Source organism: Rothia sp. HMSC069C01, assembly GCF_001814655.1.
Classification (GTDB): Bacteria; Actinomycetota; Actinomycetes; order Actinomycetales; family Micrococcaceae; genus Rothia; species Rothia dentocariosa.
Genome location: NZ_KV817408.1, coordinates 81,212 through 138,882, shown reverse-complemented (window position 1 = coordinate 138,882; position 57,671 = coordinate 81,212). Strand labels below are relative to the sequence as shown.

Here is a 57,671-nt window from a genome sequence, read left to right as displayed (position 1 = left end):
CACCGCGGACGCCGCATTCTGCGCGAAAAATTACTGGATTATGCTCGCGAGAATGGTTTACGCCCTTCGACTATCGCAAAGGTCGAAGCAAAAGCGGCGAAGAAGAAATAGACTCAGTTTTATAAACTCGGAAGAAAGGAGTCTGCTATGGAAGAACAAACACCCGAGAATAGCACGGCACTTACCGAAGATTGTGGCGGCAACCCCTGTTCCACAACACTCAAAAACCTTTATGAATATCTTGATGGTGCTCTCACCGCTGAGGAAATACAAGAAATTCAGAGGCATCTTGATGCTTGCTCGCATTGCGCCGAAGCGAAGGATCTTGAGGTCCTTTTGCGTGCGAAGATCAAATCTTCGTGTGACGAGCAAGCACCTGAATCCCTCAAAGCCAGGCTTTTGGAACATATTGATGAATTTTGTTCGGCGAGCGCCTAAGCCTTCACCGCCTTTGGTCTAAGTTCGCGGCATACTACGGCGGGGAGAAAACTCGACTACCGGGTTTCTCCTCGCTATTCTTCTATAAACCCGCATAATATTGTGTGTTCACCGCGAAAAATGATGCACCGTTTTACCTGGATTCTCACCCGTTTGGGGTACCCACCCGGTAGAATGGTTGAAGTGTATGGGCGCGAAGAAGAGCGTCCTCAGGTACAGAGAACCGGCGAGTTCCAGCGCAAACACCAGACAGATTATGGGAGGCAGAGAGTTATACCGATGAGCGAATTGAGTACGGCGCAAAATACCATGGCACATGCATGGGAAGCCCCCACGTACCGGGGTGCGCCTGGGATGAGCGCACGGATGCGCATCCCCGGCTCCAAATCGCTCACCAACCGTTACCTGCTCCTCGCGGCTCTTGCTGATTCTCCCTCACGGTTGCGTGCTCCCCTACACTCGCGAGACTCAGCCCTCATGATTTCCGCTTTAGAGACACTCGGAGCCCAGTTCGAGCGTATCGAGACAGGTTCGGAGTTTGGTCCTGATCTTCTCATAACCCCTCTAAATCTTGCTTCGGCTCCCCCAATGGTAAAGATTGATTGTGGACTTGCGGGAACGGTCATGCGTTTTGTACCCGCTCTTGCTGCTTTGCTTCCGGGTGATTACAACTTTGATGGTGATCCACAAGCCCGCAAACGGCCGATGGCGGCGCTCTGCGATGGTCTGCGTCAGCTAGGGGCGCGTATTGAACGATCGGGCAATGATTCCGTAGATACCTTGCCTTTCACTCTGCATTCCCCCGGACTTGCGGCCGCATCCGGTACTCCCGCAGAGATCTTTATTGATGCTTCGGCTTCATCGCAATTTATATCTGCTCTGCTCTTGATTGCGCCTAGGCTTCCTAAGGGGTTAACGATTCATCATCGGGGAAACGCGATACCTTCGGTACCTCATATTGAGATGACTATGCAGACTCTCCGTGACTTGGGTGTACGCGCGGAAGCTGTTGCTGGTGAATACGCTTGGCGTGTATTCCCGGGCACTATTTCCGGGTTTGATGTCACGGTTGAACCGGATCTTTCTAACGCTGGTCCTTTCCTTGCAGCTGCGATGGTAACGGGCAACTCAGTGACTATTCCCGATTGGCCCGCTCCTACAGCAGACGGTTCCCCCGGAACAACGCAGGGAGGTGATGAGTGGCGTACCATTCTGCTCCGTTTAGGCGGTGCCGTTGAATTCTCTAATGGTTCGCTCACAGTCACCGGGCCCGAAGAGATAACCCGGCTTTCCGGGGTCGAGTTTAACCTACAGACTGCAGGCGAACTCGCGCCCACAGTTGCCGCTCTCGTTGCGCTTCTTGACTCCCCGAGCACTCTCACTGGCATTGGGCACCTGCGTGGGCATGAGACTGACCGCCTCGCGGCTCTCGTCGCTGAGATTAACCGTTTGGGCGGGCTTGCCGAAGAAACAGCCGACGGTATTCGCATTCTTCGCCCCGTTCGACGTCTGCCTCAAGACTCTCCTGTGACGGTACAGACCTATGAAGACCATCGAGTAGCAACGTTCGCGGCGGTTATTGGAATTCACGAACCCGGAGTGCGCATCGAAAACGTTCAGACAACCGCAAAAACACTTCCACAATTCACAGCGCTTTGGCAAAAAATGCTTTCGCAATGGGAAGGAGCGCGCTCGTGAATCCATCCCGAAACCGGTCTTTCGACGAGTGGGATGAATCCGACGTTCGAGTTCGCCCCAATAAAAAGGGTTCTCGACCCCGCACTAAGGAACGCCCCCGGTACAAGCACGCTATACGCGGTCGCGTCGTCACCGTCGATCGTGGTCGGTGGTCAGTAGTTGTCGATGAAGGCACCCCACAGGAGCGGACTCTTATCGCGGCACGGGCACGCGAATTGCGCCGTACCCCCATTGTCACTGGAGACTTTGTGGATGTAGTCGGAGATATATCCGGCGCAAAAGACACCCTAGCGCGCATCGTTCGTTTGGGAGAGCGTTCTTCGGTACTGCGCCGCAGTGCCGATGACACAGATACAACCGAACGTGTGGTGGTGGCCAATGCGAACCAGTTGGTCATTGTGGTTGCTGCTGCGAATCCGCAGCCGCGCACAGGTTTTATTGATCGAGCCGTCGTTGCCGCATATGATGCCGGGATAGAGCCTATTTTGTGCATTACAAAAACCGATGTTTCTCGCCCTCAGCAACTACTCGATTATTACAGTGCCTCGGGGCTAAAAATTGTACTCTCGGGGTCAGCTGACGGTCGAGCCCCAAGTGAGTCTGGAGCCGAGGGTCTTCTGCATGCACCCGTTCATAAGCTTCTCGAAGAGCTTGTGGGTAAGGTATCTGTGCTTCTCGGGCATTCGGGGGTCGGTAAATCTACTTTGGTGAATGCACTCACTGGTGCAGACCGTGCGACTGGGCACGTTAACGCCGTTACGGGGCGGGGTCGTCATACGTCTTCGTCAGCTCTGGCCTTACAGCCCGTATCCACGCCTGAGCTTCATGTACCACCCGGAACCTGGATTATCGATACTCCGGGTATACGTTCTTTCGGACTGGCTCATGTTCCGCCGGAGCAGGTTGTACAGGCGTTCCCCGATCTGGCTCCTGGCGAGCAGGACTGCCCTAAGGGCTGTCTTCATGCGGCTCAGGCGGTAGATTGCGGTATAAATACTTACGTGCAGGCGGGTAAAGCGGGGGCCAGTGGCGCGGCGCGTTTGGATTCGCTGCGAAAACTTTTGCAGGTTGTTCCTGATGAAGAAGCTGATTCCGATAAAGAGCTTGGGGCACTCGTGTAATCGCTCGTATCCTGTACATAAGTTCCTAAGACCACACACGGTAACATTTGACGACTAATGAGAGATTCATGAACTTTACGACGTCATACACTGATGATTTGAGGCTGGCGCATATCCTGGCGGATAACGTGGATCGCGTCAGCATGTCCCGGTTTAAAGATCGGTCTTTTACCGTGGAACACAAAAGCGACGGTACTCCAGTGACCGAGGTGGATCGTGAGGTCGAGGAACTTCTGCGTGCACAGCTCTCGCGGGTGCGCACACGCGACGGTATTATCGGTGAAGAGCTAGGATCAACAGGTACAGCTGCCAGGCAGTGGGTTATCGATCCCATTGATGGTACGCAGAATTTTGTGCGTGGTGTTCCGGTGTGGGCCACACTCATCGCTCTCCTTGATCAGGGTGAACCGGTTATGGGCCTTGTATCTGCCCCGGCTTTACAGCGACGGTGGTGGGCTGCGCAGGGTACAGGCGCCTACGCAGGTAAATCGCTAACTCAGGCTACACGACTTCAGGTGTCGAGCGTCCCCACGGTCTCTGGAGCTTCGCTCTCCTACGCCGAGTTCAAAGGATGGGAGGGTCTGGGACTCGGACAGAATTTTCTCTCGCTAGTCCATGCGGTTAACCGCTCCCGTGCCTACGGTGACTTTTGGTCATATTGTTTAGTGGCCGAAGGGGCTGTTGATATTGCCTGTGAAGCTCAAGTTGCGCTCCACGATATTGCCGCGCTAGTTCCGCTTGTGCGTGAAGCAGGCGGGGCCTTCACAACAGCAGCTGGTGACGATGCGGTAACTACAGCGCAGGCGGGAGGTACCGCCAGTACTTTAGCTACTAATGGGGTCTTGCATCGTTCTGTGATAAGTCAGCTTGCACCCGAGTAACCATTCGGGTCCTGTGGTAAGGAACGGCGAAGCCCCGGCGGGTCACTAGATTTATGTGTGATAATCCCATCGGGGCTTTTATATAGGCTCTTGGTCTTGGTGCACGGGTAAATATACACGTTGTTGGCAGGCTAATTTCTAGGAAATCGCAAGAAGGTAGAGGAAGAAGTTTCCAACTATTCCTAAAGCTCCTAAGGCTCCCATGACGATGCCAAGGGAGGCAAAGGCGCGCATCCTGCCCGTCATGGGGGTAATACGTCCTTTGTTCACAGTAAAGGAAAAAATCCCCAGCCATATTGATATAACTATTGGTACCAACGCTAGAAGCATGGTATTTGAGATTGTCGTAAATTCATAGGCACCATAGCCCATAGAATCGTAGTCGTCGTGGAGTATGGCGATCCCCAGTACCTGAAAGCCACTAAATCCGGTAAGTACAAGTCCACAAAGCGAAGCAGCAAAAGAACCTATCGAGTAGAAATATCCAGGTCCGCGAATTTCGCCGGTAGGTTCCCCGTAAGGTCGCCTGTCCTCTGGTGGAACCTCATATTGGCGAGGAGCCCTACTGTAGCCAAAGTCGTAGGCGGCAGCCACGTGTCCAACTGGGGGTACGGCTTGCTGAGCCTGAGGATGAGACGCTCCATCCGTTGCTGAAGCATAAGCCGCCAATGGCGCGTCTGAAGCTGCAGAATTCTGCATATCGTGACCATCCTGTAGCGTTGGAGCTTCGACTTGAGGATATGATGCCTGAGGTGTGTTTGAATCTGGCATAGGATCCTGTCGCGGGTTTTCTGTCATCTTTTTCTCCATACGCGCTGAGTCTTCTTTCTTGATATTACGTTATTCTGGGCTGAAAATCATGCTCTTGCGGCTTTAGCCGTTGCATACTTCCCATATTTTGTTCGGCGCGAAAAAGGCCAAACATAACTGAGCCGCCCACCAGCGATTCTGCTGGTGGGCGGCTCAGTTATCAGGTTCGGGTTTTAGTTCCCTACCCCTTTTAAGGGCTTTTGTGGAGATGCGGGGAATCGAACCCCGGTCCGATGTGGCTTCAACAGGGCTTCTCCGTGCGCAGTTTGTGAAAGCGCTATTTCTCGGCTCCGATGTTTGCACAAACACTTACATCGACAAACCTATTCGTAATAAAAGTCCCATCAGCCCCTACGACGAGGGCTAACAGCAGTGGCCTTTTAAGTCGATGCCGGGTTCTGAGCCAAAGGCATGCTCAGACCGACAGACTGCAACTCGCGCTTAGGCAGCGAGTGCGAAGTCAGTGCGCTTAGATTTTGCACTTATTTTTTTGCAGAGAGCGTTAACGAGATAACCCTGCGTCCTCGGCACGCTTCACCCATCTCAACCCACATCGTCGAAACCGATCATCCCCCTATACTTTTATCAAAAAGCACCATCTACAAACGTTCTCTGCATTGCCTTGAGACGCACAGTATACCGCTCGCGATGGTAACGGTTAACTATATCAGAGGGTCTGTCTCTACACAACCACCAGGTTCTTTTACTAACAACACACCAACATTATTTTACTTATGCACAGGGGCGGAACACATCCGTAACGAGATGCTCCGCCCCCTTCATTCAGCGAAAGACTGATACCTGTCTGTTACTGAGCGGGAACAGTCATACGGCTATCAGGGTTATCCCCTACCTGGCATACCTTATTGCCGTTACCATCCGGAGTACCGACCTTCTGGCATTCCTGAAGAGTCTGCTGACCCAGTACAAAAGCGATAGTCGCGATAATAGCTATGATGATACCCACACAACCAGTAATAATGCCGGCGATGGACATTCCCTTGCCCTTGCCCAACTGGCGCGACTGGCGAAGTCCAAGAGCGCCCAAAATAATAGCACCAATGCCGAGCAGACCTCCGACAATAAAGAATCCACTCACAACAGCAAGAACACCAAGTACCAAGGAAATAATTGCCATGACCGGAGCGGCCTGCGAGGAGCCACCTGTGTTCTGAACATTAGTATCAAACTGAGAAACGCCGTAGGCAGACTGCCCATACTGCCCTTGCTGACTCTGGGCACCGTAATAGTTCTGCCCCTGGCTTGTGTATCCAGAATTTACAGGCTGGTTCTGATACCCGCTAGGCTGCGAGTAAGAATTCTGCTGACCGTAGCTCTGCTGAGCATTTTGCTGTGCAGATTGAGAACCAGAAGTTCCGTAGGGGGCTTGCTGCGCCTGCTGGGGGTAGGAAGAATTTCCATTATAGACAGATGATCCGTTCTGCTGCGTCTGGGCAGAATTCTGACCGTAGCTTTTCTGCTGTGAAGATCCCTGTTGCTGGACGTTCTGGTATCCCGCAGAGCTTTGGTGATTCTGTGTCGGATTACTGCTCTGCTGACCGGAGTTCCCCTGCTGAGAGTAACTCCGTGAATCCTGAGTCTGCTGATATTGGTTGTAACCTTGAGCTGAATTATAGTTCTGCTGTGAGGCGTAGCTCTGTCCTGAGGCGCTCTGCCCGGTCTGCGAAGAGTGCTGGGGGGTAGAATACTGTTGCTGCCCCGAAACCATGTTCGAGGAGCTAGAGTACTGCGTGTTATAGGAGGGCTGCCCCGCTGATGGAGTAGGCTGCTGATTTTGTGCCTGACCACCGTAGAAAAGATGCTGATCGCCCGAGCCCTGTTGCGGCTGCTGAGGGTACTGCTGCTGGTATGAGTTCTGAGCGCCATTGCCCTGGTAGTTCCCCTGCTGGGAACTATTATTCTGGGGCACCTGTCCCTGATACTGCCGTTGCGCTTGTGAATCCTGAGTTTGAGAGTTCTGATCGTGACCAGGCTGTTGCGACTGCCCTTGTGGCTTGTTCTGACCGTAAAGGTTTTCTGACATGCTTTACTATCCTTTGTCTTCGGTGAGGCCGTCGGTTATCCCGGCGTTATTGCTGAGTACCAACTTTCATTATACGAATTTTTATATCGAAAACCATTGGTTACGACACCCTAAGCTTCATAAAAATTAGGATGCTCTATCTCACCTATTCCACTATCCTTGAAGCACAAACGTGTGGGGCGGGTAGCTTTTTAAGCCACCTGCCCCACATGGTGAACAATATATTTGGCTACCGAACAGAAGTAGTCCCGTCGGTATTGACAGTCGTCTTCTGTCCATTAATTGAGCAGGTGACAGAGCCGTCACTATTCTGCACACCAGTATTCTTGCATTCCTGCATCATCATCGTACCGATGATGAGCAAGACAAGAACCACGGCTGATAGTATAAAGCCAATAGCACTGGTAACAACGCCCCCGATAGCCATACCCTTGCCACCGCCGGTACCTTTACGTACCTTGCGAAGCGCAATAATACCAAGGATCAGACCTACAAGTGCTACAACAATAGTGATGAAGCTTAGAGGAAGAGCCCCAAGTATACTCACGATGCCCATCACCAACGATGCAATCGCCATACCAGCGGGAAGCTTCGTCGGAACGTAACCGGAGTAAGCGTTTCCTGCAGGCGCAACAGGCGGCGCAGCAGGAACGAATTTCGGTTGCTCGGACTGCCCTCCAGAATGACCGGATGTATTCGGAACGTTCTCAGACATAAAACTCCTCCATTATTTCTGTCTGTTGTGTCACTGCATACTTACACATCTTATCGGGTAAATACGCTTTATGTCTTGCTAGTAAGTATATCCTACATGTGTCTTACCGGTGCAGATTTCTAGCCAAAAATAGCTAATCTTGATTTCCTCTGTAGAAGTTCTTCAGAGACATCAACCAGTAACATCTAACTTATCTAGCATAGATGACTATCCTAAATTGCGGTACCGCATGGCACGTGCCGCCTCCAAATTATCCTGCCTCTCACGCAGCGCCTGACGCTTATCGTACTCACGTTTACCTGTTGCCAAGGCAATCTCAACCTTCACACGCCCACCGCTAAAATATAGCTTGAGGGGCACCACTGTATACCCGGTTTCTTTGAGTTTCTGCTCTAACCGGTTAATCTCTGAACGATGCAGTAACAGCTTACGGCTGCGGCGTGCTGAATGATTCGTCCATGTACCATAGCCGTACTCAGCAATATGAATACCTTCCAGCCAGAGTTCGTGATCCTTTACATGGCAGAACCCGTCAGTGATAGAGGCTCCCCCATCGCGCAGAGATTTCACCTCTGTTCCTAAAAGGACCACGCCCGCTTCATAGGTGTCGACAATATTGTAGTTATGTCGTGCTTTCTTGTTCTGCGCGATAATCGAGTTATTCGGGTCTGTTTTGGCGCCTTTTTTCTTTTTCTGAGCCATAATATTCCTTATGCTTAGCCTTCGTTACCACGGCGACCAGAGGCGCGCCAGCGAATGCCCTCTTCAATAAATCTATTGAGCCCCCCGTCAAGTACGCTTGACGTGTTGCCTTCCTCGTATCCGGTACGCAGATCCTTCACCATCTGGTACGGATGGAGCACGTAGGATCGCATTTGATCGCCCCAGCTTGCTTTAATATCACCCGCCAGCTCTTTCTTTTTGGCGTCCTCCTGCTCTTGACGAAGCATAAGTAAACGCGATTGCAGCACGCGCAGAGCCGCAGCCCGGTTTTGAATCTGCGATTTTTCATTCTGCATTGACACTACAATACCCGTTGGAATATGCGTCATACGCACCGCTGAGTCCGTTGTATTGACGGATTGACCGCCCGGTCCAGAGGAGCGAAATACATCAACCTTAATCTCAGACTCGGGGATCTCAAGCGCATCGGTCTGCTCGATCAGAGGAATAACTTCAACCGCGGCAAATGAGGTTTGCCTGCGCCCCTGATTATCAAATGGAGAGATACGTACTAGCCGATGGGTGCCCGCTTCAACAGAAAGGCGACCAAAAGCGTAGGGCGCGTTGACCTCAAAAGTTACGGATTTCAGCCCTGCTTCTTCAGCATACGAAGTGTCCAGCACTTTCGTCGGATAGCCATTCTTTTCAGCCCACCGCAAGTACATGCGCAAAAGCATCTCTGCAAAATCTGCCGCGTCCACACCACCCGCGCCTGAACGAATCGTTACAACAGCCTCACGCTGATCGTACTCGCCAGAGAGCAGCACCAAGACTTCAAGTTCATCCAGCTTCTTCCTCAGCTCTTTACACTCGGCTTCAGCCTCCGCCAATAGGTCTTCTGCGGATGATTCATCTTCGGTCTGTGCCAGCTCGACCATGACCTCAACATCATCAATACGAGACGCTAAGCTCGTTAGACGATTCAGTTCAGCTTGCTTATGGGAAAGCGCGCTTGTTACCCGTTGAGCGTGCTCAGGATCATCCCAAAGCTCAGGTGCTGAAGCTTGCTGAGATAGGTCTTCAAGAGCGCGCTTGATACCCTCAAGGTCACTCACCGCAACAATTGAGGCGTATATGGAACGCAGATCCTTAATCTCAGCCGAAAAGTCGAAAGATGCCATAGCATTTAAGACTAGCGTGAATCAGGCGGAAAGTCCCGCCGAATTACTTTACAACGCTACAGACGCATTTACTTTTCGTCCTTCTGTCTCTGGTGGATGCGGGCGCGAGCCTGAGCCTTCACCTCAAAACCATCAGGAACCACAGCCGAAACGATCGGAGGATGAATCCTAGCACGTAACGTGACATGAACAGTACGGTCATCGCTAATCTGCACCGAGTCTACCTGCAAGTTCACGAATTCGTGAGAAGCTCCACTCTCCTCCAGATATTTGGCAGCAAGCTGCCTAGCTCGAGCGTTGTCTGCAGAGTTATCGGAATATTCCGAGAATCCATGCTCTATAGTTCGTGCGATAGAAATGGCTTGCGCATCCGCAAGGTCTTCGAGTCTGTGGGTTTGTACGTGAGCACCCGTGACCGCTAAAGTCACTGATGCTATCAACAGTACCAGAGCGCACATACCAACGATGAGCGGACTAATGCTCCCCTCATCATTATCACTGTCATGGCTCCGAACGGCATGAATATACGAAACTACCATCTAATTTCCCTTACGGAGTTTCCCGGGAAGCGGATGAAGCAGCAGAACCTATCTCAGTCTGTCCCCAGGTCACCGATTGTGAGGATACCGGGATAACGCTTGCTCCTAGCCCCTGCGGAATTAGGGGAAGGTGTGCATTTACCTGAACCTGGACTCTAATACTCTCCCGCGCGCTACACGACCCTGAACAGCTCAAAGATACCGAGATATCAGATTCTGCAACCCCAAAATCGCGTGCCACAAGCGCGCTCAAACGTTGAGCCTGTTCCTGCGACATCGAAGTCTCAGGCGGCAGCTCCTGAATATATTGAGCTACCTGCGCGCTTGCGGCATGCGCCCCCAAGATCGAAGCCTGCACTGAAAAAATCGTCAAGACCCCATACATGATAGGGAGCAGCAGTGTAACACCGAGCCCGAGAAATTCAACAATTGCGCTCCCGCGCTCATGTTCATGATCGGTATTCTCTGAATCCTCTGCACGAGTCCGCAGACACAGCGCCAGGTTTCTAAGACTGAATATATGCAGCATGACCACTCACCGAAATAGAACCTGGGAACCCCCATGGCCCCAGTACTGGCAAAGGAGCGGTAATGTGAACCTCAAGAATACGAATTCCAGACGGATCGACATATACCGATGTATGTACATCTTGCGCATAATTCTCGGGCAAATTCCCCCGAATAATCTGCTCTGCTCGTTCCTGGCCTTCCTCAGGGGTGCGGTCGTACAATGTTCCGTAGCGAGCGCCCGCGCTTGCAGCATCCAACAGAATATTGCGCGTGTAAAACGCATAGGAAACCTGCAAAATTGCGACGGTCAGCAGTACTAAGAGAGCAGAAACCATCACGAACTCAGTGCTGGCATCCCCTCGTTCTGACGGCGATGCCGCAAGCTCTTGTTTTTGATGTCGGCTCATACGACTAGGGACGAATAAGCGCAATAGCATCGTTAAACATCTTGATCAAAGCTGGTTGGGCAATAGCTAAAATCGCGGCGACCAAGATGGCACTCATCATGGTAATCATGACCCATCCGGGTACATCTCCGCGTTCTGGGTCGTCGTGCAAGCCTCTATAAGAGGTAAGCAGAAAAGCAATACCGGGAACAGACAGAAGCAACATACGAAGTCGAGTAAACATAGTATTTTCCTTATGTGATTGAGCTATTTGGAATCCGCCTTAGGGGCGAGGTTATGATGCGTTAAAACGCAAGTTTCATTAGCGAAAGGCCGGGGAAAATCGCAAAGACTACGGTCAACGGCAGAATTAAAAATACGACAGGCGCCAACATGGCGATCTCCTTTTTCCCGGCTACTTCGAGAAGCTCGCGTTTCGCGTTGTCGCGCACATCTTGGGCCTGTGCCCGTAGAACATCTGCCAAAGGAGTACCGCGTTCAATGGCTACGGCTACACCATCGACAAATCGGCTAAGGGCTGGAATTTGTGTACTCTGTGCGAATTCGTTGAGCGCCGCCAGTAGGCTGGATCCGGCTCGCGTTTGCGCAAGAATATCGTTAAATTCTCGGGCCAATTCCCCGCGAGAAGTACGGCAAATGCGCTCCAGGGAAGCAAGAGCAGATTCACCTGCAGCCACCGAAAGCGCCATCATCTCTGCAAGCGCGGGAAACTCCGCAATAAGCTGTTTCTCACGACGTACAATAATCTGGCCCAGCCACCAGTCTCGCGCCAGAAAACCGGTAACACCACCCAGGATAATGAGCATCAGGCCGCTCCAGAGTGACAATTGGTTTTCCAACAGCCCAATAACGCTCAATACTCCTAAAAGGGCCACCGAACTAACCGCCCAGAGGATTTGTTCGGCACGAAAAGCACTTACAGTCTGATCACTTCCCGCGCGGCGCAAGCGAGCAGCAAGGGCTTCGTCCCTAGACTCTGTAGAACGTACCCGCCCTAGGAACGACTGCATCATAGGTTCCAGGAACGAATAAAGGGCATCTAAAACGCTAGTTCCTGAGGCCTGATTCTCACGGTGCAGGGATTCGCGTATCGAAACGGAGCGCATCTGCGGCGCAATACGTTCTCCAAAGTTCGGCCCACGTCTCTTACGCAATGAAGATGCTATGAGCATTACACCAAACGCGAAGAAAAGCCCGAAGATAATAGCAAAGTTCATGCAAAAACCCTCCTTTCTTGAGGTAGCGCCCCGATACGGAGCATGATGCGGTACGCGATTACCGACAGTCCAGCACCCGCGAACATAAGAACGAAACCGGCAAAAGAGTTATAAATATTTCGAACCGCAGGCTGTGTGGCCATCAGCATCAGTACTACCCATGGAGCAACACAGGCCAACCGGGCGGCGTTGACAGTCCAAGATTGGCGTGCTTGAAGTTCTGCTCGGGTACGCGCATTTTCTCGTAAGAAATTACTCAATGTGCCCAGTAGTCGTCCCAAGTCGCTGCCGCCGACTTCACGTGCTATTTTGAGTGCTTCAACGATATTATCGGCGACTGGATCAGCAACATATTCCTTGAGCCGATTCAAGGAAGCTACAAAGTCACCGGTTGCACGATAATCCGATCCAAAACGTGCAAAAGCCTCTCGAAGTTCATAAGGTCCGCGGTATGAAAGCTGGATAAGAGCCTCTGGCAGTGAAAGCCCGGCACGAATAGCCGATCGTAAGTGATCAACGGCATCCGGCCAGAGCTGCCAGAGCTTACTCTCACGCACTTTCGCACGATGATTCACAACCACGCGAGGCATGATGAAACCACTGCCCGTCCCTAGAAAGGCGAAACTCCACAGCCCGGTCAGGGCGAAAAGAAGCACTCCTGCTAAGACCCCACTGAGGATACTCACTCCGGTAAAAGCCGAGGGAGTAATAGTGTGCATCCCAGCTTTACGAAGAGTTACCGCTATCTTCGGTTCCCGTTCAGTCTTGACGGCTCCTTGCGGCATGCTCCAGCATGACCACCATACGAGGAAAACCCCGATCCCCATTGCTAAGCCATAGATAACACCCATTAGCGTCCTACCTTTGCTGCTGCTAATACTTGTTCGGGCCGGTGTCCGGCGCGAATCCATTTCTCGGGTGTTGGGATTTCTAAGGCTACGCACACCAGTTCGCCTTGTTGACGGGTAAAAAGCGGTGACATCTCAATGACGCCGTCTTCTACACGACCGCCCAGCATATAAATCTCTTCTACCTGACGATGCCCGTGGGTATCGCGACCACAATGAATTACGAGGTCGAAACAGCTTGCTACGGTAGGCACCACGAAGGCGGATGAGATGTTGTCTCCTGCCAGCAACGGAAGAGTACAAATTTTAGTGACTGCATCCCGTGCAGAATTCGCGTGAATAGTACACATACCCGGTAAACCCGCGTTAAGAGCGATGAGCATATCGAGGGATTCCGCTTCGCGAACCTCGCCAATGAGTAGTCGATCCGGTCTCATACGCAGAGCCTCTTTGACGAGGCGGCGAAGAGCTATTGCGCCTTTACCCTCTAGATTAGGCTGTCTGCATTGCATTCCAACGACATCGCGCAGAGGAATAGAAAGCTCAAAGATTTCTTCACAGGTCACCACCCGTTCGCGCGGCGGTATAGATGCTGCCAAACAATTTAGCATTGTGGTTTTACCCGCTTGAGTAGCCCCGGACACTAAAATATTGACTCCGCTTTCGACAGCAGCGTGTAAAAACGATGCAGCTCCCGCGCTCAGGGAACCAAGCTTTACGAGGTCGGGAAGACGTTTGGCGCGCACCACAAATTTACGAATGTTGAGGGAGGTGTGGGCTCTCGTAATATCGGGAATCACGGCGTGCAGACGAGATCCATCCGGTAACGAAGCATCGACGAAGGGAGATGATAAATCGACACGTCGTCCCGAAGGCTTGAGCATACGTTCCAAGAGCTGTTGAATAGCCTCATCGCTGAGGTGCAGCCCTGTCAGTTCACTCTCGCCAGCACGAGCCACAAAGATTTCATCGGGTGAATTGATCCAGATTTCTTCGACCTCTTCATCATCAAGATAAGGCTGAAGCGGGCCATATCCGCAGAGATCGTTACGCAGTCGATGGATAATCTCTTCGACGTTCTCAAGAGGAGGAAGGGAAGCGCGTACCATCCGTCTTTCGTAGGCGGAAACAGTACTTCTAATGAGCCCTTCGACGGCATCCCGTGACGTGTAAGGGTCAAGGTCTCCGTCGCGAATCGCATCACGGATCTCGGCATCGAGCAGAGAATAATAATCTGGCACGACAGCAGATCTCGGGGTCTCCATTGATGTTCTCCCGGTGAAGTTTAGTGTGGTTGGTATTCTCAACGCTCTCTTAAATCAAAAATTTCGCGTTGATGTCACAATATATCCACTGGAAAACATTCACCAAAACTACATATATTTTATGCGTAATGTTCCTCGAATAATTTCTGACTCTCCTGCTAAGACTTATAGGGCTTTCAATTAATGCGTAGACGGGGTGAGGGGGAGAACAACCGTTACGGTTGTTCTCCCCCTCACCCCGTCTACGCATACTAGAAACCTAGGTGTACTAGCCACGAATCATCTTGACCGCATCCTTGATGTCCCCGTCGAAACTTAAATTACCGTGGTCAAGTACTACACCGCGATCACATATCTGTGACACTAGGTCGAGGTCATGACTTACGACAACCAGAGTCTTGCCCGCTTGGATGAGCTCTTGAATCCTTGCAATACATTTCTTCTGGAAAGGTTCATCGCCAACCGCCAGAATCTCATCCACCAAGAAAATATCTGGGTTAGTATGCACAGCCACCGAAAACGCAAGACGCAGGTACATACCGGATGAATAAAACTTCACCTCAGTATCAATAAATTCCTCAATTTCAGAGAATGCCACAATATCATCAAAGGCATCTTCAATCTCTTTTTTGGTCATACCCAGAATAGCGCCATTGAGGAATACATTATCGCGCCCCGTGAGGTCGGGATGAAAGCCTGCACCCACCTCAATAAGGCCCGCGATTTTACCGCGGTTGAGGACCTGCCCGCCTTCAGGCTGCATCACACCGGAAATCAGCTTCAAAAGGGTTGATTTACCGGAACCATTGAGCCCCAAAAGTGCCACACGTTCACCCTGTTTTACATTCAGAGTAATACCATTGAGAGCGTTAAACTTCTCAGACAGGTCACCTTTACGCCCCTTCATAAGCCATACAAAGGCTTCTTTCATAGAACGCGTATGACGCAGCACAAAGCTTTTAACGAGCTCATCGACTTGAATAACAACCGGAGCATTCGGATCAATCTCAGGCAGATCTATTTTCTCAATCTTCACAAGAATCAGAGCTCCTGAGCGAAGTTGCCCTCAAACTTACGGAAGAGCAAATCGCCGATTAGAACGGTCAGTAAGGAAATACCAATACCTACTGGGGTCCAGATACTAAACAGATGCGGAACAATCTCAGCAAAATGTCCCGACTTTTCGAGGTCTGCCGTAGGGCGCCAAAAACCGTAGTGGAAAAGTTCAACCGCAACGGTCAGCGGGTTCAACATAAACACGTTGAAAACCCACGGATATAGAGTGTCACGTACCATGGTCCAGGAGTACAACACCGGGGAGAACCATGTTGCTACCATCAGGAGCATATCAACGATATTCTCGGAGTCGCGGAAGAACACGTTTGCGACACCAAAGATGAGCCCCAGGCCGTAGGACAGAAGCATCACGATAGCCATCCCGGCAAAAATCGCGGCAATATTGCGCGGCCCAGGCCGCCACCCCGCAAAGAAGCAAGCGATGAGCATCACCACGATTTGGGGTATGAAATGTACTACCGCCACCCACACAGTTGAAAGTGAGAAGAGCTCCCTCGGAAGATAAATCTTCCGAATCAGGGCGCTGTTAACCACCATCGTGCGGGCACCGTTCCCGAATCCTTCCGAGAAGAAGTTAATCACGATCATGCCCGAAAACAGGTAGATCGCATAGTTGTGCATTCCTCGTTCCAAGCCTAAGAATAAGCCCATGGCAACATAGAACACGCCGAACTGGACGCCCGGCTTAATGTAAGACCACAGGATCCCTAGAACCGAGCCACGGTAGCGAACCTGGATTTCCTTATCAACCAGTAGCCTCAAAAGGTACCGATTACGAATGGCATCCAGGATTCCCCGCCCGCGGCCGGGGGCTTTCAAAGGTTCATCGTGCAAAGTGCTCATCGCTTAAGTTCAGACTCCGTATGCTTTGCAAAAGTTTCTGCCCATGCATCATAGGAAGCGACATCGGCTGCAGCATCTTGATACCGCTTGCGCAACTGCTCCCAATCTTTAATGATCTTCGCGTGCAATCTGGTAGCGTGAATCAGCTTTGACCGCAGCTGCTGGGGATCACGGCGATACCAGAACAATCCGGTTCCCTCCGCGTTCGTGGCCAGTGCTGAATCAAACTTAGACAGCGTCCACCAGTTAGTTTCTCCGTAGTTAAGTTGAATCTGCGGATGTTCTTTCGCTTCATCATCTACGGGTTTGAACAGCTGACGTGCAACCGTTCTTGCGGTCCACGGCACAAGTTTCTTATATCCCGGTGACTTGAAATTGCGGCGACCGCGGAAAGGCGGCTTCTTCGATTTAACTGTGGGAAAGTCGTCCACATTCGGCTTCATCTGGGACTCCGGGTACTCCCCCGCCAACTGACGAATTACCGGTAAACGAGCCGAAAGCGACTCATGCAGGTGCTCCGGTCCGGCCAGCAAATCTTCCAGCGCCATGAGGCGGCCTGCTTGAGTGTAATACTGCATTGACAACGTGTGCTTGACGTCCAAGAACATGGAGTCAACCAGCACGCGGCCACCCTTATCGAAGGGAGAATGCAACAGCGCGGTAATTAGGCGGTTACGTTCATGATAGTAAGCCTGCCAGCCCACCGAGTCATCCTTATCGGTCCATGAAACGTGCCATACACCTGCTCCAGGGAAGGACACTGTAGGGATACCAGCAGCCTTCGCGCGCAAGCCATACTCAGCGTCATCCCATTTAAGGAAAAGCGGTAACGACAGGCCGATCTTGCGGATTACCGAAGTTGGGATAAGGCACATCCACCAACCGTTATAATCCACGTCCACACGACGATGCAGCCAGTGCGTGCTGCGCAGGTTGCTGCGGCCTAAGTCGTGACCCATCGCCATATCCTCGTGAGGCTTCGCGTAGAAGTTACGCCACGGATCAACGACTTCGCCGAATGCATGAAGTACCGAGCGATCGAACATATCGAACATGTGCGCACCCACGATTGTGGGGTCTTTGCAATAGTTCGCGAAAGTCACCATGCGCAAAATTGCTTCTGGCTCCACGATCACGTCGTCATCAAGCAGAAGCACATAATCGCTGCCGTTCTTGACTGCCTCGAACATACCGCGCGAAAAACCGCCGGAACCACCCAAGTTCCCCTGGTTAATGATGCGGAACTTACCAGCAAGAGGCTTAACGACCTCCTCGAATTCTTCGTGATCCTGCACCTTCGAACTGCCCTGATCAACAATTAGGAACTCGTGGACAGCATCAAAAATTTCGGGGCTGTTGCCAAGCGTACGAATGTTGTCAATACAATAATCGACCTTATTCATGGTCGTAATCTGGACCGTCGCTTGACCAGCCTGGACATCGGCACGGGGCTCAATATCACCTAGCCAATTAGCCTCAACCAGTTCAAGATCTTCAGTTCCAGAAAGATCAAACCAATACCAACCGCCATCGCCGAAAGGCGCTAGGGGCAGGGTAAAGATTGATGTTTCGTCCCCCGAAAGGAGCTTTGCATCCACACGCTGAATAACACCCCGCCCGTTGGATTTGTATACGATCACCATGCCTTCGCCACGGGTTTGGACGCTCAGTACGACCTCTTTAAGATCGGTCCAACGGCGCCAATACGATGCTGGGAACGCATTGAAATAGGTGCCAAATGAGAGACTTTGCCCGGGATTAACGTTGATGGAGCGACGACCGATAAGGCCTTCAGCCGCGGTTCGGTTAGCAGCGATATTAGCGGCGCTTTGTTCCTGTACCTGCGCCGCCTCTGTAATACTCGTGGTAGCGTCACCATCAATACGGGTTGGCAGCTGAACGCCAGCGGCTACGCCAGCATCCACATACAGAGGTACCACGTCGGTTTCAACCGCGCTAGGGAAAATAACGCGCTGCAGGGTTTTCAGAATTTGAGTTTCAGCCATAATTATGCTTCAACTCCACCAGATTCAATCTTGGCACCCTGTGCAAAGTGCGGACGAATCTTGTTATCAAACATCGACAGCGCCGCGCCGATCGCCATATGCATATCGAGGTACTTGTAGGTACCCAGACGGCCCCCAAAAAGAACGTTCTGCTCGCCCTTTGCCAGATCACGGTACTTCAAAAGTTTTTCACGGTCTACAGAGGTATTTACCGGGTAATAGGGCTCATCGCCCTTATTTGCAAAGCGTGAGTATTCGCGCATAATAACGGTTGCATCCTTGGTGTAATCACGCTCGGGATGGAAGTGACGGAACTCGTGAATACGGGTAAAAGGAACATCCGCATCAGGATAGTTCATCACGGAACAGCCCTGAAAATCTTCAATTGGCAGAACTTCTTCTTCCAGATCAATGGTGCGCCACGAGAGGTCGCCCTCTGCATAATCGAAGTAACGATCGACAGGGCCGGTGTAAACCACAGGAATCTGCCCCAGAACTTTCTCACGAGAATACTCGTGATCATCCGAGAAAAAGTCCGTATTCAAACGAACTTCAATATTCGGATGCGCCGCCATGCGTTCCAGCCACGCCGCATACCCGTCGACCGGTAGACCTTCATACTTATCGTTGAAGTAACGGTTGTCGTAGGTGTACCGCACAGGCAGGCGCGAAATAATGGATGCAGGCAGTTCCTCCGGCGGAGTCTGCCATTGTTTGGCGGTGTAGTGCTTAATAAAGGCTTCGTACAGTGGGCGCCCGATGAGTGAAATACCTTTGTCGTTGAGGTTTTGCGGGTCGGTACCTGCCAGTTCGCCAGCTTGTTCTGCGATGAGCGCCTTTGCTTCCGCAGGAGAGTAAGCAGCGTTAAAGAACTGGTTAATGGTGCCCAGGTTGATAGGCATGGGGTACACAATACCGTTGTGGCGAGTGTATACACGGTGCACGTAATTGGTGAACCCAGTAAATCGGTTTACATATTCCCAGACACGCTCGTTGGAGGTATGGAAAAGGTGAGCGCCATAGCGGTGCACCTCAATACCAGTCTGCTCTTCATTCTCGCTGTATGCATTACCGCCGATATGAGAACGACGATCCAGCAGAACGACCTTCAGACCCAATTCGGTCGCTGCCTGTTCTGCAATGGTCAGACCGAAAAGGCCGGATCCGACAACCACGAGATCCGCAGTCATTATTTACTCCTGTATGTCATGGGAACTCGCGTTATATCAGCGAATTCACCTGCCGTAGACACCCTGTGCAAGGGAGCCAATTCTGTTGTGTTTACGGCATACGCTGCCACTGACACAACGATTTTAGTCATTATCTAAAGTTACCCGATAACACCGTCAGTTGCATATTTTCCCGGTACAGCAGACTGGGGTTTAAACCCACGACGCACACGGTATAAGCGATAATTCCGAAATTCGAGTGTACCAATCCTACCGAAGAACCGGGCTGAGGTATACGGAGTGTCTCACACTTTTGGTTTCAAACTGCACGTCTATGCAACCTCTCTCCGAGGCAATCACGCGAGCCTGCACATCACGTAATATTTCCGGTTTTTCGCCGTTATTACCGGTAAATTTCCAAAATACCTGTGGATAACCTGCTCATCACATCTGAATCTCACACGTTATCCACAGAACCATGACAAAGCGGTTGAAAGCACATGGCATACCGACTGATATAGAAATATGAAACTTCGGCTTTTCCACACCCCTGATATCGCAGATGCAAGCGCCCAGGAGCGCTTGACTGATCACGATTTCTATCCAAGCCTCTTATCTCTTGAATGTTCCGAACAGACCTCGGGGGCACAGGTACAACACATAATTTCGCCCTCTAAAAATGTATATAGCGTCTTTTCTCCTAGCGGTGATTCCACTCGTTTAGAAGATTGCGTGGCTGCAGCCGCACCTCTGGTACATGGAGCCTGGCTCAAACCCGAGCAACCTTCCGATGAGAGACCAGCATCGGTTAGTACTCTTTGCGTACTTCGGGGACCGGATGCGGGCCGCTCTTTCTCACTCCCTCGTGGGTTAACCGTTCTAGGACGCTCCGAAACGCGTAGCGGTATTTCACTCAATGATCCATATATCAAGCCACGCCACGCCGAATTTGATGCTTCTGGTTCAGGAGTGACTCTCAGGGTTCTAGAGCCGGAGAGGACTGCGCAAAGAACCGGCTCCCGTGCGCGCCCAAAGCCTCAAATTCTACAGTGGAACAAACCTTTTATGGTAGGTACTTCACTGTGTGTCATCTGTCCTCCCGGAAAAACCCCGGAGCTTCCCACGCCCTCACACGATTCTTCGCCTTTTACTCCGGTTATTGTTAATCCGCCCGCTCCCCGAAAACTGGGCATGATGCTGATGACTATCCTGTTACCGCTTGTGGCGGGCGTGGCCTTCGCCCTTTTTACAGGTATGTGGATTTTCTTGCTCATGTCTGTGGCTTCTTCACTTTTTATGCTGATGCATTTTTTCGGGGGCAGAGCGGAAAACCGCAGTGCCGCTGCGTTGGTGAAGAGCAGCGCAAAGCAAGAGTTAGAACGAGCACAGGCACTGCCGACAGCAGGAACACTGTTGCACGCAGCGGCCCCTGACGCTGCACGGTCACCTGCTGTAGTCCTAGGATACGGTCCTCGTCTCCCCTATATTTCGGGGCGAAACGTACGATTTGAGAAGATTTCTCCGCATCCACAGGCTCCACATTATATTCCGGTCCCAGTACCAGGCTTACCTCACGACGTATCGCTGCGTGCCGAACATCTTCATGCTTATTTAGTACAGCTTGTAGCCCATGCACGCGATACCATCACGGTCATAACCGATGCTGAGCATGCCGAAACACCGCTTTACGGTGCTTTGCGTTCCTTAGGTGTCTGCCCCCGTGTGTTTCTTCACGAGGGTGCGTCTCAGGCTCACCATATTCTCGAAAAGATATGTGATGCTGCAGAACGTCCAGGAACAGCCTTATCGACTTCACAGGAGGCTGGAGACGACCAGCTTTTCATCATTTCCGCATCACTAGTGCGTTCCATACCGGCTGCGTTGATTAAACGAGCCGCGCAGGGGGCAAGGTTATGCATTGTTCACATGCCTATCGCCCGTGGAACCATCGATTCACCTCGCTCTGCTTCGGTATTCACCCATATATCCCATCTGCAGGTACATACCCACGGCGATTACCTAGAATCTGTGCAATATCTGCTTCGCGGCAGCATCACTGATGATACAGCCCACAAAATCACCGGCTCTTCTCAGCACGCAGGACTTATGCCTCACGAAGGGATCGTTCAGAACCACCCCTTAGACCTGCACGATATATGTGCTATAGCAGATGGGCTCAGTACTAACACATACATTCGTACTTTGGGGGCTTTATCTGCGGTCCAGGCGTCATCTCCCGCAGGGTCAGGACACGGCACCGGTTCGGTCCATGCACGCACGCTTGCTTTCTCTGAGCTTACCCAGCAGTCTACGAATCTCCTCTACGAGCAGTGCCTTCAGCGGTGGGAACACAACCGCTACGCAGAGGATATTAGTTGTCTTTTAGGGGCCACCACCGAAGGATTTTGCGATATTGGGTTCACAACGCACGGCCCACATTGGCTTCTGGGAGGCACCACCGGCGCAGGAAAATCTCAACTTTTGCGTTCGCTCATCCTCAGTGCGGCTCTGCGATATTCCCCAGAACGGCTGGGGCTTATTCTGGTAGATTTTAAGGGCTCCGCCGGGCTTGGCCCTCTGGCTGAGCTTCCCCATACCCTCAGTTTGCTGAGTGATTTCGATGTTGCCGCCGTTCGCCGCGCGCTTGAGTTTTTACGTGCCGATGTGAACCGACGTGAGCTTGATTTACGCAACTTAGGGGTAAATTCTTATCATGACTACCTGCGGTTGTGCGCTTCAACGGGCGAAATACCACAGTACCCGGAAGTTGTGATTGTGGTTGATGAGTTCCGTATGCTCGTTGAGTCTATGCCGGATGCTATGACCGAGCTAATGCGCATCGCTACTATTGGTCGTTCCTTAGGTATTCACCTGCTCTTGGCAACTCAACGACCTCAGGGAAGTATTTCACAGGATATTCGGGCCAATATTGCTACAAATATCTGTTTGCGTGTGGCATCTGCACAGGATTCATACAATCTCTTAGGGCATGAAAAGGCCGCGCATATTTCCGCGTCCTCTCCCGGAGCGGGATATGTCAGTCTTCCAGATGGTCGTATTCTAGCTTTCCGTGCCCCACTTGTGGACGCTCTTCCGCAGCAACATGCGGACTTCCAACAAGTGTATCGGTGGGAGACTCCGGGATGGGTTCCCCTAAACAAGACACCCTCCGTACAACAAGTTCCAGCCGAAGGTGAGGATAAGCTCCTAACCCGTGCCGTGCATAGTATTCGTGACTTATACCTGTCTTCACACAAGAGCCCTGCGTTTGTTGACCATTCCGAGCAAAATTCGAGCAGTGTTGCTTATACCTGCGCACGGTATACTCCTATACCGCAAGCATTACCGGAGAATTTTCCTCTAACCCGTACCCTGCTTGATACTGGTCTTCATCAAATCCTCGGCTCAGACGGCGCACGTAGGCGCGGTTACCTTTTGGGCACCGTCGAAATCCCACAGTACGGTAAACGGCAGCCTATTCGGTTGGATTTGGAGGCGCATCCGGGCGCCCTTGCCGTGCTAGGAACTGTTTCCGAACGCACCGCAATCACAAACGCGCTCATAGCCCAAGCTATTGAGCGGCAGAACCCTGTCTATGTTTTCACCTCAGATGCAGGGTATCATCGACGCCTGCACTCGTACGCAGATAGTCTTGCCGTACTCGTTGGCCCCCATGAGCCTCAGCATCTTCGATTCTGCCTCGAAAAAATACGCTCGACTCAACATTCTGCAGAACAGAGGGCTCAGCATCAGCAGCCTCTGCTCATCTGCGACGGAGTTGACGGATGGCTTGAAATGCTCATGAGAGACCCCCAGACGGAATCATATCTCTACGATGTATTGGCTCAGAGCCACCGTGAGGGCTACCAGGTTGTTTTTACCTCAGCTCTTCCTCTGCGAGGCAGGTTCAATTCGGTCGCATATTCAACCCTTCTCAGCCGCAGGTTTGTGGAATCGGATTTACTGCGCAAGTCTTCTAAGAGCTATCCTCTACCGAACGCCACACATTTTGCGATCGAAGGCGGGCTCAATACCGCCCTTGTGGGTGATGTTCCTCTGGAAGCATCAACGTTGTGCCCTGTCGTGACCTCATGTGAAAATATCATCGAGCTGCAATCGGGTAACTCCGACTTTTCATGCAATAAGTCGCTCTCACTCCGTCAGTTCCCGCGGACTTTTCCCATGCCACAGCTAGAGACAATCGTCACGTGGCATAGAGGCTACAACGCCCAGGGAACACATATATTGTGCGGCTACTCCCGTACGGGCACTCCTAGCTTTCTTCAGGCCAAGGAAGGCGTTTTTATACCCGTTGTGGGTTCCCGGGCCTCAGGTAAAACGCATTTTCTCTCTGCGCTTCGAATGCTTAACCCGCATCTGGGAGCTCTCTACATCAATGGGAACACCCCACCCGACGGCCAGAAAATTCGCCAGATGTGCAAGTCGGTACAAGATCCCGAGAAAACTCTGATTCTCATCGATGATCTTGCCTATATACCGGCAGCCGCTCAGCAGGTGCTTCTTGATCTCGGGCCGCGTTTCAGGGCTGTTTGGGTAGCATATACGCCATGGGCCCGGTGGCATTCATCCCCCATTTTGACGGCACTTTCTGGATGCTCGCGAGCGGTTCTTCTGGCTCCTGCCTCTATCTCTGATGGGGACATTTGTTCTTTGCATGAGATCCCACGCGATATGTATACCGAGGGGATGTTACCGGCTGGGCGCGGAGCACTTGTGGATGCGGGCCGTGTACAGGCTTTTCAGGTTCCCGATGAGGTGTATCAGTCTGTACATGATGCCGTTCAGGCTTATCAAGAGTAAATTTATCGACCCGCATAACGGGATAATTCTCGTTCCTCTTCCTCAGTAACTTTGAGTGTATATTCTCGGGTTGCACGGGTGAAGAGGAGCGCGAATGCCGTTCCAGCTAAGAGAATTTCCACACAGTTAATCACTAAAAATGTTACGGCAGCAGCTTGTACTTCTGGGGTAAGACTAAAGTATATGGAGAGGTTAGAAGCACCTACAAAAGCAGCACACAGGCTGATGAGCATCACCCAGACACGAGCATGTCCCTGATAGAAACGAACAGCGCAGAACATGATGCCTACCCCCAAAGCAACTTGAATGAGACTGTTGACGATACGATCTGCGTTCCTCTCAGAGTCATTCATGATGAAGGGGGCGATAATTCCGCGGTACACAAGCACGACGGCAAAAAATCCTAATATACCGGAGGTTATTTTTACAGTAATCGGTACGGTGACGCGTGCTTTCATCGTGTTGGTGGTCTTCCCCATCGTACTCTCCTTGCGGTGGGCTCAGATGCGAGGCTTATAGGCTTTTAATTCTAACTGGCAGTCGTTAAACACGCATGGTCTGACGTTTTATGTCGTGCATTCGTAGAAGTTCACGTAATTTGCTCTTTTTTCATGATTTTTGAACATAGTTATAGGAGTTTCTTAAGTATTGAAACTTAGATACAAGGAGACCCTAAGTGATGCAAACCTCCAAAATTTTAAGATTTTTTTCGAAAAACCCCTTGTCAGAGAGGAATATCCATGCGAAAGTTGATAAGTCAAATTTTTGCACCACTCATTGACGTAAAGATTTGCCTACACGCACACAGAACAAGTTAAGTTATCGCTTGTTGTCAGCTACCGTGCAGTAGCGAAGCACGAGCAAACCATAAGATAGAAGGAGGTCCAGCTGTGGATTGGCGTAGCCGTGCTGCTTGCTTGGATAAGGATCCAGAACTATTTTTCCCTGTTGGAAACACCGGGCCTGCTCTCTTGCAGATTGAAGAGGCAAAAACTGTTTGCCGCTCGTGCAAGGTTATTGACGTATGCCTCAAATGGGCTATCGAAACCGGTCAAGATTCTGGCGTTTGGGGAGGTACCAGCGAGGATGAGCGTCGTGCGATGAAACGCCGCGCCGCTCGTGCCCGCCGTGCTTCCTAACTATAAGCGCGTATTCTCAAAGCAGAAGCTCGGTGTCACTCCTACTTCCGGTAGGAGTGACACCGAGCTTCTGCTATTTTCTTCATACCACAGTACTACGTCGTACTAACTCAAGACGGCGTTGATAATAACGCGCGTGCCCGAAGGCTCATTCGCTTCCCAACGGATCGAGCCGTTAAGCTCACTGGCAACTAGCGTACGTACGATCTGCATTCCTAATCCTTCATGCTCCGCTGTAGGCCGGTATGCATCCGCACCAGATTCTTCGATGGGGTCATTCCCCATACCTCTACCGTTGTCCGTAATAATAACGGTCAGGGTATTATCCCCCTGCTCATTGATATTCCGGCGCCCTTCAAGAGTCACGCGCCCAGTTTCACCGTTCAGTCCATGCTCCACAGCATTTGCAACAACCTCGTTGATAACTAGGGCAAGCGGAGTGGCAAATTGACTGGGAAGTAGCCCAAAGTGTCCCAAGAGCTCTGTATCTACGGTCTGCCCGGGAGAAGCGAGCTCGGCAGCAATATGGAATTGCCGCTCGATAAGCTCATCAAAATCTACACTCTGCGTTAACCCCTGTGACAGGGCTTCATGCACCGTTGCAATTGTAGCCACGCGTCGCATAGCTTGTTCCAGTCCCTGCTTTGCTTCAGGTGTTGTCATACGTCGCGATTGCAACCGTAAAAGCGCCGAAACCGTTTGAAGATTATTCTTGACACGATGGTGAATCTCTCGGATTGTTGCGTCTTTTGTCATAAGCTCCAGCTCGCGGCGACGCAGTTCCGTGACATCACGGCACAAAATAAGTGCACCACGACGTTCCACCCGAAAAGTAGTGCTATGCACGAGCGGAATAGAACGCATCGTTACTCGGGTGCGGCCAATCGTAAGTTCAGTACGTATATCCGCACGGCCCGCTAAAACGAGCTGCAAAGTCTCATCAGCTTCCTCCCCAGAAGGAAGCATATCTCGGGTAACATCCGCCAGGTTGAGGTTCTCAAGATGGTCACCTAGCCCCAAGCGCGCATACATTGAGTTTGCATTGGGTGAGGCCAAAACGACCTGACCCTGTGGATTAATGACGATAATTCCATCAATAGCACGCGGATTACCACGAGTATTATTCTCCTGCGCCAGAGGATCAGGCCAAATACCAAGGTGAATCATCTCCAGCATATTCTCAGTAACCCAGTTATAGATTTCTTCAGCTTGAGACGACGCCCGCACTACAGTGGGAATCGTATGCATACTCAGAAGCGCAATAGTACGGCTATTACGCACTATCGGCACAAAGGTCACTTTCACTCCAGGGCGCATACTGGGCCCGGCTTCCATAACATGGTGGACAATCTTCTGGGTATGCCAAGATTTACGTGCTTCATCGCAGATATTATCGTCCATGGTGTGGTCCACAATATCGTGATGAAACAGAGTGTGAACGTTAGACGGGCGCACATGTGCTATTGCTGAAAACCCGCTGGACGCCGACGGTCCAGAAACGCTATCCGGCCCGCTCCCATCAGCCACCACATAGTCAGTGGGGAACCATACAACAAGGTCACTCTGAGCAATATCGGCAATAATCTGCCACTCCCCGATGATGAGGTGAATCCACTCGGTATCACCAGGACCGAAACCACCAGGGCTGAGATTACTCTCTGTAAAAGACATTGGGCTCTCCCAAGAAGTTGAATACGTCTAACCTATTCTACGGTTCAACCATGTTTTCTGGATATATGACGTGGAGAGTTTATAGTTTTTACGCCGTATTCATGCGCAATAGACCCTATTGTTACTTTTCGGTTTCGTATCCCGAGAAAAGGCTCACCTCAGTTTCCTAAGACCCAACGATGTGTATAGCTTGCGAATCCCAACAATAAGCGGGCTTCTGGGCGCATACTCCAGAAGAGTCTGCCCACGAAACCATGCCCGATCCACGGTTTTCCGGTCATACGGTAAAAACCCCGAAATAGGGTTTCGCGGCCCAAAACGCTGCCAGGTATTCGCCAGTTCTCGTTCCGCGTCCCGTCCGGTTGCCTCAGTACGAACCTTGTTGAGCCAGATATGAACCTTGGCAGTATCACGAAGCGTACAGGCGCCTTCATGCATTTGGTCATACGCACGGATCGTTCGAGGGATACCGATAATATCGGCGTTTCCCAGTAATACAATATGATCCGCCATTTCAAGAGCCGTTATAGCAGCACCATTGCGGCGGGGACCAGACTGCGCAAAACCAAGCTCGGCATCTGACTCAAGACATGCTGCTGTGTCAAGAATAATGACATCATAGCGATGCGCAAGCCACTTTATACTATCGCGGAGCGCACGCGTTCGCAGCTCAGGCCAGCGATCGGGACGAGTGATACCGCTCAAAAAATCAAGATAATACTTTCCCACCCGCAGAGTGCTAATTGCCTCATCGCTAATCTGGGTGTCAAGCTGCCCACGCTCGATAAAATGACACAGCTGTGCGATACCAGAATAATCGTCTAGAAGACCTAAAAGAGGACTTAATGAGGGGTTATAGGTATCGGCATCGACTAAGCATACACGCATCCCCTCAGCGGCAGCGCAGTTCGCTAGATTAAGCGCTAAAGTGCTACGCCCAGGCGCTCCCCCTGTACCCCACACAGCAACAATAGTTCCTCGATTTTCAGCTTCTACGGCCTCGGGTTGAGGCCCAGAAAACTGTGGATAGTATTGTCGGGGCGAATCTCTAAGTTCGTTCAGCGTCGGCTGCTGCATATTACTTTCAAAGTAAACAGAGGCTTCGTAACCCTCCTGAAGCTGCGACGCTTTTAATTGCTCTTGCGAAGGGCAAGACAATGGAAAGTCCATGCTGCTTTGTTCAGTCTGGCTTCTATTCGAGTTTACTAGAGCATAGCCGTATCCAGAAGTATCGGGATGCAGGTATTCTCCTGACCCGTTGTAGAGATTCTGCGTATCATATCCGTAGTGTCCGGAATATCCCGAGTCGTACCCATACCCGTTCTCCGCGTCTTGAGGAGTTATGCCGAGTTCCTGTTCAGGCTCAGCAGATGCCTCATCAAGTAGTTTTTCCACTATTGCTGGCAGTTGATGCGGTTCCGTATCTGTTGCAAGAGGCATAACAAGATCCGGAAGCGGAGTATCTTCAGGAACCAAAGCAATAAATTTTACATCTGCTTCGTCCAGTTCGTGCAGAATAGATACGGTAGCTTCCTGGGGCAGACCCACGCTGAGAATAGCACACGCTATTCCGGCGTGGGCATAGCCTAAAGCATCCGCAAAAGTATGAGCGCTTCGAGCAATGCTAACACGCCCCCGTTGAGATTCGATAGCGTTCAGGATGGTACCGTCGTCTCCTAAAAGTACCAGAGGGATATTATGGATCACTTAGTTCCCCTCAGATTTATACTCAATAGGCACAAGGGTAATTTTTGTCTCTGATGACATGGCATGCAGAATATCCGGTAGCTTTTCGGATTCTATCCAAAGCTGTACATTGGCATGCCCGTTCGCACCCAAAACTCCTTCATCAACCGCAATAGTTGATATTTCTGCATTCTGAACAAGAGGTTTTTGTTCAGACTCATTATCCTCGTTTTTACCTTCGCCCTCAGGCACTTTCTGCTTTTCCTTGCCGGAGGAGATGACCCAAATATCCACACGCTCGCCAGCTTTAAAAGTAGAAGCTATTCCACGATCAAGGGTTACCGTAACAAGCCGTCTGCGCTCCTGGATATTCTCGTGTGCAGATGCCGAGCTAATAAGCTCCCCCGCAGGAATTTGCCGCACAGCGATATACTTTCCTGATTCAAGTTGCTCACGTGAAAGATAGCGATCTTTACTATCACCCAGATTAACCTGTTTTTCAATCAGCATATCTGGAGTAATCTTTTGCCCAATAGAAATATCATTCTTCGCAGTGTAATATGTATAAGTCTGATTATTAATTCTAATAATTCCAATAACTCCCGCTATTGAAATCAGAATTAAGATAAGACCAACAATAAGCTTCGGGTCTTTAAAACCCGGCTTGTGCATACGCATACTACTTTCTTCAGATTGATGCATATTCGTTCTGGATATTTTATTATGCTTCACTGCATAGACCTTTCATCCGGAAGTGTCGCTACCCTAGCGGTTTGTAGCTGTTTTCTGCGCTTTCATCAGGGAGCAAGCGCCTAAATTATATAGCACCACACTGCACACCTTGAAAGCAATTATTACAACTTTGAGCGCGATATCATCTCTTTGCGTGCATAATATCTAAACTACAAACCTATGAATATGAGATGTGCAGCTAGATAATTTTTTCAGGCTTATGTACATAAATAAGCTGGCATAAGCCTATTTAGTAGACTATACTGAAACTACACATTAGCTGCTCCCCCAAGAGCACAAAGGGACCCAAAGACTCTGTAGCGGAAGGATTTTTTACCATGTCTGCACCACGTTTTTTGACACTCAGCGATGTCGCCGAAGAGTTGCAGGTGTCGTTGAGCCAGGTACGAGCACTCGTTCGTAGCGGTGAACTACCAGCAATTCAAATTGGTGGTCGCAACCAATGGCGTATTGAGCGCACACGCTTCGAAGAGTACATTAACGAACGCCACGAACAGACACTAGAAGCCATCGCCTCCGGCAAAATGACGAAAATCAAAGCCAACTAATTGACCGTCACAATAGCGCATATGTGGGATGTGGGGATTATCCTCACACCCCGTTCTTTATATGCCAGCGCATTGGAGTATGCGGAATAAGGTTCGCATGGAGATAACGTCATTTCGATAAAGTCTGCCCCAACTCGTGCGATAACACCTTCAAACATCGTGTTTACTGGCGAATCACAAGATACCCGCACTGGCTCTTGCGCCATCATCAAGGCGTAGCAAGCATCAGACGTGCTGAACCTATAGGCACGAGCCTGCACATCAACCTTGACCTTTGCCGCTTGATTTTCGCACTCCCACCACAGGATGCTCGATTCTGGAATAAGGATATTCTCTCGTCCTATGCTGAGTTGAATCCACCCCTGACCAATCGCTTCAAGACACCCTTCACGAACCGTCCCATCCGTGCCACAGACTTTTATCCTGCTCCCATGTTGAGCCGCACATCGCTCACGCATGGTCACCGCCAGATACTGCATGCGGGCACGTCGTTGTGCCTGGTTCTCAAGAGTCCGAAGCTGTTCCGCTTCAAACTGTATGTCTAAATCTCGGAATAATCGTTGCATTCTCATGCTATGAGCCTACTGCATTCTAAGGTTTTGAGGCATATTGCACCGCCACAAGCCCGAAAAATCAGCATTTCTTCGAGAATTATTACTAAATGATTAAGATTCTCCCCTTCAGATTTACACCGACTATGTAGGCGGGGTAAATATAACATATAAGGACATCAACGACTACCAACGCCAAGGGGGAATACGATGAAGTCACAAGCTCAGATGAGCGTCCTTGATGGAGTGCTTAGCATCGGCGTTCCCACGCTATCCGTTCTCTCAGGGGTGCTAGCGCATAGTGTTCGCGTTATATCTGTATCTTTGACGGGTTTGGAAAACGCTATGATGATAAGCGTTGAAGTCCTCTCTGCAGCCGTCATGCTCTGGTGGGCTCTTGGCGTTATCCTCGGTGTTGGATACCTTCTGAAAGTCAGAGCCGGTTCCATACGTCTGTATCACCGTGAGGATCGTGGAACTTTTCTGCTCCCCCGGTATATACGCAACACTATTCTTACTCTAGGCGGTGCAGCATTAGGTCTTAGCGCGGCATTTGCACCTGCACAGGCCGCAGATGCGCATCCGAATATCAGCAGCCCTGCAATATCTGCGCCGTCTCAGCTTTCGGATTCCCCTGCTGCCCACTCGGCTTCGTCGTCGTCAGAGGCATCTGTGGAAAATTCTACGCCCAGCACGGAGGCGAATGCTTCACCGCAGGAGTCAGCCGCAGAAACCCCTCAAGAGGTACCGTCTCAGAACTCTCCGTTCTACCAGGCTGCTGCCTCATCTCCGCAGGCTACTGGAGCCTCCGCTTCTCCTCATGAGTCTTCTGAGAGCCCGGCAGTACCCGTCCAGCAGCAACGTCCAAGTCTTTCACCCTACGCGCAGCCCTATGGTACACCGCCGCCAAACATATCTGCCGAACCGACGGTTCCCTCAACAACCCAGCCTCAAGCAGAACATCAGAATTTGAGCCCGTTCTTCGGCGGTCAACGAGAAGGCGCACCTTCCAGAGAGGTAGCACCAGCATCCCGAAACCACACTACGCGTTCCAGCCACCAAGTTGTTGTGGGTGATTCTCTCTGGTCCATTGCCTGCCACGAGCTGAGCGACGATGCCTCTCCTCCGGAGATTCTGGAATATTCCCTGAGAATCCACTCCGCCAACCTGGACGTTATGGGGGATAACCCCAATATCCTATATCCGGGTCAAACTCTCACATTGCCTGACCGATAAGTACGCTATTTTTCTTCTCGACCGATATGCCCAACCACTATACAAAGGAGCTAAATCATGACCGCTATCAATATTTCTCTTCACGATCTCTCCAAGAAGATCGAGAGCCATCTTCTCGAAGAAGCAGCCGCCAGAGCGCAACAGGATGATATTCCCGATGTACCACCATCGACCGCGCCAGGAAATCTTGTCCAATCACAATATGGAGTAGTCCTCTCCCCGATCAATATGTATGCTCAAGATCAACAGAATAGAAAAGCTCACCATATGTTGCCACAGAACACCGCTGTTAGGGCGCGCATTCGTTCCCGGAAAAGTGCATCTCACGGGCGACCTCTTAAGCGTTCCGATTCTGGAACCCTACGCATTGAGTCGCTTTGCGCAGGCATAGGTTTAGCGGTTCTTGAGGTTCTTATGAAAAAGCGATCCGCACAGCAGTTCAAACACTGGCTATCACCCGAATGCTTCACGGCGTTGGAACAGCGCCGTTGCTCGCAAGAGCAACATGCTAGTTATCTCGCTTTTACCAAGACCCCGCACGTAGCGCGGAGCCGTGCTCAAAGACTTAATGACGAGACATATGAGGCATGTATTATTCTCACGGACGGTGTTGTAACCAGGGCTATGGCAATGCGGGTGCAGGCTCGCTACGGCGGGTGGTATATTACTGCACTGCACTTTATCTAAACCGCATAACCAGATGTGGGCACCCCAAGCTTTTGGGAGTGCCCACATGCATGATGAAAATAGTGATGAAGCTGCTAGTCAGCGTTCTCTACGCGAACATCGGTGCCACCTTCTTCATTGGGTGCAGAGTACTGCAAGAACTTTGGGCGGCTCGGAGACTGAAGCTGCACCGCCGAGGCCTTGGTTCGCTGCTTCGACAAATCCAAATTGAAGAGGTAACTAACGGTCTCTTCGCGAATAGCGTCAAGCATAGCCTGGTACATGCTGTAGCCCTCACGCTGGTATTCCACTAGGGGGTCGCGTTGTGCCATCGCACGTAGTCCGATACCTTCTTTCAGGTAGTCCATCTCGTACAGATGTTCAGGCCAGCGTTCTCCAATAGTCGAGAGCATTACACGACGCTCAATCTCACGCATAGAATCTTCGCCTACAGATTCTTCGCGTTCATCGTAGACAAGATGCGCATCTGCAAGGATCTCTTTGACTATCTGGTCACGAGTAATCTGGGTTCGATCCCCGGCATCTTCCGCCAGGTCGTCGGCGGTAATACTGACGGGATAGATGCTCTCAAGAGCCTCCCACAAGTCGTCAAGGTCCCAATCTTCTGCGTGCCCTTCGCTAACACGTTCGTCAATAGCGGTCGTCAAGACCTCGTCCACAAAACCAGAGATCTGTTCCTTGAGATCGTCGCCGTGCAGAATCAGAGAACGGTCCTTATAGATGGCTTCACGCTGGCGGTTAAGAACATCATCGTATTTCAGCACGTTCTTACGCTGTTCTGCGTTACGTGACTCAACGTTTGACTGCGCAGTCGCGATAGCGCGTGTCACCAACTTCGAATCTAGAGAAGAATCTTCCGGAGCCATCGCCATGAGGCGGGTTGCAGCGCCGGTATTAAACAGACGCATAAGTTCGTCAGTGAGTGAAAGGTAGAACCGGGACTCGCCGGGGTCACCCTGACGACCAGAACGACCACGCAGCTGGTTATCGATGCGGCGCGACTCATGGCGTTCGGTACCTAGCACATAAAGACCACCAAGTTCCGTTACCTCATCGTGCTCGGTCGCTGCTTCTTCCTCGCACTGTTCCAGAATGTCGGGCCAGCGTTTCTCATATGCTTCAGAATCGCGGTTCGGGTCAAGACCCAATTCAGCCATCTTGGCGACAGCCTCGAATTCTGGGTTACCACCAAGCATAATATCGGTACCACGACCTGCCATGTTGGTAGCCACCGTTACGGCACCCTTGCGCCCTGCCTGAGCCACGATGTGAGCCTCACGCTCATTGTTCTTGGCGTTCAATACCTCATGGCGCACGCCTTCTTTTGCAAGTTGACGCGAGAGGTACTCCGACTTCTCAACGCTCGTCGTACCCACCAGAATAGGCTGTCCCTTTTCATGGCGTTTCTTAATGTCTTTAACAACGGCTTTGAACTTGGCTACCTCGTTACGGTACACCTTATCCGGGTTGTCAATACGCTGCACATCCTTATTCGTGGGAATAGTAACAACACCCAGCTCGTAGGTGCTCATAAATTCAGAAGCCTCAGTCTCCGCAGTACCAGTCATGCCGGAAAGCTTATCGTACATGCGGAAATAGTTCTGCAAGGTTACGGTTGCCATCGTCTGGTTTTCAGGCTTAATTTCGACGCCTTCTTTAGCCTCAATAGCCTGATGGATACCATCGTTATAGCGGCGTCCAGGAAGAATACGACCAGTGTGCTCATCCACGATCAGGACTTCACCGTCGATCACCACATAGTCTTTATTATTGGTAAACAGCTCTTTCGCTTTGATGGAGTTATTCAAGAAACCTATAAGCGGAGTATTCCTGGATTCGTACAGGTTCTTAATACCCAAATGGTCTTCAACTTTATCGATGCCAGATTCGAGAATACCGACGGTGCGTTTTTTCTCGTCTACCTCGTAATCTTCATCTTCTTTAAGAACGTTTTTTGCGATGCGCGCGAATTCACCGTACCAACGGTTCGCCTCACCTGCAGCTGGCCCCGAGATAATAAGAGGGGTACGCGCCTCGTCAATCAAGATCGAATCGACCTCATCAATAATGGCAAAGTTATGCCCGCGCTGTACCTGCTCGTCAACGGTCCATGCCATATTGTCACGCAGGTAATCGAAGCCAAACTCGTTATTCGTACCGTAGGTAATATCGGCTTCATACTGTTTACGGCGTTGGTCCGGGTCCATCGACGAGAGAATCACGCCAGATTCCATACCAAGGAACCGGTAGACACGACCCATCAGATTCGCCTGGTATTCGGCAAGGTAATCATTCACCGTCACCACGTGCACGCCTTTGCCACTGAGTGCGTTTAGGTATGCGGGCAGAGTTGCGACAAGAGTTTTACCCTCACCGGTTTTCATCTCAGCGATATTTCCCAAATGCAGGGCAGCTCCGCCCATAACCTGAACCTTGTAGTGACGTTTTCCAAGGGTACGCTTAGATGCTTCCCGGACAACAGCGAAGGCTTCAGGAAGCATAATATCCAGGGATTCGCCGTCCTCAATTCGGGCACGGAACTTATCGGTCTCGCCGCGAAGCTCGGCATCGGTCATAGACGCGAAACTATCCTCAAGCGAATCGACCGCCGCGCTATACGCTTCTAACTGTCGAAGAATTTTTTTATCGCCAGTGCGGAGGATTTTCTCTAAGAAAGATGCCACTGAGCTTCTACTCCTTGTTGTCTTCGTCCCCTCATGAGGGCGACACAAAATGCGCCCACGGCTTGAGGCTTTCCTAACTATTGTAGGGCAGAGGTATCCATCTGACAGTCACAGTCCTCATTTTTACGCTCTGCGCGGGTAGAAATAATAATTATTTTCCTCACAGGAATATAGCAGAACCCGAAACACTCGCTTGAAAGAAAGCATTTCGGGTTCTAAATCTAAATGAGTATTAATAATGAGGAGTGTCGTCTACTCTTCGGTGAGAGTGATAATACCGTAGCTCCATCCTTTACGGCGATATGCGGCTGCCGGTGCTCCTGTTTCTTTGTCAATATAAAGGTAGAAGTCATGACCAACGAGCTCCATACGATCCACGGCTTCTGCCGGAGTCAGCTTTTCACCTACAAAACTCTTGTGACGAATCTCAATTGGTGAAGCTGCTTCATCGACGAGGGTAACTTCGCTATTGTCGAAGGCTGCTTCTTCAACAGGAACATCGGGTAGCAAAATTTCCGTAATCGTCTCGGTAACCGTAGGAAGCGATCCTGTAGCATCTGCGACAGAAACAGGATGCTTACCACCATGTTTGCGTAGCTTACGACGATCACGTGCTCGACGCAGGCGTTCCAAGAGCTTTCCATAAGTCTCATCAAAGACCGCAAATTTATCATGTCCTTGGGCTTCTGCACGAAGCACCGGTCCACGTCCAACAACGGTAATCTCAACACGAATTGACTCGCCACCAAGATGGCCATCTTTAGTAACTTTGACGTCGATATCGCTCACGTTGTCGCCAAGCTGCTCGAACTTTTCGACCTTCTCTTCGATATATTCACGAAGACGATCCGAAATCTTGATATTACGTCCGTAGATGTTGACTTCCACGATATTTCCCTCCAAAGTGTGGGGGTTATGCACCGTACTCGGTTGAGTTCGATACCGGGAGCCCGTCCTTGAGGCTCCTTGTCATTATTTTATTACATTCTTATGGTGCATGTCACCGGAAATGACAATTATTTTCGTAGTACGAACACTGTGTATCAAAACGCAGAATAGCCTTAGTCCGGGTGTACCATAAGGGCTTCCTCGTCCACTTTTTTCTGCATCGACACAGCGGCTACACAGGCTGCTCCCAGAACTCTCGCGCCACCCTGGCGCAAGACTCGTGATGCTTCAAACACGGTGGCACCGGTAGTCATCACATCATCGCATACAATGCACAGTGCCCCAGCTACACTTGCTCTGGGTGACACCCGCATCGCTCCCTCCATACGCTGGGCTCGCGCGCTAGCTCCGAGCGTTTTCTGTCCTGCTGTATTCGGTCTTATTAAACGCTGGTATATGTTTTCTTTTTCTAAACTCAAGATATGATGTGTCTTCACCCGCACTTTACGTCTGTGCAGAGCTACAGAACGATTGAGCTCGTGTTCTACCTGTCGCACAAGCAACTCAGCCGGTACGTAACCACGACGCTGCACGCTACGTTGTGATGAAGGGACGGGTATCAATAAGATGCGCGTTCCTGCGGGAACCTGCGCACGGTCAATAATCGTTGCCACGGCCCTGCCCAATCCACGCGCTAGCTCAGGAACCGCATCAGTACGACCCGCATTCTTCATGGAGAGGATTACATGCGCGAGTGTTTTCTCATAGATACCTGCTGCAACCGCTCCCGGTACGGGGTGCTGCAGCACAGGAGTATGCACGGCAAAGGTTTGTTTTCTCAGTGAAGTCTCGCACCGAGAGCACAAAGCCCGGCGAGTACCGGCAGCATCTAAAAGTGCCGTACCGCCTACACCGCATCCGACACATGTTGCCGGAAAGAACAGCTCCCACGCCGCGTAAAGAGCCTTTTTACCTCTCATTCGAGGTGTTTTATCCATTGCTCTTTTACCCTGCGTACGTAATCTCACTCAGCGGACCACTTATGGGTTTCCAGCCGCGCTCTTCCAGAAGATAGCACTCTCCCGTATCAACGTGCCCAATAATATGACCGCTGTCCCCTGCCGCAGACATAGAGCGCAGTCCCTCCAACCGGTCCAGCTTTGTCTCCTCGCTATTGAGAGAGGTTAGTTCTGCTTCCCCTGTGGTTGTATTGACGACGGCAAGGGTCTGTTCCCCCGCCCAATCTACACAATGGGGAGATACAGAGGCGTTAACCCGCACTAATTCGGTAAAACTACGCGGTTTACCGCTCTCATCACGTATAATCCCCGAGATAATCAGCATCGACGTATCATCTCGGGAGGCGATGAATGCACCACGTGTACCATCCCGCGAAATTTTAAGAGAGTTAAAAACAAGGCCATTTCGCCAGGGCACAGAGATATTAAGACCTTTTTCTCTTTCCTCAACGCTATCGGATGCAGGGTTAAAGGCGCGCACCGTTCCGCTATGATCGGTAGCCCATACCCATCCATAATGGTCAATGCTGGGGCGAGATAGGTCGCGTGTTTCCCAAACTTTTGAGGAATTTGTATCGCGCACTGTATAAAGCTTTTTACGCCCCTCACTTAAATAAGCGTAGGTAGTGCCGTCATATCCGATAGTTGGTGCCGAAGGATCCTTGATTTTTTCCACTAGCGTGCGCTGCGAATCTCCAGCGTCAAAATCACGCTGTGTTACTAAACGGTCCTCATTAAGCGCCACAACTTTGGTATTAGGCTGCGTTACCAAAGATATTTCATGGAATCCTTCTGGCTTATCTGATGATGAAATTTCGTGACCGTTATAACAGAAAACTACAGTCTCAACATCCCTAAAATTGCTGACAAGATGCACAATCTGTTGGCGTAAACGAGCTAACTGAAGTTCACCTATAGATTCGCCTCCGAAATCAATCTTTATCGTATGCTTTTCAGCGTTAAAGTTGACCTCGTTAATTTTCATGGACTCCTGGGTCGCCGAGAACACAGATTCTTTGAGATACTTTGCTGGTCCCGCTATTAGGGTCTGGGCCAACGTTTTAAAAATCTCATCGCGATGTGCGAACCAGCGTAAATCTGGCACCGCGTAGGTATAACTGGGATCATAATAATACAGACGGTAAGCTTTGAAAGATCGATAAAATTCACTGGTGTCAAGCCACAGCCCTGAGGGACAATTCTTGATACGCCATTCACCGTTTTCCTGCACCATTTCAAATGTTTCCGGTTCTGAGTTAGGAGTATCAGTTGAGAAAGAGGTACTGGTCAAGCCTCGGTCATCTACAAGACCGCTTTGCGTAACAGACACCTTATAAATATCGTTTTCACCGCGCGTAATACGTGCAGTTTCAAAATATACACGAGTCCATTCCAGTGGATTCCATCGTTGTGCGAACTCGGTCGTTAGATACTCTCGTGCTATTCCATAATTATCGGAACTATCGACCCCGGCGCGTAAAAATCCTTCAATAATACTTTCCGGAGTGCCACCAGCCTGTGGACTGATAGCCCGCGCTGCAGCCCTCCTCTCTTCTCTGCTGTTGAGATTATCAGAGTGCCGATGAATTCCCTCTGAAGCAGGTAGACCGGAACAAGCCTGCATCAATAAAGCAATACTTCCGACTCCGCCCAGAAGCATCGTGCGGCGTGAAAGAGTGGGCAGGGTCTCTGACAGCATTTGTTTGTGCGAAGAGTTTTGAAATATTCTGCGCATTATACCTGTCCTTCAGATGCATCATCTTGAGTTGCATGACGGGTTTTACGCAATGATGTCGAGAGAGTATCGCCCGCAAGAGCGCTGTGAGCATATGCCTCTGGCTCAGGTTCTCCGGTAATCAAGACCGGGGAAGGACCGAGCTCTCCCCCATGAACAAGTGGCAGGTTCATCGTGAAGCAAGCACCTTTTCCTTTCATACCCCAAGCCTCAATACGCCCGCCATGCAAACGTACATCCTCGGCGGTAATAGACAAGCCCAATCCGGTACCCCCTAGAGTGCGTTTGCGTGAGGTATCTGCACGCCAGAAACGGTTGAAGACCTGTGCCGCTTCCTCCTCACTCAAGCCGATGCCATGATCGCGTACCGCCACACCCAAGTTTGTTGCATTGGTAGCGATGTAAATATCGACGGGCTTGGATTCACCGTGCTCAATAGCGTTAAAGAGGAGATTACGCAAAACACGTTCAATGCGAACCCTATCGATATCAATATCAATATGCGCCTGCTCAGAATGCACAATAAGCCTGGTTCCGGTACGTTCCAGATGCGGGATAACTTCGACCAAAACATCGTTAAGAACACTCATAAAGTCTTCAGCGTCGATGTTCAAAACGGCGCTGCCTGCATCAAAGCGCGAAATTTCCAGAAGGTCAGAAAGCAAGGCTTGGAAGCGATCCACCTGGTTATGCATAAGCTCCACACTGCGCGACTGCACAGGATTGAGGGTGTCACGCGAGTCATAAAGGAGTTCGCTGCTCAGCCGTACCGTCGACAACGGTGTACGCAGCTCATGCGACACATCCGAGACGAATCGCTGCTGCAGCGTCGATAGTCTCTCCAGCTGTGTAATCTGATCCTGCAGACTATCCGCCATTTTATTAAAGGAAATTCCTAATCGCGCAGCCTGATGTTTACCGCGAACACTAACGCGTCGATTCAGGTCACCGGCAGCAAGTTTCTCTGCCGTGATCGCAGTCAGGGTAATCGGTCGCACCGCTAAACGGGTTACAAACCACACAATTGAAAGCACCAGAATCAACAGCACTGTAAACCCTGTACCAAGCACAACGTTGATATATGTAATGGTGGAGGATGATTCGCTAAGATCATAAACCACGAACAACCCGTAATCAGGGTTCTGAGGTATAGAAACACTTGTACCAATAATCAGAGCGGGATAGGGTTCACCATTAGATTTTTCCGGTTCTGATAGGTCTTTCTTCTCCCAAAATACTCCACCTGGAGAATCTCGCACAGTTGATTTAAAATCCTCAGGTATCGTCGCGGCATCTAACGCATTGTCACCGCTTTGTTCAGGGATAAACCCTTTCTTGGACTGTTGGTCTAAAGGCACCAAAACCCAACGCCTCTGGGTATCGCCGCTCGCGTCCAAAAGGGTAAGTGCACGGGTGACGTTACGGCGGATTTCACTATCGGTACGTGCTTCCGAAGAACCATCAAAAACGCTCTGAACATTGTCGAATCCCTTAATAGATTCTTCTAACGCCTGGTTCTTTTTATTCTCAAAAAGCGATGTTGCAATCTGGTTAGACAGCGAGGTTCCTACCGCTATAAAAGCAATAAGCATCATGATGCCCGCGCTGGTCACGGACCGAAATTGCAGAGAATGAACCCACAACCGGTGAATTGCGCGGAATGGGTTGAGGGTTCGCTTTTTCCGGGGCTTAGACTTAGCGTCCAAGTCCCGACTATCGGAGGCTCCAGAGGTTGCGTCAGGTGTGGGCATAGGCAAAGTTACTTTCCAGACATGAAGATGCGCATAGCGGACTGAAATATCACGTTAGGCGGCACCTCCAACGTTCTCTAGGGGTACTTTATATCCGACGCCGCGCACCGTTTGGATAACCTGTTCGGCACCAATATCCGTAAACTTCGCGCGAAGACGCTGCACGTGAACGTTTACCAAAGAATCGCTCACATCGCTGTAGCCCCAAACAGTCTCTAACAGCTCTTGACGGCTCATGGCCTGCCCCGGACGGCGAACCAAAGCTGCAAGCAGGTCGAATTCCAAAGGTGTCATAGGCACTTCAACACCTTTATACTTGAGGGTTCGGCCATCCATATCCATGATGGTATCTCCCACCCGCACCACCAACTGGCGGCTCTCACGCGGGCGCAAACGAGCACGGATACGGGCCATAAGCTCAAGATGTTTGAAGGGCTTTGCGATGTAATCGTCAGCGCCAGCTTCCAGCCCTTTTACCACATCTTCAGTATCGCTTTTAGCAGTCAGCATGATGATAGGCACATTAGATGACGAACGGATCTGCTCACAGACTTCGATACCGCTCTTCCCCGGAAGCATGAGGTCCAGCAATACCAAATCTGGTGAATGCCGCATAAACGTCTCAAAGGCGCGAGAACCGTTTTCGCAAAAAACTGCGTTATATCCTTCCTGTGCCAGGACAATGCCGATCATTTCTGCAAGAGCGTCATCATCATCAACGACCAGGACGGTCGAGGTGGTGGTGGTCATGGCGTCTCTCCTCTATATTATTCGGTGATTATAGTAATTATCCTAAGCCCTCAGCCACCATTTCTGCGACTATTCGCGCATACTCTGTGGTTCTCGCCATCTGAAGTGTGGCCTCATGCGGGTTTATATGTGTAGTATTTGCACGATGTGTTAGCCCAACCGAACGTATCTCGGTTTTCTGTAGTCCAACATCATTCCACAGTCTCCACAATCTCTGTGCTTGCTGCGGTATAGCATCCGATTCTACGATGGGCAGCCAAAGCCTTGCTCCGGATTCTAGTACGGCTGCCGCTATTTCCCAGCGATGCGGGTCGCTAAGAGGCTGTGCCTGAATCAGATTCTGGCTTGCCTCGTCCGGGTCAAAAAGCAGTTCGGCAGGATTATCTGCCGTTGAAAATACACGGGCTATAGCGCAAGCATCTGCCATAGAGCTGAGGTTCGACGTGCGATCATCAGGATACGTCAAGGGAACCTTGGTGAGGTTCAGCATAGGCGTTATGGTAAGTTCGGCAAAAGTATTGGCGCAGATACGGTAACTTTCGTAGATTTCGCTAACCGGTACCGCTGGGATAGTGCGAAAACCACTCACCGTAGGGATAGTACCCGAAATAATGCGCCCAAGTTCCGGCTCGTCCAGTTGTACCGTAAGACGGGCTTCGGACTGGTTGAGGGCTTGACGGACAAGAGAGATGCTCTCCCCTAGCCCTTCTAGAAAGGCTTCCCGTATATCGCGTGCCGCCCCCGCATCACTGATGGCACGCTCGCCATTAGGCGCATAGACCCGCGCAGCAAGGGTGTATGGTCCGCACAGCTGAATTTTGAAACTGGGTGCAGCATCCTCAGGCGCTGAAGCTCCAGAAGACTCACCGCCTACGACATCGGCGAGTGCGTTAATATCTGAGACATAACAGGATCGCGCACGCGCACTTTCGCGGGTACCGCCGCCTCTAGCGTGAACTAATCGCCATCCATAGGATGCGCCTTCAAATCCCATTCCAGAGAGCGTGGCAATGGTGCGGGCAAGAGTAGTGCCCTGCCATCCACGCTCTGGAAGCTCCGGTAAGAATGGAAGATGCGGATGCCCCAACTCACCGCGCACACGATGCAGGGCATCTATTATCTGTGTGCCGGGGAATTCGCCTAGTCCGCTGGCTCGTACCGCAACAGTATCGCGCTCAGCAAGCTCGGTAGCGAACTCACGTTCGGGTGCACGATAATCACCCGGTAGCAGCAGGCGCTCGGGCACATACTGTTTTCGGGTGTTTTCGTCCGCAAATCTGGTAGAGAACGAGGTCATCAAATCTACGCTAGCATCTAATCCGTCTGACGGTCGAGAGAATCATCGTTTTGAGCCAGCTCGTCCTTATGCGCGTGCGCTATTTTTTCGTGGTGTCGAATAACCTCGGAAATAATGAAGTTCAAAAATTTCTCCGCAAATTCGGGATCGAGACTAGACTCTTTCGCCATAACCCTCAGACGAGCTATCTGGGCTTCTTCTCTTCCTGGATCACCCGCAGGCAGGTTATGCTGTGCTTTAAGAACCCCAACGCGCTGGGTGGCTCGAAAACGCTCCGCAAGAATATGAACCAACGCGGCATCGAAGTTATCAATAGAGCGCCGCATCGCGAAGAGTTCTTCGTAAACCTCGGCGGAAACTTCGTCTCCCATGGAGGTGGCACGCGGATCAAATTCTTGCTGGGTCATTATAAGGTCCTTAGGGGTACGAGCATTACACGGCTGCGTTTTCACGAAGATCATCAAGGTCTTCACGAGCGAGTGAGTAAGCACGGGCTATGGTGGACTGTCCTAAAACTCGTGTGCCCTGGTAAAGCACCATAGTTTGCCCGGGTGCTACACCAAAGAGCCCATCGTGCAGACGCACCACAGTCTCTACACGAAGTTTTCCGGGGGTTTCGGCATCGGTATCTTCTGCCCATTCAAGATGCGCGGTACCGCGCACCGGGTCTGCATGTGCACGCACTTGAGCGGTAACATCAAAGGTCTCGCTGCGCGCGCCGAGTTTTGGTTCCTGAGCAAGAAAATGTTCTGCTTCCGGAACGGGTATTCCAGCCCAGGTGGCCCGAATTCCGCGGATTTCATCGATAGAAAGTAACTCACGAGAACCGACAATAACTTCATTCGTTTTTGGTCGGATTTCTAGAACAAAGCGGGGCTTCCCATCAGGCGCCGGAGTTCCTAAGGCTAGCCCCTTACGCTGCCCAACAGTGAATCCTTGAGCACCAGGGTGTTCCCCCACCACATTGCCGGAGGTATCTTTAATCATGCCGGGACGCATTTGAATGTGCTCGCCTAGCCAGGCACGGGTATCGCCCTCGGGAATAAAGCAAATATCGTAAGAGTCCGGTTTCTTGGCAACCGAAAAACCACGCCGTTCAGCCTCCGCACGAACCTCCGCCTTCGAGGGCGTGGTTGCTAGGGGGAACCAGGCGTGTTTGAGCTGTTCGTGGGTAAGGACGCCCAACACATAGGACTGATCTTTTGCCCAGTCTGCGGCTCGATGCAGTTCTCGGTTACCGTCGTCATTGGTGATAACGCGGGCGTAATGACCGGTGACTACCGCATCAAACCCCAGGGAGACGGCACGTTCCAAAAGCGCGGCAAATTTGATTTTCTCGTTACAGCGCATGCAGGGGTTGGGGGTTCGTCCCGCTTCGTATTCGGCGATAAAGTCGTCGACCACATCTTCCTTGAAACGCTCCGAGAAGTCCCATACGAAGAAGGGTATGCCCAACTGGGCGCATACGCGGCGCGCATCCATAGAATCTTCAAGGGTGCAGCACCCACGAGAACCGGTGCGGAGCGTTCCGGGCATACGAGAAAGCGCCAAATGCACGCCAACCACCTCATGCCCCGCCTCAACGGCACGGGCGGCAGCAACAGCTGAATCGACACCGCCACTCATAGCAGCCAAAATCTTCACAGAGTTTCCTTATAAACGTTGGGGTACGGTTTCGTGGTGAGAATAAATGTGAGGTTCTATTGTACGCTTCTTATTGCATGTGCGCAGGTTCGCGGCAATTATCCGCCGTACCAGCGTTGAGCGTCAGGCAGATGTGAGGAAAGACCCGCTTTTGCCGCCTGTGCATAGGCTTCGGGCAGGGCCGCGAGCAACCGAGCAATGTCTTCGCCGGTGCTGGAATGCCCAAGAGTAAATCGTTGCGCGCTGCGGGCGGTGTCTTCGTCCAGCCCCATGGCGAGAAGCACATGGGATGGTCTTGTTACTCCCGCGTTACAGGCCGAACCGGTTGAGGTTTGAATCCCCTGCATGTCGAGCAGAAAGAGGATGGTGTCTCCTTCTGCGCCTTCAAAAGTAAAGTGAGCATTTGCAGGCAGCCTTTTTTCACCAGGAAAGGCCTCGGTTGTTGGGTCGATGCCGCTCAGGTGAGCTTGTGGAATAACCACCTGTACCGCCGCTATTAGCTCATTGCGAAGTGCTGCAATACGGATGGATTCTTCTTCAAGATGCTCAATCACGTGCGCGGCGGCCTCGGCAAATCCCGCGATCGCAGGGGCATCTATAGTGCCAGAACGCACGGAACGCTCTTGCCCGCCCCCGTGCAAAACCGGGGTGAGCTGCGCTGTTCGTGTGGCGATAAGCGCACCGACGCCCATGGGACCGCCAATTTTATGCCCGGAAATCGCCATCGTATCAGCCCCACTGTTACGGAAATTAACGGGCACCGCGCCGAAAGCCTGCACCGCATCCGTATGCATGGGAATACCGTATTCAGAGGCTATGGCGGCAATATCTTGAATGGGCTGTACAGTGCCAACTTCATTATTTGCCCACATAACGGTAACTAACGCAACATCCGCAGGGTTCTGGGCTATCAGTTCCCGCACGCTTTCGGGATCTACCAGCCCTTGCGAATCCACTGGAATCCAGTCGATAACCGCGCCCTCGGCCTTCTGCAGCCATTCGCAGGTTTCTTCCACCGCATGATGCTCAATACTTGATACCAGGATGCGCCGCCGCGCCGGGTCTGTTTCCCTGCGTTTCCAGTACATCCCCTTAACCGCAAGGTTGTCTGCCTCTGTTCCTCCAGAAGTAAAAATAACCTCGGCGGCATCGCATCCTACAGCTCGGGCGATACGTTCGCGGGCATATTCAACGGTGGCACGGGCATCGCGTCCGGTAGCGTGCAGCGAGGAGGGGTTACCGCCCGCACGCATCTGCTGTACCATTGCGTCTATAGCAGCTGGCAGGACATCGGTAGTCGCTGCGTGATCTAGATAGACCCGGTTCACTATTTCCTCCTCTGGCGTATTGCCCTTATTCTATCGTTGTTCCTCGAACTTTCGGGAGGAATTCGTCATAAATGCGCCGCAGGCTAAACCTGCGAAGAGTCACGTTCGGTGGAAACATGCGCGGTACACTGGGGTACGTGTTCAAGATTCTTTTCTATACCCCCGAAATTCCGGGGAATACGGGTAACGCCATTCGTCTGGCCGCAGTAACCGGGGCTGAACTTCACCTCGTCGAGCCTCTAGGATTCAATTTTGAAGATGCGCATCTGCGCCGTGCCGGGCTGGATTATCACGATCTTGCGGTCGTAACGGTTCATAAGACCCTGCAGGATGCTTGGAAAGCCATGATGCCTGCGCGTGTTTTCGCCTTTACCACCACGGCAACAACCTCGTATGCGGATCTTGAATATCGTGATGGCGATGTGCTTATGTTTGGTCCGGAGTCCGTGGGCTTACCAGCCGATGTACAGCAGGATGAGCATATTACAGAACGCGTAAAAATCCCCATGATTCCTGGGCGCCGCTCTCTTAATCTAGCGAACTCCGCGTCCATCGCAATTTTTGAGGCATGGCGCCAACACGGATTCACAGGAGGAAAGATTTAGTTGTATGTGTGCCAACCGCCAGGTTCCCCTACTTTTTGAGGATATAGCCGCCGACCCGATGAACGCCGAGTACACGTCACGCGGATGGGAGCCCGTATATTCGGCGAGCGCTCGATCACGCATTATTCTGGTGGGTCAGGCACCCGGGCGTATTGCACAAGAGACTCGTATTCCATGGAATGATGTGAGTGGTCGGTTACTTCGTACATGGTTGAGCGTAAGCGATGACGAGTTTTATAACCCAGAGCTGTTTGCCCTGATGCCGATGGATTTTTATTATCCGGGAAAAGGTAAGCACGGTGATTTACCACCGCGTAAGGATTTTGCGCCGCGTTGGCATCCGCGGCTGCGCGCCATGATGCCGCATGCACAATTAACCATTCTGGTAGGTGCCTATGCGCAAAAGTACTATCTCGATGGAGTTTCTGCTCCGCGGCTTCGCAGTAACCTTACGGAAACGGTGGCACACGCAGAGGATTATCTGCCGGGTTTTGTGCCTCTGGTGCACCCTTCTCCGCTCAATATTGGCTGGCGCAAGCGTAATCCCTGGTTTGAGGCCGAGAATATACCCGATCTGCGTGAGCGAGTACGTAAAATCTTGGGTGCATAGCCTAATCTTGTGAAAGCGTCCTGAAAACCTAGTCTAGGTTTCCAGGACGCTGACCTGTTAGAAACTAGGCGTTGCGGCGCCTCTTAATTTCTTCAACAGCCTGCGGGATGACAGTGAAAAGATCCCCGACGACGCCGAAGTCGGCGATCTCGAATATGGGCGCGTCCGCATCCTTGTTGATGGCGACAATGGTCTTTGAAGTATCCATGCCAACCTTCTGCTGAAGAGCCCCCGAAATACCCGCGGAAACGTATAGTTCGGGAGAAACGCTCTTGCCGGTTTGCCCAATCTGAGTAGAGTGATCCAGCCATCCTGCGTCTGTGACGGCGCGGGTCGAGCCGATCGCGGCACCGAGCGCATCCGCCAGATCCTCAATGGGGGCTAAATTTCCGCCGATACCGCGGCCAGCAGCTACAACAATAGCTGCTTCTTCAAGGTTTGGACGAGCAGATGTAGGCTTTTCGGTTATTTCGGTGATGCGCACCGTGTCGTACCCGGGCAGAGTATAGGTGGTGAGTACGCCCTCCCCCACCGCAGTGGGTGCCGCCGCCGTATCTACCGAGTTGGGGCGTAGGGTTACCAACGGCAGACCTTCAACCCGCACGGTGCTGTCGTACTCGCCCGCCAAAACATTCTTACGAATATTGAGCGCATCATCCACGTCATGAGCGCCCGTCACAACGCCTACGGGACGAGAGCCCGCCTCGGAATTCCCGAGGCGCACGGCCACGCGCCCCAGAAGCTCAATCGAGTCAATATCATGCGGGGCAAGAACCACATCAGGACCAAACTCAGTAATAGCCTGTACGGCGAGTTCCACGCGGGCAGCAGGCAAAGTATCTGTCATGGATTGCGCTGGGGCAAAGACACGTGCCGCGCCCTGTTTAGCGTAAAACTGCGCAATATCAGCGGAGCCTTGGGCGAACGTCATTACTCCCAGTTGAGTTCCGCCCTGTCCAACACCAGCTCGCAGTCGTGCCAACGCTAAAAGTTCTCGGTCCACACTACTAGGTTCGGTCGCAAAATTCGTTGTGCCGCCTATAACCAGCACACGGTATGCAGTCGTCATCGTTATCTCCTGTACTGGTTAAATAAGGTTTCGGGATGCCAAGAATTCGACCAGCTGTATGCCGCCGTCGCCTTCATCCACGATGGTTTCACCTGCGGTGCGTTCTTCCCGCGCCTGCGCTTCGGTCACGGTAACGGTCGATGCGCTGCCGCCGAACTTAGCAAGCTCATCCGCAATATCCGCTGCGTTCACGGTCGTAATAGGCTTCTTTTTTGCTGCCATCAGCGCCTTAAAGTTGGGGTATCGCGGAGTGTTCACTTGATCGGTCACAGAAATCAAAGCGGGCAATTCAGTTTCACAATGCTGCGAGCGAGTATCCAGATCCCGGCGTGCCCTAACAGTTCGGCCCGCAACGGTCAGCGATGCCACCTGAGAGATTCCGATGCGCCCCAAAAGTTCGCTCACCTGAACGGGCACCAACGAAGTCTCACCTTCGGTTGATGCCATACCCGTCAGAATCAGGTCGAAGGTGCCGTGTTCCTGCTCATAGGTGGAGAGTGCAGCGGCTATGATGCGTGAGGTCGCCAGAGCATCAGCCCCTGCGAAAGCATCGTCGAGAATATGCACGCCTGCGTGTGCACCCAGCTGCAGCGCACGGCGCAGCCCCTTAGAGGCATCCGCTGCGCCTAACGTAAAAGCGATAACTGCAGAATTCGCTGCATCGGTATCTTCCGCTTCGACAATCTGCATGGCGGCTTCCACAGCATATTCGTCAAGCTCACTCATCACTGATTCGCTGCGGTCTACCCGCAAAGTATCGTCAAGTTTTTGTTCAAATTGGGTGTCTGGCACGTACTTGGTAAGTACGGCGATGCGATATGCGTTTTCGCTCACGCTCATCCTCCTGCGCCTCATGTGTGTGCGGCGCGTCTGTGGGGTTTAGTTAGGTTTGGCTATATTCTACCTTGCCGTGAAATCTTCAGTCAGGAAAACCCGGATATGAGAGCGGTATATTCCTGAACACAGCAGACAAAGGAGAGGCGGCGTTTCTTCATGTGAAACGCCGCCTCGGGCGGTTTTATAACTCTGTTAATGCTGATTATCTGCGTCGCCGAGCGTCACCTTGATGTTCTTTGTTTCTGACCCCCGTTTAATCTTCATATCCACCGTGGCACCTGCTGCCTGTGCACGCACCACGCCATTGAGGGTCTTACTCTGTTCGATGCGGTGGCCATCCGCCTCGACGATAACATCTCCCTTCTGCAGACCAGCCTTTTCTGCGGGGCTTCCACTGGAGATATTGGTGACCCGCACACCATCAGGGAAGAACCGAGATTCTCCCTCGTTGGTCTGCCCGGGGGCGCTTTCAATATTTGCACCTAGGTACCCATGGGTTGCTTTGCCTTTGCTAATAATTTCGTCAGAAATGCGCTTAGCGTAGTTCGAGGGAACGGCGTACGCAATGCCCTCATTACCGCCGCCTTCAGACTCGATCTGAGAGTTGATGCCCACGAGCGCTCCGCTAGAGTTCACCAAAGGACCGCCCGAGTTACCGTGGTTTACTGGCGCATCCGTCTGAATCATGGGAATGTATACGCCGTCTTTTTCTGCTTCTGCAGCACGGTCGGTATTCGAGATAACACCCGCAGTCACGGTATCCTGCAGGTTATGTGGCGAACCAAGCGCCACCACGGTTTCGCCAGGAACGACCTTCGAGGAGTCGCCAAAGGTAATGGGTTTAAGGTCTAGCCCACTGGGGTCAATCTTAATGACCGCAAGATCCGAGGTTACATCGGTACCCACGATCTTTGCCACGCGAATACTTCCGTCATGCAAACGCACTTCGACTCTAGAGGACTGCTGGGTGCCGTTTGTAGAGACTACGTGATTATTGGTGAGAATATGTCCCTGGTTATCGAGAACTTCACCTGTACCAACACCGTTGCCGTCGGTCAGCTTTGATCCTACGGTGACGGTCGAAGGAAGCACTTTCTTAGCTGTATCGGTTACGACTGTGGGATTTGTTGCGCTGCCTCCAGCATTTCTGCCGGTGACGGATGAACTATTGCTGCTTGTAGATGCGGCAATACCGCCTCCAACACCAGCACCTACGCCGCCGCCCACAAGGGCTGCAAGCAAAGCAGCGGTAAGTACGACACCGGCTCCATATTTCTTCTTGGGTTCTTGCTGAGGGCTCTGCCCCTGCCCGGAGTACTGGTTCTGATATCCGTTCTGGGGGTTCTGGGAGCTTTGTTTATACCCGGAAGTTTGGTAATTTTGCTGGTAGCCCTGCTGTTGATAACCCGTATTCTGGTAGTCCTGTTGAGCATAGGATCCGGGTGCAGACTGCTGCATCGGACGGGTTGCATCGTTATAACCGTTAGCGCCAGAATCTTGGTTCCAGCCACCAGGGTATTGGGTCATTGTGGTCTCTCCTTGAGGGGCTCTCAATAAATCTTAGGTGATATCTGAATAACCATATTGGCGACAGCGCCAACAGGCACGCGTCTTTTTCTACTGTAAACGCAGTTCTTGTTTTATACCTCCGTTTTCTCTGAGGTTGCACCCGGAATTTCCTGGGAGTTTGCTGAGAACCATCTAATTCCGAGGTAACTCCACAAAAATATTTCAAGAGGTACAGCCTTCCAGAGTCAATTTCACAGCTTACGCTTAAAGACGGGCTCTAAGGTTTAACGAAATCGCTTCAAGAAAGGAACAGACATGCTGACAGCACTCATTATTAGTACCGTGCTGGCCGTTATTCTTGGCTTTGGTACCGGCCTGGTAGCCTGCTGTGCAGGTATAGTGCATCGTCGTTTGGCGCGTGCTCAGTCTTGTTCTTCTGCGCTTGAGCAGCAGCTTAGCTCGGCGACCAGCTTATAAAAATCACGAAGATCTTAGTATTACACGCACCAACGACGAAAGCTCGTAATACAAGCTAAGAGGTGCCGTCTACTAAGTAGGGTAACGGTCACCTTTTCTTAAGCTTCGTAGAGTCTCTAACAACTCGTGGTGCAGCTGAGTCATATCGCAAGGTGATATTTCATCAGAAAAATTCCCTTAAGCCGCTCTAAAACAGGGTATGTTTATTGGTATGACTATTCATCGCCGAAACACTGTCTCCCAAAATTTTTATGGTGCCACACCTAGACCCCATTCGTCTCAAAGATCTCTGACCCGTATTATGGTCACCCTCATGCTGTCTTTCATCTGCGCGTTGACCGGTATCGGCGCTAGTTTCATTGCTTACCCGACGGCGGCCCACGCTCAAGCACCTTTCGAGGTCACGCTAAATCCGCAAACCCCTATTATTGACCGGGACGGAAATCTTAATGCCTTATCGGATGGACTTGAAGACGAGCTCACCGAAGGTTTGAGTACCAGTAATACCCTTCACTCGATAGAAGCCTATATGGTGTTGGTCTCCGGGACCAATGGCAAACCGCTCAAGGAGTGGGGTCAAGAATTCCTGAGTCTCAACCATGCTCGCCCACGTACAGTAATTTTGCTTATCGATACGTCTAAGAACCAAGGCACTATTATCAGCAATGACCAGAGTTTTATGAGCGATGCATGGGCACACGCCCTGTACGTTAAAGACAATTCGGGCTCCCAAAACAGCAGTATCAAGCGTGTTATCGCGGATCATGGTCTTTACGGTACCGCCGGACGCATGTTCACTGATATCTTTATCGGGGATCATGACTACTCCGCGAGCAATGACGGAAATATCCCTCAGGGACTAAGCGATATTTCCGAAACCGATGGCTGGTTCGAAAATTTTCTTGTTGCCGCAGGCGTGTTGGTTTTTATCCTGTTTATTCTGCTTGGAATTCCTGTCCTCATCATCCGCATCGTACGTAAAAACCGTCGAAAAACGGCAGAATTACAAAAATGGCAGAACGACCTGCCGCTCTGCGATCCTTCGCAGGTACAAGTTCCCCAGCAGTATCAAATGCCGAATCGTCCCGGGCACCATATGGTGACGGATACGGAATATATGAAGAACCGCGGCTACGATCTGAATTAGCCAATATTATTCATCCAATGAGTACCGCATCGTGAACAAAAGCGGTACTCCTGGAGTAAATAGTCGACGATCGTACCCTGAGAATTAGTCCGGAATTTCTTCAGATATGTACGCTCTGTGATGACTACAGCTCATGAGGGGTTGGTGACCGGTAAGATGGAAGTACGTGTGGGTTTATTCCTCCCACGCCGTGGATAATCACCGCGCGGCATATGCGAAAGAATGGGAGTCTTCCTTTGAGTAATATCACGAATGCTGACCGTCCGTTTGGTTCTCGGCGCATCCGACGTGTCCTCAGCGTAGGTGCTTTAGCTTTCGGTACTACAGTGCTATCCGTCGCGCTACCGGTGGCGGGCTCTTCGTTCTTGACGCCCGGTATCAGTACCGCGCAAGCCCAAACTCCCATGACTATCACAGGTAGAGTACAAGACACGACCAATGTCTTGGGCGATACCTCAGAACTTAACTCTAAAATCAGCGAACTCTCTAAAAACCACAATATTGATCTGCATGTGCTGACTATTGATAAGTTTGAGAGCCCCGAAGAGGCTAAGGCATGGACTGAAGAGACAACGAAAAAGAACAGCTACGGTAATGCGGACGCCATTCTTGTCATAGCGACAGAAAGCCGCCGTGCTTACTTCGCTGCTGGAAGTAATAAGGCGCTCAGTTCTGAGCAGCAGTCTGAGGTGTACCAAAAGTACATCAAGCCAAAGCTGCAAAGCGGAGATTACAAAGGTGCAGCTCTTGAGGCGGTCAACGGTATTAACGCCCAAAAAGGGGGCATTAGCCCCGCTGTCGCTATAGGCGGCGGCGCCATAGGCGTAGCGGGTGTAGCGGGCGCTGGGTACTACATTATGAAACGCCGTCGCTCCAAAAACGAGCCGGGAAGTACGCCTGCATACTCAACATCTAAAGTACCTGAAGTTTCGTTGGAGGAGCTGCGCACCCGTGCCGGTGCAGCACTTGTTCAGGCAGATAACTCTATGGTGCAGTCGAAGCAGGAACTTGAATTTGCCCGCGCCCAATACGGTAATGAACACGTCAAGCCTTTTGAAGAGGAACTAACGCGCGCCCAAGAGCTCATGCAGGCATCATTCCACCGCCAGAAACTTCTCAACGATGATGTTCCGGATACTGTTGCGGAACAGCGCGCTTGGTTGAGTGAAATTATCGATAATTCTCAGAAGATTTCGGATATTTCCCGTGATCAAGCACAGAAGCTCTCTGAAATGCGCAATCTGGAACACGAAGCTCCACAGGCTATTGCTAAGCTCCAGGGGCATATACCGGAACTTCAGCAGACGGTCGAAACCGCGCAGCATACATATGCGCGGCTCAAAGATCAGTACTTGCCGAGCGCGTTAGAACCGATCAGTAAATCTGCAGCTCTGTTGGATTCACACCAAAGCCTGGTAACTCAGGAACTTCAGGAGGCATCTCGTCTAGTGGATGTTTCCCGGTCCGAAGCTGTTGTACATCTGCGCAACGCCGAAGAGTCTGCGGCTCAGATTACCTCGCTGGCAGAAGCAGTCAGCAATCACGCCTCAGCTTTGGAATCTGCGCAGTCCAGCCTCAGTACCGACATTCTGAGTATTCAACGTGACGTAGCTGAGGCTAAGAGCCTCGCGGAGTCTCAGAACCGTGCCGAACTCGCCGCGACGGCAGCCGGTATGGAGGCTATTCTTGGGCAGGTTTCACAACAGGCACAAGAACGCCCGAATGATCCTATTGCCCTCACGGAACAACTGCATCAGCTCACAAGCGAGCTGAATCGTTCCATGTCATCGCTTCGCGCCGACCGTGAGCGTGAGCAGGCGGCTAAAGAAAGTCTGTCTCGTACCTTACGTTCTGCAGAGGCTCAGGTGCGCAGCGCATCGGACTTCATTAACAACCGTCGGCGCGGTGTCGGTTCACAAGCTCGTACCTATCTGTCTGAGGCGCAAACCGCCCTGAACGATGCACACCGTTTGCGGGAGTCCGATCCGGTAAATTCGCTCAACAGGGCATATGAAGCTATTTCTTTGGCGAGCGATGCGCAGAACTCCGCAAATCAGGATGTCAACAATTACTGGGACGATAACCGTTATGGTCAAAGCTACGGCGGCGATTCCCTAGCGCAAGGCATGCTCTTAGGTGCTATTTTTAGCGCGATGGGCTCACACTCTGCTTCAGCTTCCACCGGTCATCACTGGGGCGGCGGTGACTCCGGTGGAGGCTGGGACTTCGGAGGCGGTGGCGGCGATTTCGGCGGTGGAGACGGCGGCAGCTTCTAACGTTCAAGAGTATAAGCACCAGAAACGTGTTAGGGCTCTCGTTAATCTCATGTTCTTGTACTCGTCATCTTATAGGCGATATTTTCCCAGTAATTTTTCAGGCTGACCCACGATAATAAGAAAAGTTGCGGCGCTGTACGTGCGAATAAGCTCCTTCCCGGTGCCGCTTGAAAGAAAAGGAAATAACATGGTAAAACAGTCCATTTTCGGTCGTATCGCACAGCTAGCAAAGGCTAATATTAACGCCCTCATTGATGCGGCAGAAGACCCGCAGAAAATGTTAGATCAGATGGTTCGTGACTATACAAATAACATTGTAGAAGCAGAAGCAGCTGTGGCTCAGACTATTGGTAACCTGCGTCTTCTGGAGCAGGATCATGCCGAAGACCTGCGCGACGCCGATGAGTGGGGTTCTAAGGCTCTGGCTGCCTCCAATAAAGCCGATGAGTTCCGTGCTGCAGGCGACACCGCTAACGCAGATAAGTTCGATAATCTCGCAAAGATTGCTCTGGGCAAGCAGATGCAGGCTGAACGTGAGGCAAAGGCCGCAGAACCGCAGATCGCATCGCAGACCCAGGTGGTGGAGCAGCTCAAAGACGGTCTCACCAAGATGCGTGCAAAGCTGGATGAGCTTAAGTCCAAACGCGATGAGCTTAACGCCCGCCAGAAGACCGCTGCCGCTCAGTCTCAGGTAAATGATGCGCTCAAGGCATTCGATGTTATGGATCCCACGAGCGAGGTCTCGCGCTTTGAAGAGAAGGTTCGCCGCGAAGAGGCTCGCGTGCAGGGTCAGCAGGAACTTGCAGCTTCTTCTCTGGACGCTCAGTTCAATGACCTTGAAGAGCTTGGTCGTCAGTCTGAACTTGATGCGCGTCTTGCGGCTCTCAAGAACAAGAACGCATAGTCTTAGCCTGATCGCCTGTTAGATTACGCAGATGCTCCCCAACTTTAGGTTGGGGAGCATCTGCGTTTTACGTTCTATGCTGAAAACCTGTTTTTAGAGTTTAGAGGCACGGTACAGGAACGCCGCCATAGCCTCACGTGAGGTAGCTTCGCCAGGTCGGAAAGTGCCGTCAGGCCAACCAGTAGTAATACCCTGATCTGCCATCCATGAGATTTCCTTATAGAACATAGTAGAGGGGTTTACATCAGCAAACTGCTGTGCACCCGGTGCATATGCGGGAGAACCGTTGAAACGGTAGAAAAACGCTGCCAGTGCCTCACGGCTGATAGTATCATGTGGGCGGAAGGTACCATCGGACCATCCGGTCGTAATTCCCTGCTGTTTAAGCCACACGATTTCCTTATATGCCGGGTGGTTCGGCGTAACATCTGGGAACGGAGAAGTCGCGGGAAGCTCCACGGCAGGGCTACCCGCAAGACGGTAGAGATATGTTGCCACCTGGGCGCGATTTACAGCGCTGTACGGACGGAAAGTGCGATCGGCAAAACCGGTCATAATTCGGCGATCCGAGTTCCAACTAATCTCTGTGTAGAACGGATTCGTGGTCGGAAGGTCGCTGTACCCCGCACCAAAACGGTGACCGCCTGCATCTAGGGATTGCGCCATGATCAGCGGCAGGTCATAATCTTGGTGGCTAAAACCTGGGATCAGTTTCATCTGGGTATTGGTAAAGCCGCTGTTGCGGTACGCAGCGTAGCCCTGTTCAACAGCCCCTCGGGCACTCCACGTTGGAGGGTTCGTTGTACCAGAAGTATCGGCGGCGCCGACCCACCAGTACATAGGCTGGTTCTTAATGTTCTGCGGTGCCTCGGTCTGCATGCGCTCATAACCGCCGCCCGCAACGAGGATAGAACCGCCGCCAGAGCGCCATGTGCCCTGACGATCCGCATTTAGTTCATAGGTGATAAACTCGGCGCCTCCAGAATAACCCATCGTCCACACCTGTGAGGGGTCGATGCCGTTACTCGAAATAAATTGCTGCGCAAAGGAGCGGAAATAGTCGCCGTTGGCGTCAAGGTTTTCCCACCAGGTAATGCCGTTACCGGATGCATTTTTATCTGGAGACACGACGGGTACAAAAACCATGTTGCGGGCATTTGCGATACGGCCCATAGCGGGGAGCATGCCCTGCTCGGGGCTGTGAATCTTAGACTGGTCGTTACGCCAATAGTCGCCATCAATGTAGAAGACTACGCCCACGGGTTTTGACCAGTCAATACCGTTTGCATACACGTGGTACTGAGAGTTAAGGCCGTTCGGGGCGGTGTAGCTGCGGTATGTCCCGGATGCGACGGTTGCATGGGCGGGTGCAGTAAGAGTAGCACCCATAATAGCGGGTACGGTGAGTGCGGCCAGGGTTCCGGCACGCATCTTTCTGATGCGGGTCATAGATAGTCCTCGGTTCTCGATTTTCTTGTCGCTATGTGCTGAATAATGTGCGCTGAATTCAGCCGCTATGTTTGTGTTGTGAGTGATAGACTCCGGCAGGGCTAATTCTGCCTACGGAGCAGTAATAATCTGCTAGGACTTGAGATTCGTCCCTTCAGATTTGGGAGCTTTACGAAGTTTGCAATAGCGGGGTAAAGCATTCAATAGAGTTAAATTACCAGTTAAATAATATTAAATAAAAACATAGGTTAAATTTTCGACGTGGTACGTCGATCAAGATGTTCTTAAGAATTGACGTTTGGCAAGAATATACATGAGAGACAATGTGCACCCGCTGCCACAGCAGAATCGCACTATATCGCGGTTTGTAGATTTTTCTAACCCTTAATAGATTTTTAAAGTAAAGATGTCCTGCTTCTATTCTTATACCATTGCGATAATAGTCACATGGCTATAGAGAATTTACTTCTGGGACACTCTGAAGGGTTCGCCCAGGAGTTCACGGAAAGACATTTATTCTGTTCGTGAACTCCTAGGTTTTACATGTTGGGCCAGGTCGGGTGCAACCGACCCTCACTATCCCCCACCCCCACATCATCCAAATGCCACCGCTGACCCGTATACACATCCACCTTACGCAACTGCGGATTCGGATTCTCAACATCAGGCTCCTCCGCATGACCCGGACACCCCCGCGCACCAGGATCCTCAATACAGGTCTTGCCCACCGAGTGCACCTCAGACTCCCACACCCGCACCAGCACCGGCTCGCTAATACGGGTGATCTCGGTTCCGAAAAACTGCCACGATCCACCATCAATACTGTACTGACCCGCATACGTCACCGTGACATAGGCATGAAAATTCCCCACCTGCGGATACGCATAACTCGTCGACGTCTCATGCAAGGATTGATTAGAATGCTGTGAAGACACCGGGTTACCAGCACTATGTGTTTTTAGGTCGTGTCCGTCTCCATACTCATACCGATACGCCACCGGTACCGCCCGAATCCTGGTGCGTCCAATCGGTAAATCCCCTTCAAATAAGTTGGAACTGCCTTCTAGAGTGGTGTAGAAGTTCGTTTCCTCACCCTTACTCGTATGTGGTGGATGCGCACTATCCAAAGTCAGGTGCGGATGTGCCGGGATCAGCTCCAGCAAATGGG

The 57,671-nt window shown here is 51.4% G+C and carries 51 protein-coding genes, 1 other RNA gene and 1 pseudogene (1 of these 53 cut by a window edge); 16 read left to right on the top strand and 37 right to left on the bottom strand.

What is annotated here, in order from left to right; genetic code table 11:
- From HMPREF2981_RS07415 to HMPREF2981_RS07395, 5 genes are all read left to right on the top strand, one after another.
- Window positions 1–111, top strand: partial view of a sigma-70 family RNA polymerase sigma factor gene (locus HMPREF2981_RS07415; protein ID WP_004005002.1) — the 3' portion only. Its footprint begins 531 nt before the window's first position; the window shows 111 of its 642 coding nt (coding positions 532–642); the start codon falls outside the window, past its left edge; its stop codon occupies window positions 109–111.
- Window positions 112–147: 36 nt separating this feature from the next.
- Window positions 148–438: a mycothiol system anti-sigma-R factor gene (gene rsrA / locus HMPREF2981_RS07410; RefSeq protein WP_070620891.1), complete on the top strand. Its 291-nt coding sequence runs from the start codon at window positions 148–150 to the stop codon at window positions 436–438.
- A 279-nt stretch (window positions 439–717) separates the two neighbouring features.
- Complete coding sequence (gene aroA / locus HMPREF2981_RS07405) at window positions 718–2,136, top strand: 3-phosphoshikimate 1-carboxyvinyltransferase (RefSeq protein WP_083313893.1); 1,419 nt, start codon at window positions 718–720, stop codon at window positions 2,134–2,136.
- Complete coding sequence (gene rsgA, locus HMPREF2981_RS07400) at window positions 2,115–3,257, top strand: ribosome small subunit-dependent GTPase A (RefSeq protein WP_048779072.1); 1,143 nt, start codon at window positions 2,115–2,117, stop codon at window positions 3,255–3,257. The genes aroA and rsgA overlap by 22 nt, the downstream gene beginning before the upstream one ends.
- Window positions 3,258–3,325: 68 nt before the next feature.
- Window positions 3,326–4,138 (top strand): inositol monophosphatase family protein, encoded by an 813-nt coding sequence (locus tag HMPREF2981_RS07395; RefSeq protein WP_048779073.1) that lies wholly within the window; start codon window positions 3,326–3,328, stop codon window positions 4,136–4,138.
- A gap of 138 nt (window positions 4,139–4,276) precedes the next feature.
- On the opposite strand, the gene HMPREF2981_RS07390 is transcribed toward HMPREF2981_RS07395, so the two are convergent.
- From HMPREF2981_RS07390 to glf, 17 genes are all read right to left on the bottom strand, one after another.
- Window positions 4,277–4,936 (bottom strand): hypothetical protein, encoded by a 660-nt coding sequence (locus HMPREF2981_RS07390; RefSeq protein ID WP_246825383.1) that lies wholly within the window; start codon window positions 4,934–4,936, stop codon window positions 4,277–4,279.
- Between the two features lie 212 nt (window positions 4,937–5,148).
- Window positions 5,149–5,522, bottom strand: a transfer-messenger RNA (tmRNA) gene (ssrA, locus tag HMPREF2981_RS07385).
- 234 nt (window positions 5,523–5,756) lie between these two features.
- Window positions 5,757–6,992 carry a DUF4190 domain-containing protein gene (locus HMPREF2981_RS07380; protein ID WP_070662009.1) on the bottom strand — a complete coding sequence of 412 codons (1,236 nt, stop codon included), beginning with the start codon at window positions 6,990–6,992 and terminating at the stop codon, window positions 5,757–5,759.
- A gap of 229 nt (window positions 6,993–7,221) precedes the next feature.
- Window positions 7,222–7,707, bottom strand: a complete 486-nt coding sequence (locus HMPREF2981_RS07375) for a DUF4190 domain-containing protein (RefSeq protein WP_070620901.1) — start codon at window positions 7,705–7,707, stop codon at window positions 7,222–7,224.
- 207 nt (window positions 7,708–7,914) lie between these two features.
- The gene (smpB, locus tag HMPREF2981_RS07370) at window positions 7,915–8,409 is read right to left on the bottom strand and encodes an SsrA-binding protein SmpB (RefSeq protein ID WP_004005010.1); all 495 of its coding nucleotides are present in this window, start codon (window positions 8,407–8,409) and stop codon (window positions 7,915–7,917) included.
- Window positions 8,410–8,423: 14 nt separating this feature from the next.
- The gene (gene prfB / locus HMPREF2981_RS07365; protein ID WP_070662006.1) at window positions 8,424–9,551 is read right to left on the bottom strand and encodes a peptide chain release factor 2; all 1,128 of its coding nucleotides are present in this window, start codon (window positions 9,549–9,551) and stop codon (window positions 8,424–8,426) included.
- A 68-nt stretch (window positions 9,552–9,619) separates the two neighbouring features.
- Complete coding sequence (locus HMPREF2981_RS07360; RefSeq protein WP_070662002.1) at window positions 9,620–10,090, bottom strand: pilus assembly protein TadG-related protein; 471 nt, start codon at window positions 10,088–10,090, stop codon at window positions 9,620–9,622.
- A 10-nt stretch (window positions 10,091–10,100) separates the two neighbouring features.
- Window positions 10,101–10,463 carry a hypothetical protein gene (locus HMPREF2981_RS07355; protein WP_239668160.1) on the bottom strand — a complete coding sequence of 121 codons (363 nt, stop codon included), beginning with the start codon at window positions 10,461–10,463 and terminating at the stop codon, window positions 10,101–10,103.
- Window positions 10,464–10,596: 133 nt separating this feature from the next.
- On the bottom strand, window positions 10,597–11,007 hold the full coding sequence (locus tag HMPREF2981_RS07350; RefSeq protein ID WP_080976585.1) for a TadE/TadG family type IV pilus assembly protein: 411 nt from the start codon (window positions 11,005–11,007) through the stop codon (window positions 10,597–10,599).
- A gap of 4 nt (window positions 11,008–11,011) precedes the next feature.
- On the bottom strand, window positions 11,012–11,230 hold the full coding sequence (locus tag HMPREF2981_RS07345; RefSeq protein WP_048779087.1) for a hypothetical protein: 219 nt from the start codon (window positions 11,228–11,230) through the stop codon (window positions 11,012–11,014).
- 61 nt (window positions 11,231–11,291) lie between these two features.
- Window positions 11,292–12,224 carry a type II secretion system F family protein gene (locus HMPREF2981_RS07340; protein WP_004005017.1) on the bottom strand — a complete coding sequence of 311 codons (933 nt, stop codon included), beginning with the start codon at window positions 12,222–12,224 and terminating at the stop codon, window positions 11,292–11,294.
- The gene (locus HMPREF2981_RS07335) at window positions 12,221–13,075 is read right to left on the bottom strand and encodes a type II secretion system F family protein (RefSeq protein ID WP_070661999.1); all 855 of its coding nucleotides are present in this window, start codon (window positions 13,073–13,075) and stop codon (window positions 12,221–12,223) included. The genes HMPREF2981_RS07340 and HMPREF2981_RS07335 overlap by 4 nt, the downstream gene beginning before the upstream one ends.
- A complete protein-coding gene (locus HMPREF2981_RS07330) occupies window positions 13,075–14,337 on the bottom strand; it encodes a TadA family conjugal transfer-associated ATPase (RefSeq protein ID WP_048779091.1) in 1,263 nt (420 codons plus the stop codon). Before HMPREF2981_RS07330 ends, HMPREF2981_RS07335 begins: the two co-directional genes overlap by 1 nt.
- Before the next feature lie 268 nt (window positions 14,338–14,605).
- The gene (locus tag HMPREF2981_RS07325; RefSeq protein ID WP_004005021.1) at window positions 14,606–15,373 is read right to left on the bottom strand and encodes an ABC transporter ATP-binding protein; all 768 of its coding nucleotides are present in this window, start codon (window positions 15,371–15,373) and stop codon (window positions 14,606–14,608) included.
- A 5-nt stretch (window positions 15,374–15,378) separates the two neighbouring features.
- Window positions 15,379–16,257, bottom strand: coding sequence for an ABC transporter permease (locus tag HMPREF2981_RS07320; protein ID WP_048779093.1), 879 nt, complete (start codon window positions 16,255–16,257; stop codon window positions 15,379–15,381).
- Complete coding sequence (locus HMPREF2981_RS07315) at window positions 16,254–18,263, bottom strand: glycosyltransferase (RefSeq protein ID WP_070661996.1); 2,010 nt, start codon at window positions 18,261–18,263, stop codon at window positions 16,254–16,256. Before HMPREF2981_RS07315 ends, HMPREF2981_RS07320 begins: the two co-directional genes overlap by 4 nt.
- A 2-nt stretch (window positions 18,264–18,265) precedes the next feature.
- Window positions 18,266–19,453: a UDP-galactopyranose mutase gene (gene glf, locus HMPREF2981_RS07310; protein WP_070661993.1), complete on the bottom strand. Its 1,188-nt coding sequence runs from the start codon at window positions 19,451–19,453 to the stop codon at window positions 18,266–18,268.
- Window positions 19,454–20,497: 1,044 nt separating this feature from the next.
- On the opposite strand from glf, the gene HMPREF2981_RS07305 reads away from it, so the two are divergent.
- Window positions 20,498–24,253, top strand: coding sequence for an FtsK/SpoIIIE domain-containing protein (locus tag HMPREF2981_RS07305; protein WP_246825382.1), 3,756 nt, complete (start codon window positions 20,498–20,500; stop codon window positions 24,251–24,253).
- A 2-nt stretch (window positions 24,254–24,255) separates the two neighbouring features.
- Here the strand turns inward: HMPREF2981_RS07305 and HMPREF2981_RS07300 are convergent, their stop codons facing one another.
- On the bottom strand, window positions 24,256–24,732 hold the full coding sequence (locus tag HMPREF2981_RS07300; RefSeq protein WP_048779099.1) for a hypothetical protein: 477 nt from the start codon (window positions 24,730–24,732) through the stop codon (window positions 24,256–24,258).
- Between the two features lie 411 nt (window positions 24,733–25,143).
- Here HMPREF2981_RS07300 and HMPREF2981_RS07295 point away from each other — a divergent pair, with 411 nt between their 5' ends.
- The gene (locus HMPREF2981_RS07295; protein ID WP_070661983.1) at window positions 25,144–25,392 is read left to right on the top strand and encodes a WhiB family transcriptional regulator; all 249 of its coding nucleotides are present in this window, start codon (window positions 25,144–25,146) and stop codon (window positions 25,390–25,392) included.
- Window positions 25,393–25,497: 105 nt separating this feature from the next.
- On the opposite strand, the gene HMPREF2981_RS07290 is transcribed toward HMPREF2981_RS07295, so the two are convergent.
- The 3 genes from HMPREF2981_RS07290 to HMPREF2981_RS07280 all read right to left on the bottom strand — a co-directional run bounded on the left by HMPREF2981_RS07290 (window position 25,498) and on the right by HMPREF2981_RS07280 (window position 29,481).
- On the bottom strand, window positions 25,498–27,063 hold the full coding sequence (locus HMPREF2981_RS07290) for a sensor histidine kinase (RefSeq protein ID WP_048779101.1): 1,566 nt from the start codon (window positions 27,061–27,063) through the stop codon (window positions 25,498–25,500).
- A gap of 153 nt (window positions 27,064–27,216) precedes the next feature.
- Window positions 27,217–28,770: a CpaE/TadZ family protein gene (locus HMPREF2981_RS07285; RefSeq protein ID WP_070661980.1), complete on the bottom strand. Its 1,554-nt coding sequence runs from the start codon at window positions 28,768–28,770 to the stop codon at window positions 27,217–27,219.
- The gene (locus HMPREF2981_RS07280) at window positions 28,771–29,481 is read right to left on the bottom strand and encodes an SAF domain-containing protein (RefSeq protein ID WP_246825381.1); all 711 of its coding nucleotides are present in this window, start codon (window positions 29,479–29,481) and stop codon (window positions 28,771–28,773) included. It abuts the gene before it with no gap.
- 338 nt (window positions 29,482–29,819) lie between these two features.
- Here HMPREF2981_RS07280 and HMPREF2981_RS07275 point away from each other — a divergent pair, with 338 nt between their 5' ends.
- On the top strand, window positions 29,820–30,050 hold the full coding sequence (locus HMPREF2981_RS07275; RefSeq protein ID WP_004005036.1) for a helix-turn-helix domain-containing protein: 231 nt from the start codon (window positions 29,820–29,822) through the stop codon (window positions 30,048–30,050).
- Here HMPREF2981_RS07275 and HMPREF2981_RS07270 read toward each other — a convergent pair.
- Entirely contained in the window at window positions 30,047–30,616 is a 570-nt protein-coding gene (locus HMPREF2981_RS07270; RefSeq protein ID WP_083313892.1) for a hypothetical protein, read from the bottom strand. The genes HMPREF2981_RS07275 and HMPREF2981_RS07270 overlap by 4 nt on opposite strands.
- Before the next feature lie 195 nt (window positions 30,617–30,811).
- On the opposite strand from HMPREF2981_RS07270, the gene HMPREF2981_RS07265 reads away from it, so the two are divergent.
- Both HMPREF2981_RS07265 and HMPREF2981_RS07260 read left to right on the top strand, forming a co-directional pair.
- Window positions 30,812–31,837: a LysM peptidoglycan-binding domain-containing protein gene (locus HMPREF2981_RS07265; RefSeq protein ID WP_070661971.1), complete on the top strand. Its 1,026-nt coding sequence runs from the start codon at window positions 30,812–30,814 to the stop codon at window positions 31,835–31,837.
- A 57-nt stretch (window positions 31,838–31,894) separates the two neighbouring features.
- Window positions 31,895–32,524, top strand: coding sequence for an Rv3235 family protein (locus HMPREF2981_RS07260; RefSeq protein WP_070661968.1), 630 nt, complete (start codon window positions 31,895–31,897; stop codon window positions 32,522–32,524).
- A 74-nt stretch (window positions 32,525–32,598) separates the two neighbouring features.
- Here the strand turns inward: HMPREF2981_RS07260 and secA are convergent, their stop codons facing one another.
- The 10 genes from secA to HMPREF2981_RS07210 all read right to left on the bottom strand — a co-directional run bounded on the left by secA (window position 32,599) and on the right by HMPREF2981_RS07210 (window position 45,620).
- Window positions 32,599–35,208, bottom strand: coding sequence for a preprotein translocase subunit SecA (gene secA, locus HMPREF2981_RS07255; protein WP_070661965.1), 2,610 nt, complete (start codon window positions 35,206–35,208; stop codon window positions 32,599–32,601).
- A gap of 252 nt (window positions 35,209–35,460) precedes the next feature.
- A complete protein-coding gene (gene hpf / locus HMPREF2981_RS07250; protein ID WP_048779105.1) occupies window positions 35,461–36,096 on the bottom strand; it encodes a ribosome hibernation-promoting factor, HPF/YfiA family in 636 nt (211 codons plus the stop codon).
- A gap of 173 nt (window positions 36,097–36,269) precedes the next feature.
- Complete coding sequence (locus tag HMPREF2981_RS07245) at window positions 36,270–36,917, bottom strand: ComF family protein (protein ID WP_239668161.1); 648 nt, start codon at window positions 36,915–36,917, stop codon at window positions 36,270–36,272.
- Window positions 36,918–37,101: 184 nt separating this feature from the next.
- Entirely contained in the window at window positions 37,102–38,850 is a 1,749-nt protein-coding gene (locus HMPREF2981_RS07240; RefSeq protein WP_048779107.1) for an LpqB family beta-propeller domain-containing protein, read from the bottom strand.
- Window positions 38,850–40,601 carry an MtrAB system histidine kinase MtrB gene (gene mtrB / locus HMPREF2981_RS07235; protein ID WP_004005046.1) on the bottom strand — a complete coding sequence of 584 codons (1,752 nt, stop codon included), beginning with the start codon at window positions 40,599–40,601 and terminating at the stop codon, window positions 38,850–38,852. The genes HMPREF2981_RS07240 and mtrB overlap by 1 nt, the downstream gene beginning before the upstream one ends.
- A gap of 54 nt (window positions 40,602–40,655) precedes the next feature.
- Entirely contained in the window at window positions 40,656–41,351 is a 696-nt protein-coding gene (gene mtrA, locus HMPREF2981_RS07230; protein ID WP_013397424.1) for an MtrAB system response regulator MtrA, read from the bottom strand.
- A 37-nt stretch (window positions 41,352–41,388) separates the two neighbouring features.
- The gene (locus tag HMPREF2981_RS07225; RefSeq protein ID WP_070661961.1) at window positions 41,389–42,648 is read right to left on the bottom strand and encodes a uroporphyrinogen decarboxylase/cobalamine-independent methonine synthase family protein; all 1,260 of its coding nucleotides are present in this window, start codon (window positions 42,646–42,648) and stop codon (window positions 41,389–41,391) included.
- Between the two features lie 17 nt (window positions 42,649–42,665).
- Window positions 42,666–43,055 carry a chorismate mutase gene (locus HMPREF2981_RS07220; protein ID WP_048779110.1) on the bottom strand — a complete coding sequence of 130 codons (390 nt, stop codon included), beginning with the start codon at window positions 43,053–43,055 and terminating at the stop codon, window positions 42,666–42,668.
- A gap of 25 nt (window positions 43,056–43,080) precedes the next feature.
- On the bottom strand, window positions 43,081–44,292 hold the full coding sequence (gene mnmA, locus HMPREF2981_RS07215; RefSeq protein WP_070661958.1) for a tRNA 2-thiouridine(34) synthase MnmA: 1,212 nt from the start codon (window positions 44,290–44,292) through the stop codon (window positions 43,081–43,083).
- A 98-nt stretch (window positions 44,293–44,390) separates the two neighbouring features.
- Complete coding sequence (locus HMPREF2981_RS07210) at window positions 44,391–45,620, bottom strand: cysteine desulfurase family protein (protein WP_070661956.1); 1,230 nt, start codon at window positions 45,618–45,620, stop codon at window positions 44,391–44,393.
- 137 nt (window positions 45,621–45,757) lie between these two features.
- On the opposite strand from HMPREF2981_RS07210, the gene HMPREF2981_RS07205 reads away from it, so the two are divergent.
- Together HMPREF2981_RS07205 and HMPREF2981_RS07200 are read left to right on the top strand one after the other, a co-directional pair.
- A complete protein-coding gene (locus HMPREF2981_RS07205) occupies window positions 45,758–46,225 on the top strand; it encodes a tRNA (cytidine(34)-2'-O)-methyltransferase (RefSeq protein ID WP_070662824.1) in 468 nt (155 codons plus the stop codon).
- A 4-nt stretch (window positions 46,226–46,229) separates the two neighbouring features.
- The gene (locus HMPREF2981_RS07200; protein ID WP_013397430.1) at window positions 46,230–46,835 is read left to right on the top strand and encodes a uracil-DNA glycosylase family protein; all 606 of its coding nucleotides are present in this window, start codon (window positions 46,230–46,232) and stop codon (window positions 46,833–46,835) included.
- 64 nt (window positions 46,836–46,899) lie between these two features.
- On the opposite strand, the gene HMPREF2981_RS07195 is transcribed toward HMPREF2981_RS07200, so the two are convergent.
- From HMPREF2981_RS07195 to HMPREF2981_RS07185, 3 genes are all read right to left on the bottom strand, one after another.
- Window positions 46,900–47,904 carry an electron transfer flavoprotein subunit alpha/FixB family protein gene (locus HMPREF2981_RS07195; RefSeq protein WP_070661954.1) on the bottom strand — a complete coding sequence of 335 codons (1,005 nt, stop codon included), beginning with the start codon at window positions 47,902–47,904 and terminating at the stop codon, window positions 46,900–46,902.
- Window positions 47,905–47,922: 18 nt separating this feature from the next.
- Window positions 47,923–48,744, bottom strand: coding sequence for an electron transfer flavoprotein subunit beta/FixA family protein (locus tag HMPREF2981_RS07190; RefSeq protein ID WP_070661951.1), 822 nt, complete (start codon window positions 48,742–48,744; stop codon window positions 47,923–47,925).
- 189 nt (window positions 48,745–48,933) lie between these two features.
- Complete coding sequence (locus HMPREF2981_RS07185; RefSeq protein ID WP_048779118.1) at window positions 48,934–50,268, bottom strand: S1C family serine protease; 1,335 nt, start codon at window positions 50,266–50,268, stop codon at window positions 48,934–48,936.
- Window positions 50,269–50,565: 297 nt separating this feature from the next.
- On the opposite strand from HMPREF2981_RS07185, the gene HMPREF2981_RS10900 reads away from it, so the two are divergent.
- The 4 genes from HMPREF2981_RS10900 (at window position 50,566) to HMPREF2981_RS07170 (ending at window position 55,054) form a co-directional block, all read left to right on the top strand.
- Entirely contained in the window at window positions 50,566–50,727 is a 162-nt protein-coding gene (locus tag HMPREF2981_RS10900; RefSeq protein ID WP_168165927.1) for a hypothetical protein, read from the top strand.
- Between the two features lie 301 nt (window positions 50,728–51,028).
- Window positions 51,029–51,874, top strand: a complete 846-nt coding sequence (locus HMPREF2981_RS07180) for a hypothetical protein (protein WP_070662822.1) — start codon at window positions 51,029–51,031, stop codon at window positions 51,872–51,874.
- 236 nt (window positions 51,875–52,110) lie between these two features.
- Window positions 52,111–54,150: a TPM domain-containing protein gene (locus HMPREF2981_RS07175; protein WP_070661947.1), complete on the top strand. Its 2,040-nt coding sequence runs from the start codon at window positions 52,111–52,113 to the stop codon at window positions 54,148–54,150.
- Between the two features lie 187 nt (window positions 54,151–54,337).
- Window positions 54,338–55,054, top strand: coding sequence for a PspA/IM30 family protein (locus HMPREF2981_RS07170; protein WP_013397437.1), 717 nt, complete (start codon window positions 54,338–54,340; stop codon window positions 55,052–55,054).
- Between the two features lie 93 nt (window positions 55,055–55,147).
- Here HMPREF2981_RS07170 and HMPREF2981_RS07165 read toward each other — a convergent pair whose 3' ends face one another.
- Both HMPREF2981_RS07165 and HMPREF2981_RS10680 read right to left on the bottom strand, forming a co-directional pair.
- Window positions 55,148–56,503 carry an S-layer homology domain-containing protein gene (locus HMPREF2981_RS07165; protein WP_070661944.1) on the bottom strand — a complete coding sequence of 452 codons (1,356 nt, stop codon included), beginning with the start codon at window positions 56,501–56,503 and terminating at the stop codon, window positions 55,148–55,150.
- A 539-nt stretch (window positions 56,504–57,042) separates the two neighbouring features.
- A pseudogene (locus HMPREF2981_RS10680) lies at window positions 57,043–57,671 on the bottom strand (hypothetical protein); the annotation flags it as partial.

Bases quoted from the DNA above. Each gene is read 5' to 3' on its own strand.
- rsrA (WP_070620891.1), top strand. From the start codon at position 148: ATGGAAGAACAAACACCCGAGAATAGCACGGCACTTACCGAAGATTGT.
- aroA (WP_083313893.1), top strand. From the start codon at position 718: ATGAGCGAATTGAGTACGGCGCAAAATACCATGGCACATGCATGGGAA.
- rsgA (WP_048779072.1), top strand. From the start codon at position 2,115: ATGGGAAGGAGCGCGCTCGTGAATCCATCCCGAAACCGGTCTTTCGAC.
- HMPREF2981_RS07395 (WP_048779073.1), top strand. From the start codon at position 3,326: ATGAACTTTACGACGTCATACACTGATGATTTGAGGCTGGCGCATATC.
- HMPREF2981_RS07390 (WP_246825383.1), bottom strand. From the start codon at position 4,936: ATGACAGAAAACCCGCGACAGGATCCTATGCCAGATTCAAACACACCT.
- HMPREF2981_RS07380 (WP_070662009.1), bottom strand. From the start codon at position 6,992: ATGTCAGAAAACCTTTACGGTCAGAACAAGCCACAAGGGCAGTCGCAA.
- HMPREF2981_RS07375 (WP_070620901.1), bottom strand. From the start codon at position 7,707: ATGTCTGAGAACGTTCCGAATACATCCGGTCATTCTGGAGGGCAGTCC.
- smpB (WP_004005010.1), bottom strand. From the start codon at position 8,409: ATGGCTCAGAAAAAGAAAAAAGGCGCCAAAACAGACCCGAATAACTCG.
- prfB (WP_070662006.1), bottom strand. From the start codon at position 9,551: ATGGCATCTTTCGACTTTTCGGCTGAGATTAAGGATCTGCGTTCCATA.
- HMPREF2981_RS07360 (WP_070662002.1), bottom strand. From the start codon at position 10,090: ATGGTAGTTTCGTATATTCATGCCGTTCGGAGCCATGACAGTGATAAT.
- HMPREF2981_RS07350 (WP_080976585.1), bottom strand. From the start codon at position 11,007: ATGAGCCGACATCAAAAACAAGAGCTTGCGGCATCGCCGTCAGAACGA.
- HMPREF2981_RS07345 (WP_048779087.1), bottom strand. From the start codon at position 11,230: ATGTTTACTCGACTTCGTATGTTGCTTCTGTCTGTTCCCGGTATTGCT.
- HMPREF2981_RS07340 (WP_004005017.1), bottom strand. From the start codon at position 12,224: ATGAACTTTGCTATTATCTTCGGGCTTTTCTTCGCGTTTGGTGTAATG.
- HMPREF2981_RS07335 (WP_070661999.1), bottom strand. From the start codon at position 13,075: ATGGGTGTTATCTATGGCTTAGCAATGGGGATCGGGGTTTTCCTCGTA.
- HMPREF2981_RS07330 (WP_048779091.1), bottom strand. From the start codon at position 14,337: ATGGAGACCCCGAGATCTGCTGTCGTGCCAGATTATTATTCTCTGCTC.
- HMPREF2981_RS07320 (WP_048779093.1), bottom strand. From the start codon at position 16,257: ATGAGCACTTTGCACGATGAACCTTTGAAAGCCCCCGGCCGCGGGCGG.
- HMPREF2981_RS07315 (WP_070661996.1), bottom strand. From the start codon at position 18,263: ATGGCTGAAACTCAAATTCTGAAAACCCTGCAGCGCGTTATTTTCCCT.
- glf (WP_070661993.1), bottom strand. From the start codon at position 19,453: ATGACTGCGGATCTCGTGGTTGTCGGATCCGGCCTTTTCGGTCTGACC.
- HMPREF2981_RS07305 (WP_246825382.1), top strand. From the start codon at position 20,498: ATGGTAGGTACTTCACTGTGTGTCATCTGTCCTCCCGGAAAAACCCCG.
- HMPREF2981_RS07300 (WP_048779099.1), bottom strand. From the start codon at position 24,732: ATGGGGAAGACCACCAACACGATGAAAGCACGCGTCACCGTACCGATT.
- HMPREF2981_RS07290 (WP_048779101.1), bottom strand. From the start codon at position 27,063: ATGTCTTTTACAGAGAGTAATCTCAGCCCTGGTGGTTTCGGTCCTGGT.
- HMPREF2981_RS07275 (WP_004005036.1), top strand. From the start codon at position 29,820: ATGTCTGCACCACGTTTTTTGACACTCAGCGATGTCGCCGAAGAGTTG.
- HMPREF2981_RS07270 (WP_083313892.1), bottom strand. From the start codon at position 30,616: ATGCAACGATTATTCCGAGATTTAGACATACAGTTTGAAGCGGAACAG.
- HMPREF2981_RS07265 (WP_070661971.1), top strand. From the start codon at position 30,812: ATGAAGTCACAAGCTCAGATGAGCGTCCTTGATGGAGTGCTTAGCATC.
- HMPREF2981_RS07260 (WP_070661968.1), top strand. From the start codon at position 31,895: ATGACCGCTATCAATATTTCTCTTCACGATCTCTCCAAGAAGATCGAG.
- HMPREF2981_RS07240 (WP_048779107.1), bottom strand. From the start codon at position 38,850: ATGCGCAGAATATTTCAAAACTCTTCGCACAAACAAATGCTGTCAGAG.
- mtrB (WP_004005046.1), bottom strand. From the start codon at position 40,601: ATGCCCACACCTGACGCAACCTCTGGAGCCTCCGATAGTCGGGACTTG.
- mtrA (WP_013397424.1), bottom strand. From the start codon at position 41,351: ATGACCACCACCACCTCGACCGTCCTGGTCGTTGATGATGATGACGCT.
- HMPREF2981_RS07225 (WP_070661961.1), bottom strand. From the start codon at position 42,648: ATGACCTCGTTCTCTACCAGATTTGCGGACGAAAACACCCGAAAACAG.
- HMPREF2981_RS07220 (WP_048779110.1), bottom strand. From the start codon at position 43,055: ATGACCCAGCAAGAATTTGATCCGCGTGCCACCTCCATGGGAGACGAA.
- HMPREF2981_RS07200 (WP_013397430.1), top strand. From the start codon at position 46,230: ATGTGTGCCAACCGCCAGGTTCCCCTACTTTTTGAGGATATAGCCGCC.
- HMPREF2981_RS07195 (WP_070661954.1), bottom strand. From the start codon at position 47,904: ATGACGACTGCATACCGTGTGCTGGTTATAGGCGGCACAACGAATTTT.
- HMPREF2981_RS07190 (WP_070661951.1), bottom strand. From the start codon at position 48,744: ATGAGCGTGAGCGAAAACGCATATCGCATCGCCGTACTTACCAAGTAC.
- HMPREF2981_RS07185 (WP_048779118.1), bottom strand. From the start codon at position 50,268: ATGACCCAATACCCTGGTGGCTGGAACCAAGATTCTGGCGCTAACGGT.
- HMPREF2981_RS10900 (WP_168165927.1), top strand. From the start codon at position 50,566: ATGCTGACAGCACTCATTATTAGTACCGTGCTGGCCGTTATTCTTGGC.
- HMPREF2981_RS07180 (WP_070662822.1), top strand. From the start codon at position 51,029: ATGGTCACCCTCATGCTGTCTTTCATCTGCGCGTTGACCGGTATCGGC.
- HMPREF2981_RS07170 (WP_013397437.1), top strand. From the start codon at position 54,338: ATGGTAAAACAGTCCATTTTCGGTCGTATCGCACAGCTAGCAAAGGCT.
- HMPREF2981_RS07165 (WP_070661944.1), bottom strand. From the start codon at position 56,503: ATGACCCGCATCAGAAAGATGCGTGCCGGAACCCTGGCCGCACTCACC.